This window comes from Agarivorans sp. MS3-6, assembly GCF_054112545.1.
Genome location: NZ_CM134202.1, coordinates 2,260,344 through 2,318,014 on the forward strand (window position 1 = coordinate 2,260,344; position 57,671 = coordinate 2,318,014).

55 protein-coding genes (2 of these 55 cut by a window edge) are annotated in these 57,671 nt (G+C 44.4%); 23 read left to right on the forward strand and 32 right to left on the reverse strand.

What is annotated here, in order from left to right; all coding sequences use genetic code 11:
- On the forward strand, positions 1 to 458 hold the 3' portion of the coding sequence (locus ACVFI8_RS10370; protein ID WP_457873762.1) for an EAL domain-containing protein. Its footprint begins 1,108 nt before the window's first position; 458 of the gene's 1,566 nt are visible here — the last part of the coding sequence; its start codon lies beyond the left edge, outside the window; the stop codon is at positions 456 to 458.
- Between the two features lie 693 nt (positions 459 to 1,151).
- Here ACVFI8_RS10370 and ACVFI8_RS10375 read toward each other — a convergent pair.
- Together ACVFI8_RS10375 and abiEi are read right to left on the reverse strand one after the other, a co-directional pair.
- The gene (locus tag ACVFI8_RS10375; RefSeq protein ID WP_457873763.1) at positions 1,152 to 2,039 is read right to left on the reverse strand and encodes a nucleotidyl transferase AbiEii/AbiGii toxin family protein; all 888 of its coding nucleotides are present in this window, start codon (positions 2,037 to 2,039) and stop codon (positions 1,152 to 1,154) included.
- 28 nt (positions 2,040 to 2,067) lie between these two features.
- Positions 2,068 to 2,592, reverse strand: a complete 525-nt coding sequence (gene abiEi / locus ACVFI8_RS10380) for a type IV toxin-antitoxin system AbiEi family antitoxin (protein WP_457873764.1) — start codon at positions 2,590 to 2,592, stop codon at positions 2,068 to 2,070.
- Between the two features lie 398 nt (positions 2,593 to 2,990).
- Here abiEi and ACVFI8_RS10385 point away from each other — a divergent pair, with 398 nt between their 5' ends.
- Complete coding sequence (locus tag ACVFI8_RS10385) at positions 2,991 to 3,755, forward strand: endonuclease I family protein (RefSeq protein ID WP_457873765.1); 765 nt, start codon at positions 2,991 to 2,993, stop codon at positions 3,753 to 3,755.
- Positions 3,756 to 3,843: 88 nt separating this feature from the next.
- On the opposite strand, the gene ACVFI8_RS10390 is transcribed toward ACVFI8_RS10385, so the two are convergent.
- The 4 genes from ACVFI8_RS10390 to ACVFI8_RS10405 form a co-directional block, all read right to left on the reverse strand.
- Complete coding sequence (locus ACVFI8_RS10390; protein WP_457873766.1) at positions 3,844 to 4,836, reverse strand: ABC transporter substrate-binding protein; 993 nt, start codon at positions 4,834 to 4,836, stop codon at positions 3,844 to 3,846.
- Positions 4,837 to 4,912: 76 nt separating this feature from the next.
- Positions 4,913 to 5,893: a glutathione S-transferase family protein gene (locus tag ACVFI8_RS10395; protein WP_248713524.1), complete on the reverse strand. Its 981-nt coding sequence runs from the start codon at positions 5,891 to 5,893 to the stop codon at positions 4,913 to 4,915.
- A gap of 28 nt (positions 5,894 to 5,921) precedes the next feature.
- Positions 5,922 to 6,764, reverse strand: coding sequence for a pirin family protein (locus tag ACVFI8_RS10400; RefSeq protein WP_248713525.1), 843 nt, complete (start codon positions 6,762 to 6,764; stop codon positions 5,922 to 5,924).
- Positions 6,765 to 6,773: 9 nt separating this feature from the next.
- The gene (locus tag ACVFI8_RS10405; RefSeq protein WP_248713526.1) at positions 6,774 to 7,157 is read right to left on the reverse strand and encodes a DoxX family protein; all 384 of its coding nucleotides are present in this window, start codon (positions 7,155 to 7,157) and stop codon (positions 6,774 to 6,776) included.
- 114 nt (positions 7,158 to 7,271) lie between these two features.
- Here ACVFI8_RS10405 and ACVFI8_RS10410 point away from each other — a divergent pair, with 114 nt between their 5' ends.
- The 4 genes from ACVFI8_RS10410 (at position 7,272) to ACVFI8_RS10425 (ending at position 10,447) form a co-directional block, all read left to right on the forward strand.
- Positions 7,272 to 8,249: a LysR family transcriptional regulator gene (locus ACVFI8_RS10410; RefSeq protein WP_457873767.1), complete on the forward strand. Its 978-nt coding sequence runs from the start codon at positions 7,272 to 7,274 to the stop codon at positions 8,247 to 8,249.
- Between the two features lie 187 nt (positions 8,250 to 8,436).
- A complete protein-coding gene (locus ACVFI8_RS10415) occupies positions 8,437 to 9,372 on the forward strand; it encodes an SPFH domain-containing protein (RefSeq protein ID WP_248713528.1) in 936 nt (311 codons plus the stop codon).
- Positions 9,373 to 9,375: 3 nt separating this feature from the next.
- The gene (locus ACVFI8_RS10420; RefSeq protein ID WP_248713529.1) at positions 9,376 to 9,834 is read left to right on the forward strand and encodes an NfeD family protein; all 459 of its coding nucleotides are present in this window, start codon (positions 9,376 to 9,378) and stop codon (positions 9,832 to 9,834) included.
- A gap of 118 nt (positions 9,835 to 9,952) precedes the next feature.
- Positions 9,953 to 10,447, forward strand: coding sequence for an LEA type 2 family protein (locus ACVFI8_RS10425; RefSeq protein ID WP_457873768.1), 495 nt, complete (start codon positions 9,953 to 9,955; stop codon positions 10,445 to 10,447).
- Here ACVFI8_RS10425 and ACVFI8_RS10430 read toward each other — a convergent pair.
- The gene (locus ACVFI8_RS10430; RefSeq protein ID WP_248713531.1) at positions 10,422 to 10,709 is read right to left on the reverse strand and encodes a peptidylprolyl isomerase; all 288 of its coding nucleotides are present in this window, start codon (positions 10,707 to 10,709) and stop codon (positions 10,422 to 10,424) included. The two genes, ACVFI8_RS10425 and ACVFI8_RS10430, sit on opposite strands and share 26 nt — an antisense overlap.
- A gap of 186 nt (positions 10,710 to 10,895) precedes the next feature.
- On the opposite strand from ACVFI8_RS10430, the gene ACVFI8_RS10435 reads away from it, so the two are divergent.
- Positions 10,896 to 12,194, forward strand: a complete 1,299-nt coding sequence (locus tag ACVFI8_RS10435) for a GGDEF domain-containing protein (RefSeq protein ID WP_457873769.1) — start codon at positions 10,896 to 10,898, stop codon at positions 12,192 to 12,194.
- On the opposite strand, the gene ung is transcribed toward ACVFI8_RS10435, so the two are convergent.
- Positions 12,195 to 12,854: a uracil-DNA glycosylase gene (gene ung / locus ACVFI8_RS10440; protein WP_457873770.1), complete on the reverse strand. Its 660-nt coding sequence runs from the start codon at positions 12,852 to 12,854 to the stop codon at positions 12,195 to 12,197.
- A gap of 73 nt (positions 12,855 to 12,927) precedes the next feature.
- A complete protein-coding gene (gene ppk2 / locus ACVFI8_RS10445) occupies positions 12,928 to 13,707 on the reverse strand; it encodes a polyphosphate kinase 2 (RefSeq protein WP_248713534.1) in 780 nt (259 codons plus the stop codon).
- A 254-nt stretch (positions 13,708 to 13,961) separates the two neighbouring features.
- Here ppk2 and gmk point away from each other — a divergent pair, with 254 nt between their 5' ends.
- From gmk to ACVFI8_RS10470, 5 genes are all read left to right on the forward strand, one after another.
- Positions 13,962 to 14,588 (forward strand): guanylate kinase, encoded by a 627-nt coding sequence (gene gmk / locus ACVFI8_RS10450; RefSeq protein ID WP_457873771.1) that lies wholly within the window; start codon positions 13,962 to 13,964, stop codon positions 14,586 to 14,588.
- A 73-nt stretch (positions 14,589 to 14,661) separates the two neighbouring features.
- Entirely contained in the window at positions 14,662 to 14,937 is a 276-nt protein-coding gene (gene rpoZ, locus ACVFI8_RS10455; protein ID WP_248713536.1) for a DNA-directed RNA polymerase subunit omega, read from the forward strand.
- A 104-nt stretch (positions 14,938 to 15,041) separates the two neighbouring features.
- Entirely contained in the window at positions 15,042 to 17,153 is a 2,112-nt protein-coding gene (gene spoT / locus ACVFI8_RS10460; RefSeq protein ID WP_457873772.1) for a bifunctional GTP diphosphokinase/guanosine-3',5'-bis pyrophosphate 3'-pyrophosphohydrolase, read from the forward strand.
- A gap of 14 nt (positions 17,154 to 17,167) precedes the next feature.
- A complete protein-coding gene (gene trmH, locus ACVFI8_RS10465; protein WP_248713538.1) occupies positions 17,168 to 17,881 on the forward strand; it encodes a tRNA (guanosine(18)-2'-O)-methyltransferase TrmH in 714 nt (237 codons plus the stop codon).
- Positions 17,882 to 18,003: 122 nt separating this feature from the next.
- On the forward strand, positions 18,004 to 19,623 hold the full coding sequence (locus ACVFI8_RS10470; RefSeq protein WP_457873773.1) for a methyl-accepting chemotaxis protein: 1,620 nt from the start codon (positions 18,004 to 18,006) through the stop codon (positions 19,621 to 19,623).
- A gap of 22 nt (positions 19,624 to 19,645) precedes the next feature.
- Here ACVFI8_RS10470 and ACVFI8_RS10475 read toward each other — a convergent pair whose 3' ends face one another.
- Both ACVFI8_RS10475 and ACVFI8_RS10480 read right to left on the reverse strand, forming a co-directional pair.
- Positions 19,646 to 19,903 carry a hypothetical protein gene (locus ACVFI8_RS10475; protein ID WP_248713540.1) on the reverse strand — a complete coding sequence of 86 codons (258 nt, stop codon included), beginning with the start codon at positions 19,901 to 19,903 and terminating at the stop codon, positions 19,646 to 19,648.
- A gap of 39 nt (positions 19,904 to 19,942) precedes the next feature.
- Positions 19,943 to 20,374, reverse strand: a complete 432-nt coding sequence (locus tag ACVFI8_RS10480; RefSeq protein WP_248713541.1) for an HIT domain-containing protein — start codon at positions 20,372 to 20,374, stop codon at positions 19,943 to 19,945.
- Between the two features lie 161 nt (positions 20,375 to 20,535).
- On the opposite strand from ACVFI8_RS10480, the gene ACVFI8_RS10485 reads away from it, so the two are divergent.
- The 3 genes from ACVFI8_RS10485 (at position 20,536) to ACVFI8_RS10495 (ending at position 23,917) form a co-directional block, all read left to right on the forward strand.
- Entirely contained in the window at positions 20,536 to 21,432 is an 897-nt protein-coding gene (locus tag ACVFI8_RS10485; protein WP_457873774.1) for an acyltransferase, read from the forward strand.
- A gap of 77 nt (positions 21,433 to 21,509) precedes the next feature.
- A complete protein-coding gene (locus ACVFI8_RS10490; protein ID WP_457873775.1) occupies positions 21,510 to 23,189 on the forward strand; it encodes an ABC transporter substrate-binding protein in 1,680 nt (559 codons plus the stop codon).
- On the forward strand, positions 23,177 to 23,917 hold the full coding sequence (locus ACVFI8_RS10495) for a substrate-binding periplasmic protein (protein ID WP_248713543.1): 741 nt from the start codon (positions 23,177 to 23,179) through the stop codon (positions 23,915 to 23,917). Before ACVFI8_RS10490 ends, ACVFI8_RS10495 begins: the two co-directional genes overlap by 13 nt.
- A gap of 52 nt (positions 23,918 to 23,969) precedes the next feature.
- Here ACVFI8_RS10495 and ACVFI8_RS10500 read toward each other — a convergent pair whose 3' ends face one another.
- From ACVFI8_RS10500 to ACVFI8_RS10535, 8 genes are all read right to left on the reverse strand, one after another.
- Complete coding sequence (locus tag ACVFI8_RS10500) at positions 23,970 to 24,575, reverse strand: thiol:disulfide interchange protein DsbA/DsbL (protein WP_248713544.1); 606 nt, start codon at positions 24,573 to 24,575, stop codon at positions 23,970 to 23,972.
- A 92-nt stretch (positions 24,576 to 24,667) separates the two neighbouring features.
- Complete coding sequence (locus ACVFI8_RS10505; RefSeq protein WP_248713545.1) at positions 24,668 to 26,329, reverse strand: AMP-binding protein; 1,662 nt, start codon at positions 26,327 to 26,329, stop codon at positions 24,668 to 24,670.
- A 110-nt stretch (positions 26,330 to 26,439) separates the two neighbouring features.
- Entirely contained in the window at positions 26,440 to 26,913 is a 474-nt protein-coding gene (locus ACVFI8_RS10510; RefSeq protein ID WP_248713546.1) for a CYTH domain-containing protein, read from the reverse strand.
- Position 26,914: 1 nt separating this feature from the next.
- Positions 26,915 to 27,886 carry a serine/threonine protein kinase gene (locus ACVFI8_RS10515; protein ID WP_457873776.1) on the reverse strand — a complete coding sequence of 324 codons (972 nt, stop codon included), beginning with the start codon at positions 27,884 to 27,886 and terminating at the stop codon, positions 26,915 to 26,917.
- A 53-nt stretch (positions 27,887 to 27,939) separates the two neighbouring features.
- On the reverse strand, positions 27,940 to 28,332 hold the full coding sequence (locus ACVFI8_RS10520; protein WP_457873777.1) for an MAPEG family protein: 393 nt from the start codon (positions 28,330 to 28,332) through the stop codon (positions 27,940 to 27,942).
- 6 nt (positions 28,333 to 28,338) lie between these two features.
- Complete coding sequence (ccoG, locus tag ACVFI8_RS10525) at positions 28,339 to 29,754, reverse strand: cytochrome c oxidase accessory protein CcoG (RefSeq protein WP_248713549.1); 1,416 nt, start codon at positions 29,752 to 29,754, stop codon at positions 28,339 to 28,341.
- Positions 29,755 to 29,840: 86 nt separating this feature from the next.
- On the reverse strand, positions 29,841 to 30,113 hold the full coding sequence (locus tag ACVFI8_RS10530) for a YihD family protein (RefSeq protein WP_371923103.1): 273 nt from the start codon (positions 30,111 to 30,113) through the stop codon (positions 29,841 to 29,843).
- Complete coding sequence (locus tag ACVFI8_RS10535; RefSeq protein ID WP_457873822.1) at positions 30,113 to 31,237, reverse strand: GGDEF domain-containing protein; 1,125 nt, start codon at positions 31,235 to 31,237, stop codon at positions 30,113 to 30,115. Before ACVFI8_RS10535 ends, ACVFI8_RS10530 begins: the two co-directional genes overlap by 1 nt.
- 297 nt (positions 31,238 to 31,534) lie before the next feature.
- Between ACVFI8_RS10535 and pgi the strand changes: the two genes are divergently transcribed.
- From pgi to ACVFI8_RS10550, 3 genes are all read left to right on the forward strand, one after another.
- Complete coding sequence (gene pgi / locus ACVFI8_RS10540) at positions 31,535 to 33,187, forward strand: glucose-6-phosphate isomerase (protein WP_457873778.1); 1,653 nt, start codon at positions 31,535 to 31,537, stop codon at positions 33,185 to 33,187.
- Between the two features lie 201 nt (positions 33,188 to 33,388).
- Positions 33,389 to 33,802 (forward strand): hypothetical protein, encoded by a 414-nt coding sequence (locus ACVFI8_RS10545; RefSeq protein ID WP_457873779.1) that lies wholly within the window; start codon positions 33,389 to 33,391, stop codon positions 33,800 to 33,802.
- A complete protein-coding gene (locus ACVFI8_RS10550; RefSeq protein ID WP_457873780.1) occupies positions 33,799 to 34,311 on the forward strand; it encodes a hypothetical protein in 513 nt (170 codons plus the stop codon). The genes ACVFI8_RS10545 and ACVFI8_RS10550 overlap by 4 nt, the downstream gene beginning before the upstream one ends.
- Before the next feature lie 72 nt (positions 34,312 to 34,383).
- Here the strand turns inward: ACVFI8_RS10550 and ACVFI8_RS10555 are convergent, their stop codons facing one another.
- On the reverse strand, positions 34,384 to 34,998 hold the full coding sequence (locus ACVFI8_RS10555; RefSeq protein WP_457873781.1) for a sugar O-acetyltransferase: 615 nt from the start codon (positions 34,996 to 34,998) through the stop codon (positions 34,384 to 34,386).
- Positions 34,999 to 35,148: 150 nt separating this feature from the next.
- Between ACVFI8_RS10555 and ACVFI8_RS10560 the strand changes: the two genes are divergently transcribed.
- Complete coding sequence (locus ACVFI8_RS10560; RefSeq protein ID WP_457873782.1) at positions 35,149 to 37,542, forward strand: DNA polymerase II; 2,394 nt, start codon at positions 35,149 to 35,151, stop codon at positions 37,540 to 37,542.
- Between the two features lie 3 nt (positions 37,543 to 37,545).
- On the opposite strand, the gene ACVFI8_RS10565 is transcribed toward ACVFI8_RS10560, so the two are convergent.
- Positions 37,546 to 37,719, reverse strand: coding sequence for a hypothetical protein (locus tag ACVFI8_RS10565; protein WP_457873783.1), 174 nt, complete (start codon positions 37,717 to 37,719; stop codon positions 37,546 to 37,548).
- 317 nt (positions 37,720 to 38,036) lie between these two features.
- On the opposite strand from ACVFI8_RS10565, the gene ACVFI8_RS10570 reads away from it, so the two are divergent.
- Positions 38,037 to 38,168 carry a hypothetical protein gene (locus tag ACVFI8_RS10570; RefSeq protein ID WP_256469302.1) on the forward strand — a complete coding sequence of 44 codons (132 nt, stop codon included), beginning with the start codon at positions 38,037 to 38,039 and terminating at the stop codon, positions 38,166 to 38,168.
- On the opposite strand, the gene glgX is transcribed toward ACVFI8_RS10570, so the two are convergent.
- From glgX to ACVFI8_RS10585, 3 genes are all read right to left on the reverse strand, one after another.
- Complete coding sequence (gene glgX / locus ACVFI8_RS10575) at positions 38,169 to 40,259, reverse strand: glycogen debranching protein GlgX (RefSeq protein ID WP_457873784.1); 2,091 nt, start codon at positions 40,257 to 40,259, stop codon at positions 38,169 to 38,171.
- A 118-nt stretch (positions 40,260 to 40,377) separates the two neighbouring features.
- Positions 40,378 to 40,560 (reverse strand): hypothetical protein, encoded by a 183-nt coding sequence (locus ACVFI8_RS10580; RefSeq protein ID WP_248713555.1) that lies wholly within the window; start codon positions 40,558 to 40,560, stop codon positions 40,378 to 40,380.
- A 78-nt stretch (positions 40,561 to 40,638) separates the two neighbouring features.
- Entirely contained in the window at positions 40,639 to 41,760 is a 1,122-nt protein-coding gene (locus ACVFI8_RS10585; protein ID WP_248713556.1) for a 1-acyl-sn-glycerol-3-phosphate acyltransferase, read from the reverse strand.
- Between the two features lie 170 nt (positions 41,761 to 41,930).
- Between ACVFI8_RS10585 and ACVFI8_RS10590 the strand changes: the two genes are divergently transcribed.
- Entirely contained in the window at positions 41,931 to 43,289 is a 1,359-nt protein-coding gene (locus ACVFI8_RS10590) for an MATE family efflux transporter (RefSeq protein ID WP_457873785.1), read from the forward strand.
- A 2,615-nt stretch (positions 43,290 to 45,904) separates the two neighbouring features.
- Here the strand turns inward: ACVFI8_RS10590 and ACVFI8_RS10595 are convergent.
- The gene (locus tag ACVFI8_RS10595; protein WP_248713558.1) at positions 45,905 to 46,525 is read right to left on the reverse strand and encodes a trimeric intracellular cation channel family protein; all 621 of its coding nucleotides are present in this window, start codon (positions 46,523 to 46,525) and stop codon (positions 45,905 to 45,907) included.
- A gap of 116 nt (positions 46,526 to 46,641) precedes the next feature.
- A complete protein-coding gene (nadE, locus tag ACVFI8_RS10600) occupies positions 46,642 to 47,472 on the reverse strand; it encodes an ammonia-dependent NAD(+) synthetase (RefSeq protein WP_248713559.1) in 831 nt (276 codons plus the stop codon).
- A gap of 145 nt (positions 47,473 to 47,617) precedes the next feature.
- Here nadE and pyk point away from each other — a divergent pair, with 145 nt between their 5' ends.
- Positions 47,618 to 49,054, forward strand: a complete 1,437-nt coding sequence (gene pyk / locus ACVFI8_RS10605) for a pyruvate kinase (RefSeq protein ID WP_248713560.1) — start codon at positions 47,618 to 47,620, stop codon at positions 49,052 to 49,054.
- Positions 49,055 to 49,160: 106 nt separating this feature from the next.
- Here pyk and ACVFI8_RS10610 read toward each other — a convergent pair whose 3' ends face one another.
- Together ACVFI8_RS10610 and ACVFI8_RS10615 are read right to left on the reverse strand one after the other, a co-directional pair.
- Complete coding sequence (locus ACVFI8_RS10610; RefSeq protein WP_248713561.1) at positions 49,161 to 49,844, reverse strand: DUF2786 domain-containing protein; 684 nt, start codon at positions 49,842 to 49,844, stop codon at positions 49,161 to 49,163.
- A gap of 165 nt (positions 49,845 to 50,009) precedes the next feature.
- Positions 50,010 to 51,704, reverse strand: coding sequence for a mechanosensitive ion channel domain-containing protein (locus tag ACVFI8_RS10615; RefSeq protein WP_457873786.1), 1,695 nt, complete (start codon positions 51,702 to 51,704; stop codon positions 50,010 to 50,012).
- Positions 51,705 to 51,941: 237 nt separating this feature from the next.
- Between ACVFI8_RS10615 and ACVFI8_RS10620 the strand changes: the two genes are divergently transcribed.
- Positions 51,942 to 52,769, forward strand: a complete 828-nt coding sequence (locus ACVFI8_RS10620) for a hypothetical protein (protein ID WP_457873787.1) — start codon at positions 51,942 to 51,944, stop codon at positions 52,767 to 52,769.
- 37 nt (positions 52,770 to 52,806) lie between these two features.
- Here the strand turns inward: ACVFI8_RS10620 and trpB are convergent, their stop codons facing one another.
- The 4 genes from trpB to ACVFI8_RS10640 form a co-directional block, all read right to left on the reverse strand.
- Positions 52,807 to 54,030, reverse strand: a complete 1,224-nt coding sequence (gene trpB, locus ACVFI8_RS10625; RefSeq protein ID WP_248713564.1) for a tryptophan synthase subunit beta — start codon at positions 54,028 to 54,030, stop codon at positions 52,807 to 52,809.
- A gap of 155 nt (positions 54,031 to 54,185) precedes the next feature.
- Positions 54,186 to 55,547: a bifunctional UDP-N-acetylglucosamine diphosphorylase/glucosamine-1-phosphate N-acetyltransferase GlmU gene (gene glmU, locus ACVFI8_RS10630; RefSeq protein ID WP_457873788.1), complete on the reverse strand. Its 1,362-nt coding sequence runs from the start codon at positions 55,545 to 55,547 to the stop codon at positions 54,186 to 54,188.
- A 91-nt stretch (positions 55,548 to 55,638) separates the two neighbouring features.
- On the reverse strand, positions 55,639 to 57,078 hold the full coding sequence (gene viaA / locus ACVFI8_RS10635; RefSeq protein ID WP_248713566.1) for an ATPase RavA stimulator ViaA: 1,440 nt from the start codon (positions 57,076 to 57,078) through the stop codon (positions 55,639 to 55,641).
- A gap of 3 nt (positions 57,079 to 57,081) precedes the next feature.
- Positions 57,082 to 57,671: the 3' end of an ATPase RavA domain-containing protein gene (locus ACVFI8_RS10640; protein ID WP_248713567.1), read on the reverse strand. 1,060 nt of this gene lie beyond the right edge of the window; 590 of the gene's 1,650 nt are visible here — the last part of the coding sequence; its start codon lies off the right edge, out of view; the stop codon is at positions 57,082 to 57,084.

The following is a 57,671-nucleotide window of genomic DNA, read 5'->3' on the forward strand; positions in this document are numbered from 1 at the left end:
ATTGCCTTGAGGAGGCAGCTTCTCAAGGGAAAGTTGATCCTAAGAGGATAGTTTTTGAAGTCACTGAAACCGCTATGATGACTGACATTAAACAAGTCGTTAGTGTCATGAAGCAACTATCAAGACTTGGTTATACCTTTAGTCTTGATGACTTTGGTACAGGTTATTCATCTTTTCCATTACTGAAAGAGCTGCCGTTGACGCAAATAAAAATTGACCGTTCATTTGTCATGGACATGTGTGTAGATGGATCCAATCGTTCAATAGTTGACTCTATGGTATTTTTGGCAAAATCACTGGGTTGCAGTGTGGTAGCAGAAGGAGTTGAGAACGACGACACTGCAAGTTTACTCAGACAAATGGATTGCGACTACTTACAGGGATACTATTTTAGCAAGCCGTTACCACTTGAGATGTATCTGCATTTGCACACAAGCAGCGCGGCCAGCGACATTTGAATGATTTTTCACATTGCATTGCGAATAATAGCTGCCATACGCTCAGTTTTGGGAGTTTCCTTTCACGGCGGGTGTCTACCATGAGCAAAAGTACTGTGATTCCAGTGGCGCGATCAGCCACAGAGTAAATGCGTTAACAAGAAGTGGCTCAGAATATCAACTCAAACACACTTTAGCAGGATAAATCTCTTGAAGTCTTAATGCTTAGTTTCATTCTTTCTGTTAATCGTGTGGGTTGTAGATAATAACAGCAGTAAACCGGAGGATTGAACAAGATAGAGACCCCTACCCAGAGTTAAGTTTGAAGATACTCATAAGGGATACTCCGTTTTCATCGAAAGTAATGGCTACCCATAGCGCGATGTAGTGGCATAGTGAATTTGGCCACCTAATTAAAGGTAGTAATGAGATTGAACGCGGTTTGGAGTTCACGTTTGAAGAGGGCTTAGCTGGCGCCAAAGCATTTATTGATTCTCTTTAGCGGCTCTGTTTTTCAGGGAGTCTATGATTCAAGATAAATCTTGCTCCATAGCTTAGAATCATGACAGTGCACCTCCCTTTGCTACTTTCGGCAGTTTTCTAGGATGATTATAAAAAGACTTATCCGCTTACTCACCCCAAAATAAAATTGGCCCGCATTGTCGAATGCCGCTATGTATGATGTAAAAAAAAAACTATTCGTCGCGAGCAAAACTAACCCATATCAAATGGATTTTTTGCGATTCCGTCATTAAGTAACTCAGACGCAATGCTATTTACCTCTGCCTGCACATAAGCCCAGTATTCCGGGTTATATAGGGTTCTCTCTTTAATTTGCTTAGGGATAAAGCGGCTCATTTCCATATTGAAGTCATTGTGTACTTCCTCTTCCGTCATTAGCTTGGCTAACGCAGTAGACAACGCCTGTCGAAAGTCATCTGTTTGCTTGTGTCTGGCGGTGAGTTTCTTTTCAACCAATACCGTGGATAAATCAATCCCGCGCTGTTTAATCCAAACAATATCCCAGATATCACGAGGCTTGATACGTCTTGCCCTATACGCTAACGCAATAAGCTTATCGGCCAGTATTTCTTGTAATGACTGCACCGGAACCAAGATGCCTTCAGTCGGAACAACGATGTCGTAATGATTAATTAACGGACGCTTTTCGATATCGAATGAGGGTATTGCACAGACGTCAATATGCATTTTTTGTCTTGGTAAATCAGGACGATTAGGCTCTTTTACAATACTAATTTTCCACGAAACTGTATCCCCTTGCTGCTCGCCAGAGGGCTTGTTTACCCAAACTTTGGTTTCATACTTATTTTGAATATAGGTCTGTATCTCAGACTCCAGCCCTTCAAACTCGGATGGTTTGAAGTCATGACCGCCGTTGAAGTCAAGATCCTCCGACAACCTACTGCTGTTGTAACACATGCGTAATGAGGTGCCGCCAATAAAAGTTAATCGCTGCATAACGCCTTGCTTGATCAACACGTCCATAATGTCATGATGCAAGATCTCTTTTTCTATCACGGGCGTTACTGCTGCATAGTCAGGGTTTGACTGTACGATTTGGCGAATCTGTTGTTTCAGCATACTTTATCTCCTACACGCTCCCCGATACTTAACTCTCCAACATATGTAGATTGCGTCGACAGTGCTTGAGATCTGCAATCGCTTGTTCTTTGTATGCGCGATACATTTTTATGTCGGGGTCATAGTACAAATTAGGTGCGATTTGTTCGACTGGCTTTTTAGTGTGGGTAAATTCGATCACGCCATAAGGCGTATCAAAGCAACCACTTCGACCTTTGGTCACCACCGTGACTCTACCCATCACAATTTGCGAAATATCACCAGCATAACTGAGCTGACTTTCTAAGCTGATGTAGTTCAATACGCCACTACGCAACTTTTTGATTATTTTATAAACGGCGGTCTCAGGCTCAGGAGGTGTGATAACACTTTCATAAAATCCTTTCACCAGTCGTCTTAGCAAGCCCTTCTTTACGCTATCTGCGAGGAACTTTCTAAAAGCTGGGTCACAAGACACGCCCAACATAAAAGCAAGCTCAGTTGCACTGTGAATGCCACCACCAGCATTCACCGCTTTCGCTAATGCGTTTAATAGCTCATCAGATCTAGCCATAGGTCTACACTAAGTTACCAAATAAGTAACTTAGTGTAGACCTACTATTAGGCTTACGCAAGATATAGGTCTACACAACATTACCTCATTGGTAATAATCTGTAGACCTGAAGGTAGGCATACAACCTGTCAGCCAATCCATGGTTAACGAATTTTTGCTAACAGCATTTGCGCTGTCTGTAACCTTATCGTTATAGCAAATCACTCAGCCGGTTTAACAGCGCTTTACGGCTGTTATTGGCTGCAACAAAGCGCTTAAATGCTCAATCGACTTTTTCATTTACAACTACAAACCCACACCCCACTACTGATGATTAGCGCAGTTGATTGGCAGGTGATAAGTTCGCTGCACCTGATTGAATATCGCTGTAACTAGGGCGCTTTCCCGCTTATTTATCATGTATTTAAAACACAAGCTAAACAGCCTACTAGGCTGTGTATTATTGCTTTGTCTTGGCGTTGCTCCTGTCGCCTTGGCCAGTGGCAACCAAACCATCGAGTCGTTTTCTACCGCCAAGCGCTTATTACTACAACAGGTATATGTTGAGCCCAATGAGCGTAAAACGCTGTACTGCGAAGCAAGCTTTGATGAAAAGAAAAACCTGCATTTAAACAGCGGCTTTGCCACCAGCAAATATAAAAATCGCTTGGCCCGCTATGAAACCGAGCACGTCGTACCCGCCGAAAACTTTGGCCGCAGCTTTAGTGAGTGGCGAGACGGCCACCCCAGCTGTGTTAACAGCAAAGGTAAGGCCTATAAAGGGCGGCGTTGCGCCGAAAAGGTAAATAGCGAATATCGCTTAATGCAGGCCGACATGTATAACTTGTACCCAGCCATTGGGGCAGTAAATGCAGCGCGTTCTAACTATAACTTCACCATGCTAAGCACCCATAAATCTAGCTTTGGCAGTTGTGATATGCGTATAGAAAGCCGCAAAGTACAGCCGCCAGAAGTGGCGCGCGGCCCTATTGCCCGTAGCTATTTGTATATGGATGCCACCTACCCACGCTTTACTATGAGCAAAAGCCAACGCCAACTAATGTTAGCCTGGGACAAGCAATACCCGGTCACTCGGCAAGAGTGCCTAAGAGCCGAGCGAATTGAGCGCAGCCAAAAAAACCGCCAACAGATAGTGAGTGAGCGCTGCTCACATTTAAAGTAAGGGCGCAGCCCCCGCCACAATATGGTCGAGACTATCGCCGAAAGACAGAGAGCCAAACGGCATCGCTAACTATTAGCCGGTGTTGGCATTAGTCTACATAGGTGGCTTTGTCGGCGATATTTTGAGGGAGCGTTATATTATAACGCTCAAGTTGTGAGCGGCTAAATAGGTAGCGGCCTTTATCTGCGGTTTTAGGCCCCAGTGAACGAGGCACCACATCGGTGGTAAGAATGGTATGCGCCATCTCGGCGGCTAAGCGGCCTTGCTCAAAGCCAAATAACACCATGCCACCAATGGTTTTGTTTTTGCCAACGGCAAACTCCCAAAAACCAAAGGGAGGAATAGCGGTGTTTTCCGACGACCAAGCAATCACTTGTTCGGCATCTACATGCTTATTACTATCATCGCGAAGGGTGTGATAAAGGCCAAAGGCGACCGCATCAAAGCCCTCATCTTGCAGTGTTAGCACGGTGTTTTTCCACTCAGACCAACTTTTTATCAGCTTTAACTGAACATCAATACCAGAGATACGTATTTCTGTTTCGCCAGAAAAGGTTTCTTGCAGAACATTTTTAGCGGTCACGCTATCATCTAGCATGACTAAAATGCGTTTAGGTGCTGGGCTGACTAGCTCAGCAATATTAGACACCGAGCGTTTAATCAGCGGCCGCTCTAGCACGCCAGTAATGTTTTTTCGTTTGTGTACATGATAGGCGCGCGGGTTGTTGTTTATGCCTAAATACACCACGGGGAGTCTGCTTTTAGCAAAACGTTTGCCTAGGTAGCGCAGTGCATTGTCGTCTCCCAAAATCACCAAGTCGGGCTTAATATCTAAGTGGTGTTGCCACGCCATTTCTGCTCTGCTGCGATGCCGATTGATGGGTAAGCGCTTGGTATCCATTTGAAAGTATTCTAGTTGATACCCCTCTTTCAACACCGATTCAATACCCTTACGATAGCTAATGTCCCACGCATATTCAGCGTGATAGCTTTCAATTACCAACACTGTTTGGGTGGCAAAAACGGGCCAAGCGCATAACAATGCGCTAATACCAAGTAACTGACTAAAAAATTTATGCACTGTTGCACTTAGTTCATCTAGGGGTAACTAAAGTATAGCGAATGCCGAGCGACTAACTCGGCCTTTTATCACGTAATTAGGATAAGTATTCTCGCCCGTGTGCCGCAGACAATGGCAATAGCGGTCCCACGGGTACTACACCGGTTGGGTTAATCATGGTGTGGCTTTGGTAATAGTGCTGCTTGATATGCGCAAAGTTGACCGTTTCAGCAATACCCTCTACTTGGTAAAGCTCTAGCATGTAGCCATGTAAATGGGGGTAATCCACTATTCGGCGCAGGTTACATTTAAAGTGACCAACATATACGGCATCAAAACGGATCAGCGTGGTGAAGAGTCGCCAATCGGCTTCGGTGAGTTGCGAACCGGTAAGGTAGCGCTGCTTACTTAATCGCAGTTCTAAGTCATCAAGCGTAGCAAATAATGGCACCAGTGCTTCTTCATAAGCGTCTTGGTTAGTGGCAAAGCCGGCACGATACACCCCATTATTTACCGTGTCATAAATGCGCTGGTTAAGGGGGTCTATCTCTTCACGAAGCCACTCTGGGTAGTAATCCCCCGCTTTAGCACCCATCTCATCAAAGGCTGAATTAAACATTCGGATTATGTCGGCTGATTCATTCGACACAATGGTTTGCTGGTGTTTATCCCACAATATTGGCACCGTAACTCTGCCGCTATAGTTAGCATTAGCGGCGGTATACACCTGATGTAAATACTCAGCTTGGTTGATGGGATCGCTCACTACACCTTCGCCGGGGGCAAACGTCCAGCCGTGTTCACCCATAAACCAATGCACCACCGAGTAATCAATCATCTCTTCTAAGCCTTTAAGCTTGCGAAAAATCATGGTGCGATTAGCCCAAGGGCAAGCATGCGAGATATACAGATGATAACGGCCAGTTTCGGCTTTAAAGCCAGGTTTGCCGGTTGGCCCGGCACTGCCATCGGCGGTGACCCAGTTACGAAACTGCGCTTCGCTGCGCACAAAACGCCCCTTGTTTTGTTTGGTTTCGTACCATTTATCTTGCCACTTGCCTTCTACTAACAAACCCATTGCTTGCTCCTCATTGCCTAAATAGACACTAAAACTTGTTATTCTGAAAATCATCAAATGCTTGCAACACTTCTTCGCGAGTATTCATCACGAAAGGGCCACCCCAAGCAATTGGCTCGTTGATCGGCTCACCGCTTACTACGAGTACTCGGCTAGCATGGCCACTTTGCAAGTGCAGGGTATCACCCTCGCTTAGCACGCCTAGGTGATAAGCACTTAGGGTTTGCGCGTTGCCTGCCACCGCGACCTCGCCCTCAATCACATAGACAAAGCCATGATGATGGGTGGGTAAATCAAGGCTTAAATCAGCCCCAGCCACTAAGCTAATATCGAGATAGGTAGCGGCGGTTTTCTCGGTTTGCACTGCGCCTTTTAAGCCATTAGCGAGTTCACCGGCCACCACTCTTATTACGTTGCCTTGGCTGTCTTCGCTCACCGGTATTTGCTCGGCGCTGCATTCTTGATAACCCGGCGCCGACATTTTGTGTTCAGCGGCTAAGTTCACCCATAACTGAAAGCCTTTCATTAAGCCATCTTGTTGCTCGGGCATTTCTGAATGAATAACGCCTTTACCTGCGTTCATCCATTGCACGCCACCCGCTTCAATCACACTTTCGTGGCCGGCATTATCTTTATGGCGCATTCTGCCATTAAGAATATAGGTCACCGTTTGAAAGCCGCGGTGAGGATGCTCAGGAAAACCCGCCATATAATCTTGCGGTTTATCTGATTCAAAGCAATCTAGCATTAAGAAGGGATCTAAACTGGGGAGTTGAGTATTCCCTAACATGCGGGTTAACTTAACCCCGGCGCCGTCGCTAGTGGCCTGACCGGCCACCACCTTGAGCAATTGTCGTGTTTGCTTAACCATTACAGCCTCCTATGCGCGGCGGTTATCTAGTGAGAACGCACCCGCACCATGCGCGACTAATAATAAGAAACCACCAGCAATCGAGACGTTTTTCATAAACATAATCATCTGCATTTGATCGCTTGGGTTGAAGTGAAATAACACTGCCGACACCAGACTAAAGCCTGCCAGTAAAAAGGCCACTAAACGGGTTTGCCAACCTACAACAATGGCAATACCGCCCACCAGCTCAAGGGCTATCACTAACGGCAATAACATGCCCGGTACGCCCATCGCTTCCATATAACCTTGCGTGCCAGCGTAGCCGCCAATTTTGCTGTAACCAGACATAATAAACATAAATGCTAGCAGTAAGCGGGCTAAGGGTTGAGCAAGTAATTGTAGTTGTTTCATGATTTTTTCCTTGGTTTATATTTTATAAATTGGGTCAAACGTTGACTATGTGACTAGCTTAATCGCAGCCAAACCAACAATAAACCGTGCATATGGCAAATGATTGTTCCTATAATGGCAACAATAGAGAGTGAATGTAGCGGGTATTACGGGGCGGCGATGGGCCAGTTAGAAGAGATGCAGATTTTTGTGCGGGTAGTAGAAGCGGGCAGTATTAGCCGCGCCGCCGAGCAATTGGGTATGGCCAAGTCGGTAGTTAGCCGACGTTTAGCCGGCTTAGAAGCCCGCTTAGGCTGCAGCCTAATACAGCGCACCACCCGCCGTTTAAGCCTGAACGACAACGGCCAACGCTTTTATCAACGCTGCTTAGGCATTCTTGATGAAGTAAACATGCTTAACCAAGAAGCCAGTACTCAAAGCGATGCCTTAACGGGTACTTTGCATGTGGCCATGCCGCTTTCGTTTGGTTTAAACCACCTAAACTCAGCCTTTGATGCCTTTATGCAATTACACCCGCAACTGCGCTTAAAGCTCAGCCTGTCCGACAGCCAACATGATTTAGTGGCCGAAGGCATTGATGTAGCCCTGCGGATTGCCGATCTTAAAGACTCTAGCTTAAAAGCCCGCAAAATCACCCCGATTAACTTTGTATTGGTAGCGTCACCACAGTATTTACAGCAACATGGCCAACCTAAGCAGCCACACGATCTCACTCAGCACCAGATCCTGCATTATGCTAATTTAGCCACCCCTTCATGGCGGCTTAAAGACGCAGCAGGGCAGATTCATCAAGTGCAGTATCAACCCCACATTAGCGCCAATAATGGGGAGTTTTTAAGGGATATGTCGATCGCCGGACACGGTATTAGCTTATGCCCCACCTTCATCGCATGGCGAGCAATGGCGACTGGCTCGCTTGAGTTAGTATTACCGCAGTACCAGATCCCTAATTTGCATGCTTGGGCGGTATACCCCAATACGCGTTATTTGCCACAGCGCACTCGGCGGCTAATTGATTTTTTATGTGAGCGATTTGGCGATAACCCCTATTGGGATCAGGCTTTAAACCAGCATTTAGCACACACAAATTAGCGGCGGCCGTTGCTTTATGTCGCGCTTTACAACGGCAATCACCAAACTATCAAAAAGCCCTGTATTCTCAGTACTTTTTGTGTTTATCTTGCAGCTATTAATAAGTTATAAACTATCTAATTAAACCTAGGTAACGAACCACTCGCGAGCCACCCATTTAATTTTTGTCACTGGTAAGGAAAGTAACATGCCTATCGTTTTTGATTATCTACTCACCGTGCAAGTCGCGCTGTTAATTTTTGCGTTATTTGTACTGAAATCATCTATAAAGTTTGTCCCACAAAATGAAGCTTGGGTTATCGAGCGTTTTGGTAAATACCAATCAACCAAAGAAGCTGGGCTTAACTTTCTGATCCCTATGATTGACCAAGTGTCAGCGAGACGTTCGTTAAAAGAACAAGCTTTTGATATTCCAAGCCAAGCTGCCATTACTAAAGACAACATCTCACTCACGGTAGACGGCGTATTGTATTTTCGAGTATTAGAACCCTACAAAGCCACCTATGGCGTTGAAGACTACGTATTCGCGGTTACCCAATTAGCGCAAACCACCATGCGTTCAGAAATTGGTAAAATTGAGTTAGACAAAACCTTTGAAGAACGCGATACCTTAAACGCAGAGATTGTGAATTCAATTAATGAAGCGTCAGCCTCTTGGGGTGTGGCCGTCATGCGTTACGAGATTAAAGATATTACTCCGCCAGCGTCTATTATGGATGCCATGGAGTCGCAAATGCGCGCCGAGCGCGAACGTCGCGCTAAAATTCTTGAATCTGAAGGTGAAAAAGCCGCTGCCATTAATATTGCCGAAGGTCAGAAGCAATCACGGGTACTCGCCGCTGAAGCTGAAAAACAAGAGCAAGTATTAGCCGCAGAAGGTGAGGCCGAAGCCTTGGTGGCCGTGGCGAATGCCCAAGCCGAAGCGATTAGTACCATTGGTGCATCAGCCGCTACGCCTGAAGGTCAAAAAGCGATTCAACTTGATTTAGCCACCAAAGCGATTGAAGCTAAACATGCCATTGCTAAAGAGTCGAGCGTAGTATTGCTACCCGACAGCGGTACTGAAGCGGGCGCTTTAGTGGCACAAGCAACCTCTATCTTAAATGCATTTAATAAAGGCTAAGTGATGGGCGAACTATTCACCAATTATATTCCGCAAACCCTGGTCACCTTAGGGATAATCCTGCTTACGATAGAAGTGGTGCTAATTGGTTTTGCCACATTTATCTTATTTTTTGTTGGTTTATCGTTGGTATTAACCGGTTCACTGGTGTGGTTAGAGATACTGCCTGATAGTTGGAACGCTATCTTATTAGCCAACGCCATTGCCACCTCGGTGATTGCCGCCGTATTGTGGAAACCGATGCGTAAATTACAAAATCACTCTGACACTAAAAAAGTGACCAGCGATTTTGATGGGCACCGTTTTTTCTGCAAACAAGACATCGATAAACGCGGCCAAACTAGCTATAAACATTCAGGGATCAGTTGGGTGTTAAAAAGCGACATGCCGATTGCCGCCGATACAGAAGTAGAAGTAGTAAAAGTAGAAGTAGGCACGTTTTGGGTTAAAGCGGTCGACTAACTCTTTGGCTTGGTGTGAGTTTTTCAGCTTGCACCAAGCTAGCCCTTCAAATAATGCAAAGCCCCTATGATTGTGCTTAACTAAAGCCAGTTAATCCATACAGCGGTAGAGCAACCCCATGAGAAACCCAATGCGTAATGGCCTGTTGGTACTGGCACTATTAATACTAAGCGCCTGTAGTAGTCTTGTGCCAAGTGACCCGCCTAAGGTCAACCTGGTATCGGTGATGCCCATTGCAGGTGACGGCCTAGCCCCTAGTTTTGCGATAAACCTGCGTGTAGTAAACCCAAACAAACAAGCCCTGAGCCTAGCCGGTGCGGTGTATTCACTGTCATTAAACGGCCATGAAGTGGTAAATGGCGCCACCACCGACCTACCAGAAGTACCCGGTTATGGCGAAGCCAGCTTTACCTTGCCAGCCCAAGCCAATTTAATTGCTACCTTTCGCTTGTTGGGCTCTTTGGTACAACTAAAAAGCCCCGAGCTAGATTACCAAGTAGACGTAAAACTAGATGTTGGTAGCTTATGGCCAGCCATTAAGCTTAGCGAGAAAGGTAACTTTAAACTTGAGGATTTAGGCGAGCAACTTAGTTCCAGCGTTCAAGCACTTTAATTAAGTGGTAACCAAACTGCGTTTTTACTGGCCCTATAACTTCATTTAAGGGGCCAGTGAACACCGCTTTATCAAAGCTTTTTACCATTTCACCCTTACTAAACTCTCCCAAATCGCCGCCTTGTTTTGCCGAAGGGCAACGAGAAAAGCGCGCGGCCATGGCTTCAAAAGAAGAGCCTTTATGCAGTTTTTCTAATATTTCATCTGCTTTCTTTTCTGAACTAACAATAATGTGCTGCGCACGTGCCTTAGCTTTGGCCATGTTATCCTCTCGTTGATTAAAAGCACCGCTATACTAACACTAAGTGTTACAAGCTATTGTTTGGTCACAGTAACGCTCAAAAGCATAAACAAAAAGCACTCTAGCCCCATTAGCTCACATTTTTTTAATGCACATAACGGTATTATTTTTCCACCTGAATTATATTTTTACGCAGAGAGAGGTTAAATGAAACAACAAGCAAACTATTTATCCTGGCTGCGTAACCTCTTAATCTTTGGCACTTTACTGGTACTGTGTATCACTCCATGGCTTCCTACTAAAAAACTGGTACTGTATCCGCGTAGCGATATGTTGATTGACCTGTTTGCTGACCGCAACAGCGGCGGAAACTCGTTCGCTTATTGGCTAACCGGCAAAAAAGCATTTGCCTGTGACTTAGCCGAAAGTTCCGCGCCAGCAAGGTATTGCGGCGTCAGCATCAAATACCACTCTTTGGCTAACGACCAACCGGGCGACCCCTATACCCACCTGCGCAATATCGACCTGAGTGACTATTATCAAATTAATGTAGATATTGAATACCAAGGCCCTAATGATGAATTACGTTTTTTTATGCGCGGGTCTGACTCCACCAGCGGCAAAAACTTATCCAATGCCAAATTCATGTTTACTTACTTTAAAGATCAAGAGTTAGGCCAAGCCGCCAGCGCCCAGCTAAATCAATTTTCCATTCCTGCTTGGTGGTTAGATAAGTTCTATCAGTCGCGAGAAGACTTCAGGTTAGATTTTTCAAACATTAAAGAGATCTCCTTTGATATCCCCTCTAACGCCAGTGATGCGCTGTATAAAATAACCTTAAATAAGATTGAAGCCGAGGGGCAGTGGGTCAGTAAACAAACACTGTATGGCAGCATCATTGCGGTATGGTCGTGCTATTTTATGGCAGTGTTAGCTCGCTATATCTACCAACAAAAAAGACGCTTAACTCAATCTATTCGCACCTTAGAACACGATGTAGATGAACTTAAAGTCACCGCCACAATTGACCAACTAACCGGTGTATTTAATCGTCGCGGCTTACTCGATAAGCTAGAAGAAAAACCTCTCACCGAAGACAATCACTACTTATTTGTCTTCGATATTGACCATTTTAAATTGATTAACGATAGCTATGGCCACAACAACGGCGACGAAGTATTACGCTTTTTTGCCCGACAACTTAGCTCGGCCATTCGCGGCCAAGACCTGTTTGCTCGCTGGGGAGGCGAAGAATTTGTATTGCTATCACAACACCAACATGAAGTGGATGCTTTTAGCTTTGCCGAGCGTTTACGCGAGTTAATTTACCAACAAGATTTTTTACTGTCGAGTAAGGGCAAACAACAACACATTAAATTAAGCATGAGCGTTGGCCTAACCAAAGTAGACAAAGACGAAGCCTTTAATACTGCCTTTAATCGAGCCGACCACGCCCTCTACCAAGCGAAAGACAGTGGCCGAAACCGTTCTAAGTTAGCCGGTTAGTTACACCTGCCAGTTGATTGCTTTCTTACCTTGCTGAGTGAGCAATTGATTGGTTTGTGAAAAGTGACCACAGCCAAAAAAGCCGCGATGGGCCGATAACGGCGAGGGATGCGCAGCACCTAATATATGATGTTTGTTGGCATCTATCACTAAGCCTTTCTTTTGGGCATGCGCCCCCCACAGTAAAAAAACAATACCTTGGCAGTGCTGGTTAATCTGTTTTATGACCGCGTCAGTGTATTGCTCCCAGCCATATTTAGCGTGAGAATGCGCCTTAGCATGCTCAACCGTTAATACGGTATTAAGCAGCAATACCCCTTGCTCTGCCCAGGCGCTCAAATTGCCATGCTGAGGGACAGTAAAACCGGCCACATCGCTGGCTAACTCTTTGTATATATTACGGAGCGAGGGCGGAATTTTTACCCCTTCAGGCACACTAAAACTCAAGCCGTGAGCTTGCCCCTCTCCGTGGTAAGGATCCTGACCCAATATCACCACCTTTAATTGGTCAACGGGGGTGGCGTCAAAGGCGGCAAATACTTGCTGAGTGGGCGGGTAAATCGATTTACCGGCTTGTCGCTGCTGCGCAACCGTTGCGTTTAATTGCTTAAAATAATCTTGTTGCTGCTCATCTGCTAACAAGCTTTGCCAAGTATCCACCTTTGTCCACCGCTTAGTATTGTCTGTATATAAGAGCGGCCATTATATACTTGGCCGCACTAATCAGTGTGATTTAATACAGCTCTGGCACAAAGCTTTGTTCGTGCATCGGTACCCTTACATAATCTTTTTTATGGATCGGCGGTAAGGTGATCTCAGGATGGGCTAAATCTTGATAGTCTATTTGCGTTAAAAAATGGCTAATGCAGTTTAAGCGCGCACACTTTTTGTCATCAGAGTTCACCACCCACCAAGGCGAGTGCTTGGTATCGGTATAAGCGAACATTTCATCTTTAGCTTGCGAATACTCCACCCAACGCGAACGCGACTCTAGGTCCATAGGGCTGAACTTCCAGCGTTTAATCGGGTTATTTATCCGCTCTAAAAAGCGCTTCTCTTGTTCTTCATCGGACACTGAAAACCAGTATTTAATCAAAATAATGCCAGAGCGGATCAGCATGCGTTCAAACTCGGGACAAGCGCGAAGAAAATCTTGGTGCTGTTCTTCGCTACAAAAGCCCATTACTTTTTCGACTCCTGCTCGGTTATACCAAGAGCGGTCAAATAGCACTATCTCACCTGCGGCTGGAAGGTGGGTAACATAGCGCTGAAAATACCATTGGGTTTTCTCACGTTCGTTAGGGGCGGGTAAGGCCGCGATGCGGCAAACCCTAGGGTTAAGCTTTTCTGCAATGCGTTTAATTACACCGCCTTTGCCGGCTGCGTCGCGGCCTTCAAAAATAACCACAACTTTCAATTCTTTGGCCACCACCCAACGTTGCAATTTCACCAGCTCAGTTTGTAATTCTGCTAAGCGCTTCTCATAAGATTTCTTATCAATTTTCCCAGCCATAAACGAACTCACCTTTAATGTTGATAAGCGCCCTGCACGGCGACGCCAAAAATAATCAAAAACCTATTAATACAATAACTTAACCATAGCAACCCTAAGCAGTTTCGCCAGTAATTATTGTGACCCCAAGCTTAAGCATAGTAAAAACTGGCGCCCCAGATTGGCGCTGTGCCAATTTTCCTAACTGTGACGCTTTAAAAAAAACCATAAAATGGTAACCTTGGGCGCCTTTATACATCTGCTAAGAATTCAACATGGCAATTACAGGCACTTTATATATCGTCTCGGCGCCCAGCGGCGCGGGCAAATCAAGCATGATCAATGCTTATCTATCACGCCATCGCGCCTACCCAGCCCAAGTGTCTGTTTCACATACCACTCGCCCAGCTCGTCCAGGTGAGATTGACGGTAACCATTATCATTTTGTTAGCCATGATGAGTTTAAAAGCCTGATCGCTGAGCAAGCCTTTTTTGAATATGCCGAAGTATTTGGCAACTTTTATGGCACCTCGCGCTACACCATCGAGAAAACCTTAGCCGACGGTATTGATGTATTTTTAGATATTGATTGGCAAGGCGCACGTCAGGTGAAGGCCATGATGCCAGAGGCTGTATCGGTATTTATTTTGCCGCCGAGTCGCGAAGAATTAGAGAATCGCTTACACATGCGTGGTCAAGATAGCCCTGATGTTATCGAAAAACGTATGAATGAAGCAGAAAGCGAGATGTCTCACTATAATGAGTACGATTACCTGATAATAAATGGTAACTTTGATGAAGCGCTAAGCGAACTCACCGCGATAATCACAGGGCAACGATTACAAACCCGTCAGCAAGCGGCTAAACACAAAGCCTTGCTTGGCGATCTTTTATCGAAATAATCGCGTTAAGTTCTAGCTAATTGTCATTAGATCGGCTAGGATCTTGCGTCATTTTTAGTCAACGGAGCTGTGCATGGCACGAGTAACAGTAGAAGATGCAGTAGAACAGGTCGGCAACCGCTTTGACCTTGTCCTTATCGCCGCACGTCGCGCGCGTCAGATCGCAGTAGAAGGCAAAGAGCCTCTAGTTGAAGTAGATAACGACAAACCAACCGTTATCGCTTTGCGTGAAATTGAAGAAGGTTTGATCACCACCGAAACCATGGATGCTCAAGACCGTCAAGAACGTCAGGAACGTGAAGCCGCCGAATTGGCTGCAGTTGCCGCTATCGCTGATAAACGCATTTAATTCGCTCCCGTCTATAAAATTACCGTGCTGGGTTTACTCTGCACGGTAAAACTTCCATAATCCAATCTACTCTATTTCTGTTTCCTCCGCTGATGAGGTAATGCTTGTACCTATTCGAAAGCCTACGAGAGCTAGCCTCTAGTTACTTAAGTGAAGAACACGTAAACCTATTACGTGATGCCTATATATTGGGTAAAGATGCCCATGAAGGTCAGTTCCGCTCTAGCGGTGAGCCCTATATTACCCATCCCTTAGCGGTAGCCAGTATTTTAGCGGCAACAAAACTCGACCATCAAACGCTAGCGGCGGCAATACTGCACGATACCATCGAAGATACTCCGGTCACCTACGAACAATTAGCTGAGCAATTTGGTACTGAGATTGCTGATTTAGTTGAGGGTGTCAGTAAGCTCGATAAAATTAAATTTCGTGATAAAAAAGAAGCGCAAGTAGAAAACTTTCGCAAAATGATGATGGCGATGGTGCAAGACATTCGCGTTATCTTGATTAAGTTAGCCGACCGTACGCATAACATGCGCACCCTTGGCTCATTACGCCCCGATAAACGCCGCCGTATTGCCCGCGAAACTTTAGAAATTTATGCCCCCATCGCAAACCGTTTGGGCATTCATAGCATCAAAAATGAGCTAGAAGAGCTGGGGTTTGAAGCGCTGTATCCCATGCGCCACCGGGTACTAAAAGAATCGGTGAAAAATGCCCGCGGTAATCGTAAAGAGCTGATCAACGGTATTCATCAAGAGCTGCAAGGGCGTATCGAAGAAGCGGGCATTGTGGCTGACGTAAGCGGCCGCGAGAAAAACCTCTACAGCATCTACAAAAAAATGGTCAACAAAGAGCTGCAATTCCATGAAGTGATGGATATTTACGCTTTTCGTATCATCGTAGACAAGCTCGATACTTGTTATCGCGCCTTAGGCTTAAGTCATAGCTTGTATAAACCCCGCCCGGGCCGCTTTAAAGACTATGTAGCCATTCCTAAGGCTAACGGCTACCAAAGCTTGCATACCTCATTGGTAGGCCCTCATGGGGTGCCTGTGGAAGTGCAGATCCGCACTGAGCACATGGATCAAATGGCTGACAAAGGTGTCGCGGCACACTGGTCTTACAAACAAACAGACGACAGCCACGGCACTACCGCTCAAATTCGCGCCCAACGTTGGATGCAAAGCTTATTAGAACTACAGCAAAGTGCTGGCTCATCATTTGAATTCATCGAAAACGTTAAAACCGATTTATTCCCCGATGAAATTTATGTATTTACCCCAGAAGGTAAAATTATTGAATTAGCCGCAGGCGCAACCCCCGTTGATTTCGCCTATGCGGTGCACACCGACGTTGGCCACGCTTGCGTAGGTGCTCGAGTTAATCGCCACCCGTTTCCGCTGAGTAAAGCGCTAAGTAACGGTCAAACCATTGAAGTGATTACTGCGCCCGGCGCCAGACCCAATGCCGCTTGGTTAAACTTTGTGGTCACCGGCAAAGCCCGCGGAAAAATTCGTCAATTGCTTAAAAACCAACGTCGCGAAGAGTCAGTAAACTTAGGCCGTCGTTTGCTTAACCATGCCTTAGGTAGCGTGAAGCTAAAAGATATTGCCCAAGAAAACCTCGAGCAGGTAATCAACGATCTTAAAGCCGAATCATTAGATGACCTGCTGGCCGATGTAGGCTTAGGTAATGCCATGAGCATTGTGGTTGCACGCCGCTTATTGGGTAATGCCGATGAGCTTAACCAACCCGAAGGCTCCGCTAACATTGCCATTCAAGGGGCTGATGGTTTATTGCTAACCTACGCCAATTGTTGTCGCCCCATCCCTGGCGACCCAGTGGTTGCGCATATTAGTCAAGGCAAAGGCTTAGTGGTGCACCTAGAAGCCTGTAAAAACATCTCCGGTTATCAAAAAGAACCCGATCGCTACATCAATGTTGATTGGTCTAAAGAAGCCGATAAAGAAGCTGAATACAAAACAGAAATGCGGATCGACATGGTAAACCACCAAGGTATTTTGGCGAGTTTAACCAATGTTGTTGCCTCCACCGGCGCGAACATAGTGAATATTGTTACCGAAGAAAAAGAAGGTCGGGTATATACCGTAGACTTATTGGTCACCACACACAGCCGTATTCATCTTGCCAATATCATGCGAAAAATCCGCGTAATGCCAGAGGTATTACGGGTAGTTCGCCTAAGAAATTAATTTACGAGAACCACATGACACCAGAACGCCATCAACGTATTCGAGCAATGCTAGACGCCCGCCAAACAGATTTAACCGTTTGTATGGAGAATGTACATAAACCTCACAATCTGTCGGCGATCGTTCGAACCTGTGATGCTGTTGGCGTAGACCACGTACATGCAGTGTGGGAAAACTACAAAGATGAGTTGCGCCGTGGCACTGCCACTGGTAGCCAAAACTGGGTGAAAGTGCATAATCACGAAAAAATCGAAGATGCTGTAGCCAGCTTACGCAATAGCGGCATGCAAATCTTGGCCACTAATCTATCCGATAGCGCCATCGATTTTCGCGAGGTGGATTACACCAAACCCACCGCTATTTTAATGGGGCAAGAGAAACATGGTATTTCAGATACCGCCTTAGCCTTAGCCGATCAAGACATTATTATCCCCATGGTAGGCATGGTGCAATCGCTTAACGTTTCCGTAGCCAGTGCGCTGATTTTATATGAAGCACAACGCCAACGACAAAATGCTGGCATGTACCAACCGCCATGTAAAGTGAGCCCTGAAGAACAAAACCGCATTTTATTTGAAGGCGGCCACCCTATATTTGCCGAAGCCTGTAAGCGCAAAGGTTTGCCTATTCCACAGATCGATGAGCACGGCCAAATTATTGCCGATGACAGCTGGTGGGAGAAAATGCAAATGAGCAAAGAGGCTTGGGATCATATTGATGATGAGTAAATGATTTAAATTACAGCTTTTACTTTAATTTTAGTTTAAAGCGGCAGCTATCTTGATCTGAATTAAGCCCAAAATATCAATTTTATCTGAACATAGTTTCACTAAATTAAAGAAGTGAAATCATGTTCAGTAAAATTAGAATCCCCCAACTATTCTTGTTAAGTGCGGCCCTCGTGTTATTTGTTGTTTGCTTGCAAGCTTGGAACAATACCCAACAGATCAAACAAACTCTCTATCAAGGCTACCAAACACAACTGGATACCAACCTAGATATCGCCACCAGCTTAGTGGCCCACTACCAACAGCAACAAGACCAACTAGGACAAGAAAAAGCCCAGCAGCTAGCGCTAGAAGCACTTGCCCAATTGCGTTATCAAGGCAATGAGTATTTCTGGGTCAACGACTTAGATCTCAAGCTACTGATGCATCCAATTCGCCCTAACAGCATTGGCCGCGACATGAGCCAAGTACGTGATGCCAATGGCTTGGCTCACTGGCAAGCAATGCGCGACACCGTAAGAAAAAGCGGTGAGGGTGCGGTGCAATATCACTTTTTGCACCCGCAAACTCAGGTAATGCACGCTAAGCTTTCTTATGTGAAAAAAGTCGATGATTGGAACTGGATTATTGGTACCGGTGTATACATCGATCGCATAGACCAAGAGCTCAACAGCCTCTATGTATCCACCTTACTACGTTTGCTACTCGCTTGTGGTTTGTTTGGGGTATTAAGCTGGTTGGTAAGCCGTAATTTAGCCAAACAAATGGATCAACTAAGCATCGCCATAGATCGTCTAGGCAAAGGCAATTATAGCCAAGCTATCAAGGTGGATGGAGGTAACGAGTTTTCTGAAATTGGATTGAAATTAGAGAGTTTACGCCAACAAAATCAAGGCTTACTGCAAGATGTGAAAGCCTCAAGTGACAGTTTGCTAGACGCCAACACCGAGCTGGCCAGTGCCACGCAAATTACCCATAGCAATACCCAAAGTCAGTTTAGTGAGATAGACCAAATTGCCTCATCGATGACAGAAATGAATAGCTCTGTAGAAGAGGTGGCGAATAACAGTGCCGAAACAGCAAAAGTATCGATACACGCTTTAGAGATTGCCCAAAAAAACTTACAACTACAACGCGATACCATGCACCAATTAGATGAACTGTCGTTTCACATGAGTTCAACTAGGCCGGCTATAGAAGAGCTGCGCGAATGCAGTCAAAATATAGGGTCGGTGGTGGATGTCATCAGTGGCATTTCACAGCAAACCAATCTACTGGCCTTAAACGCAGCGATTGAAGCAGCAAGAGCGGGTGAACAAGGGCGAGGTTTTGCCGTGGTGGCCGATGAAGTGAGAAACTTGGCATCACGCACCCAACAATCTACCGAAGAAATCATGCAAACCATTGCCCAGCTGCAACAGGTATCTGAAACCGTAGAAAGCGACCTAGAGAGCACTGCCAAGGGGATAACCCAGCAAGCAGAGCAGGCTAAAGCCAACATCTTACAGATAGAGCAAATTGAGGAGCTGGTGGGTGGTTTAGAGCAACGTAACCAGCAAAGTGCCGTGGCGACAGCCCAACAACGCCAAGCCACCGACGAGATTAATCAAAACATACTGACTCTGCGAGATGGCAGCGAAGCCAATGCAGGCGCCGCACTGCAAAGCCAACAAGTACATAGCCACCTAAGTGGCGTGGCACAGGCCTTGAGTATACACCTCAAAAACCTGCGTTTTGATTAAACCTAAATTGGCTTAATTAAGCTTACTCGGCAGGGGGAGTATTTCCCTCTGTCTCTTTATATAACTGAAATACGTAGTCATCGGCCCAAGGTGGATTAAATCCCCACAACAACTGCTCGCCAACTTGCTTATCTACCCACAATATTGGGGTTTGTAGAAAACGCGGTACTTCTACCCTGATGCCATTTTCTTCTGCATCGTATAAAGAACTATTGGTATCACATCGTACTAACAGCATCACTACGATGATGAAAAATAAACCACGCCAAAAACCGTCCATTGTTTTTCCTATTGTTATTGTAATGCCGCTTAGCTGCGACTAATTTGCCATTGATTGCCAATACGGCATAAGGGCTTGCTGGATAGCAGCGATTTGTTCTGCCCGTTGCTCGTCAGTGTAAGCTTGGGCGCTAAGCTTACCCCAGATTGGCTGTGGCCATAATGGGTCACTATGAAACCTAACCACATGATGAACATGCAGCTGTGGCACCATATTGCCCAATGCCGCCAAATTCAATTTATCACCCTGATAAATATCCATAATGGCTTTACTCAGCCGTTTTGATTCTCGCCAAAACTGCGCTTGTTGGCAACTATCTAATTGATAAATATCACCAATATCATTAATCATTGGCACTAGTACCAACCAAGGAAATTGGCTGTCATTAATCAACAACACGCGACTAAGCTCAAAATCACCCAGCCAAATACCGTCTTTTTCTAATTGTGGATGTAATACAAAGTCACTCATTGAGCCTCCAAGCTAGGCGAATAGATTTACAACACCAGCATATAGTGGTCGGCGTTTCGCCCGCGAAAAAAAATGCTAGAATGGGCGCCACCATAATTTATGCTGATTTTAATCTCAATAAATACCCGTTAATTGCTACCAATAGAGCCATGTAGATCACTATGTTACGTTTTTGCCCTACTCCAATGCTAGTTATTCTGTCTGCAAGCCTAGCGATTCTAAACACCGCCTTTATTGGTTCCATCATTATCATTTGTGGCTTGATTAAGTTAATCCTGCCTAAGATGGCCTATCCGCTGATTGGTAAGTTATGTAATCAATTGATGTGGTGCTGGAGTGAAATTAATCGCGCTATTTTTCTGCTGGTTAACAATACCGAATTTGTCATTGAAGATAACAGCCAGTTAGACAAAAACAGTTGGTACTTGATGATTTGCAACCATCAAAGTTGGGCCGATATTGTCTTGCTATGTATGCTGTTTGGCTCGCGCATCCCAATGCCTAAGTTTTTCTTAAAACAACAATTACTGTATGTACCTTTTGTTGGTTTAGCTTGTTGGGCTTTAGACATGCCATTTATGCGCCGCTACTCTCGCCAGTATTTACTCAAGAACCCCGAGAAAAGAGGCAAAGACCTAGAAGCTACTCAGCGCTCTTGCGAGAAATTTAAAAGCAGCCCCACCACGGTGATCAATTTTGTTGAAGGCACCCGTTTCACCCCTGAAAAGCAACAAACTAGCCATTCTAACTATCAACACCTACTGCCACCCAAACCCTTGGGTATTGCCTACACCTTGTCAGCATTAGGTGAGCAATTTGATCAAATAATCGATGTGACATTGGCCTACCCAGGCACCACTCAACAAGAGCCACCGTTTAAAGCGCTGCTATCAGGAAGGCTAAACAAAGTGGTGATAAAAATAGATACTATCTCTATAGGCCCTCAGCTGCGCGGTGACTATTTACAAGATAAACAGTTTAAGCGGCACTTTAAGCTGTGGTTAGATAGTACTTGGCAAAACAAAGACAACTATCTAAAAAACATAATAAAAAACTAGATCTCTTAGCAATCCAATTCCCCGATGATTATTTAGCTGCTATTTTTAAGAGTAATACTTAACCATCAGGGGTGAACTTGCGCATTGCATTGATTGGCTTGTGGCTGTTGCATGCGACAAGCTATGCCGACGATCTCAGCCCATGGTTAAGTGAGTTCAGCCCCTCTAGCCTAAATCAAACTCAACAAATTGAGGAGCTGCGTTGGTTTAAACAAGCCGCTCAACCCTATCAAGGTATGACTATTCGCGCTATTTCTGAGCGCATTAATACTCATTGGTACGAAGCCACGGTAATCGCCCCGCTATTTTACCAACTCACCGGCATTAAAGTGATCCACGAGTTAAGCAGTGAAGACGATGTGGTAAAAAAACTGCAAAGCCAAATGGATTTAGGCACAAACTTTTACGATATTTATGTCAGTGACAGTGATTTAATTGGTGGCCACTTTCGCTCGGACAAAATCCTTAGCTTAAGCCAATTTATGCGCCAGCAAGGGCAAGCTGTCACCTTACCCAGTTTAGATCTGAATGACTTCATCGGCATCGCCTTTACGACCGACCCTTACGGTGAACTGTTGCAGCTACCAGACCAGCAGTTTGCTAATTTATATTGGTATCGCCAAGATTGGTTTAACCGGCCTGACTTACAAGCACAGTTTCAAGCGCTATATGGTTACGCTTTAGCAGTACCGATTAACTGGTCGGCCTATGAAGATATCGCCGAATTTTTTACCGAACATGTCAAACAAATCGATGGTAAAACAGTCTACGGGCATATGGATTATGGCAAACAAGACCCTTCTTTAGGTTGGCGAATTTCTGATGCGTGGTTATCCATGGCTGGCATGGGCGATGTAGGTCTACCCAATGGCTTTCCAGTCGATGAATGGGGCATTCGCAGTAATGGCTGTAGCCCAGCGGGAGCCAGTATGAAGCGTGGTGGCGCCTTGGACTCGCCGGCGGCCATTTATGCGGTTCAAAAATATGTCGATTGGTTAAAACGTTTTGCCCCACCCGAAGCGCAAAAAATGAATTTCAGTGAGGCAGGGGCTGAGATAGCCAAAGGCCATATAGCTCAGCAAATTTTCTGGTATACCGCCTTTACTGCTGATTTAAGCCACCCCGACTTGCCCATTACCGACGCACAAGGCCTGCCTCTTTGGCGGGTAGCACCTTCTCCGCGTGGTGCTTATTGGCAACCGGGTATGAAATCTGGTTATCAAGATGTTGGCGCTTGGACCTTATTGAAATCAACCCCAGTTAAACGCCAACAAGCGGCATGGCTATACGCTCAATTTAATGTTTCTAAAACCGTGTCCTTGCGCAAAACCATGGTGGGACTTACCCCAATTCGCCAAAGTGATATTATGTCTACACCGTTTACTCAACGTGCGAAAGAGTTAGGCGGCTTAGTGGAATTTTATCAAAGTAAGGCTCGCAATGAATGGACCCCCACCGGGTTAAACGTGCCCAATTACCCAGAGCTATCGAAGCTATGGTGGCAATTTATTGGCCGAGCCAGCGACCAAGAAGAAGCCGTTCCACTGGTGATGCATGAGTTAGCGCAAAGCATGGATTTAGCATTGCGAAAGATAGGCCATGAGACTCAGCATGCCTGTAGCCCTAAATTGATTACCGCCCAAGATGAAAGCTTATGGTTAGCCCATCCTGGCGCCCCCAAGCCTAAGCTAGACAATGAAAAACCAAAAGGGAAAACCTTAAGCTACTCGGAATTGATAAAACAATGGCAACCCTAACTCAATGCTGTTGTGGCGTATTACTCGTCCTTAGCCAGAGCTTGGGGGCCACCCCGCTGGTTTTTAATACCTATGTTGACCCACCCTATGTTATTGATGGTGATAAGGGCTTAAGTGGCATCGCCATCGATATACTGATGCAGCTTAAACAACACAGTAAACTCGACATCAAAGTTAACTTATTGCCGCTTAAACGCGCCTACTTAAGGGCGCAAGAATCGCCAAACCAATGTGTATTTCCCATTGAGCGAACCCAAACCCGAGAAAGCTCGTTTTCATGGATTAGCCCGCTATTTGTTAGCCGCTACGCCATATACCAGCGTAGCCAACAGGCAGTGCCACTAAAGAGTATTGGCAACTTAAGCAGCTTAACCATCGGCAGTTATTTAGGAAGCGGTATAGGTGAGTATCTAGAGAGTTTTAGCATTAATGTTGATTTAGCTAAAACCAATTTAAACAGTGCTAAAAAGCTTAACCGCTTGCGCACTGATGCTTGGGCCAGCGATGTATTATCAGCCGCTTATATTCAACAGCATTTTGATTTAGGCATTCAGGTTCAAGGCTTTCAGTTTTACAGCTCATTACGCGCTATTGCCTGCAATAAAAGCACCGAAGCCATCACTTTAATCAATTTGCAATCGAGTTTAAATCAACTGCAAAAAAGTGGAGAGATAAACCGAATATTGAGAACCTATGAGCGCCAATATCAAGTAGATTTAGGCTTATAGAAGAAACAAAAAAGCAGCCAACAAGGGCTGCTTTTTGTCAATCACCACTTGCTTAACCTTTAAGGTTAACCAAGTAATTAACGAGTTCGTTTAGTTCTTCAATAGACTTCACAGAGCCAGTGTTCACTTGGTATTTACCATTAACGATCAAGGCTGGAACGCCACGGATCTTATAATTGATGGTATTTTTGTCCATTTGCGACACCATGCCATTCACCACGAAGCTATTTGCGGCACTATCAAACTTCTTACCATCCACACCGTTTGCCACAAAAATCTTGCGCAGATCATCACGGCTAGTGAAGTTTTGGCGTTTGTTATGGATAGAATCAAAAATAGCACCCGATATAGCCGGCTCTACTTCTAGCATTTCTGCTACTGCATAAGCGCGAACCATTTCTTCGCCCATTTTTCCGCCAATAAAGCTAACATGGTTCTTTTTAAACGCTACGCCTGCAGGTAGTGATTTTTTAATACCTTCTGCCACTGGTTCAAATTTAAAACAGTGTGGGCAGTAATAAGAAAAGAATTCTATTACTTCTGGTTTAGCGGTCGCCGTTTGCTTAATCACTTCGTAATGGTTGCCTTCTTTAAAATCAGCAGCCATTACCATTGGCATTGCTAACATCGCCATCAAACCAATTAGTATCTTTTTCATCACTCTACATTTCCTTAAGTGAACACATAAAAAACCGAGCATAAAGATAAGCTTGTACTCGGTCAATCTTTGTCAGTGGCCTTGACAGTAATTTACGTTTGCCAAGAGCCCATTTCAAACATTATTTTTGCATCTGATTCGCGGTGAATAAGCTCTGTGTAGTATTGCTCCACTTGGTTTCGCCGTATTTTTAAGGTGGGCGTTAGCATCGCATTGTCTACGTTCCAGTCTTCTTCAACCACCATCAGGTGGGATAATTTCGCATGGCTCTCAAGGTGCTCATTAACCTTGGTCAAAGTACGGTTTAAGCTGGCCTCAATTTGTGCCTGCGGGTGTTGCTTCATCTCGGCGGCCAATACAACAAGGGCACAAGGTTGTGTCAGCGCACTGCCCACCACACAGACTTGCTCGATCATCGAATTGTCGGCAAGGCTCTGCTCAATAGGAACGGGGGCAACATATTTTCCTTTCGCGGTTTTAAAACTTTCTTTTACTCGACCAATAATTTTGACATAACCGTCGTCATCAATCGTGCCTTTATCGCCGGTATACAGCCAACCATCAACGATAGACTCAGCACTCAGCTCAGCATGTTTGTAATAGCCCTGCATCATGCCAGCGCCTTTCACTAAAATTTCACCCTGTTCGCTGACCTTTACTTCTACACCCGGGCCAGGTTGGCCAATGGTGCCTATTTTGTCACTCCGAAAAGGCACATTTAGGGTGCCATAAGCGAGGTTTTCGGTCATTCCCCAGGCTTCTGAAATATTCAAGCCAATGGTTTGATACCAGCGCAATAAAGATGGCGCCACTGGCGCACTACCACAGCCGAGTATGCGCGCCTTGTTCAAGCCCAAGGCTTTTTGAATTTTGCGCTTAATCAGGCCCGACACAAAGGGGATCGCCAGCAATAATTTGAGCTTTTTAGGCGGTAACTTTTCAAACACCCCTTGTTGGAAGCGTGTCCAAAGCCGCGGAACCGAAATAAACAGGGTAGGTTGCACACTGCGCAAGTTATCGGCAAAGGTATCTAATGACTCAACAAACGACACGCTAAACTGACCATTAAAAATACTGGTACCTTGAATGTAAACTCGCTCGGTAATATGCGCTAAAGGCAGATAAGACATCACACGGTCATCGCCACTAGCGCCTAATACGTCGATCAATTGCTCACTGGCATAGCGATAAGCGGCAAAACTAATTTCTGCACCTTTAGGGTCGCCGGTACTGCCCGAGGTGTAGATGATGGTCATGATGTCGTTCTCAGACCACAAGTGATGTTTATCTATCACCGATAGGTCGTTTAACCAGTCTTGCCATTGAATATGGCAAGGCATCGTTGGGTAAGGCATAGCAACGGTTTTTAAACCAATAGGAATAGCAGCAGCTTGCTTGCCCCATTCGTCTAATTTACCAACAAACAGCAACTTGGCTTCACTGTGTTTTAGTACAAAAGCAATGGTATCAACACTGGCGGTAGCGTAAATAGGGATGCTGATACAGCCCGCCATGATGATCGCGAGATCGGCAATAAACCATTCGGCACTATTTTTAGCCAAAATAGCGACTTTGTCGCCAGGCTCTAAACCCTCTTGACGCAGCCCTTGAGCAATTTGTCCTGCTTCGCGGGCCACCATCGCCCAGGTTTTCTCATGATAAACATCATCGATAGGCTGACGTAAGTAGACTTGCTGGGGATGTTGCTTTTGCCAATGCATTAAAGCATCAACCGGAGTAAGCATATTTGGCATTTACAACCTCATTACAAATTATTCACCTTTTAGATCAATCCTATATCGCCAGCCAGAAGATGCCAGCATAATTAAACTCTTAGCTGAGTTAATGTGAACAAAGCCGTGCTTTAAGGCCAATTAATAAATGGGTTTTTGCTTAACATACTATTGTAGTATTGACGATTACCGGTGACTTCAGCGCCTAACCAACTGGGTTTTTCAAATAACTCTTGTTCATCAAGTAACTCCACTTCGGCCAGAACTAGGCCTTGGTTATCACCGGCGAACACATCCACCTCATAGGTATGCTTCCCCACCGGCACCAGATAACGTACCTTATCGATACGTCCAGGCTCACATAATGTCAGTAGTTGTTCAGCATCAGTTTGGGCTATCGCTTGCTCCCACTCAAAACGGCTTAAGCCACTGTCGTTACTCTTGCCCTTGATGGTTAAAAAAGCCATATCACCGCTAATTCTCACTCTCACTGTGCGGCTTTTATCACTGTTTAAATAGGCTTGTACAATCCGATTATGGCTAGCAGCTTGCGCTATAAAGCTCATATCATTGACTAAAAATTTACGTTCTATTTCTAGGTTCATCTTAGTACCCCGGCATAAGCGATAGAGTGGGTTGCTGCAAAGCTGAAAGCTGCTCTTTTAGGGCTAAAATTTGGTCTTCCCAGTAACGCTGCGAGTTAAACCAAGGAAATGCCCGCTGAAAAGCCGCATCTTGCCAACGGCGAGCTAACCAACCCATATAGTGAATCATGCGCATGGCTCGCAGAGGCTCAATCAAGCTTAGTTCACGGCTATCAAATTCACAGAATGACTCGTAACCTTCTAACAATACCTCTAGCTGAATGCGTCGTTCATTATCGTCACCCGCTAACATCATCCACAGGTCTTGCACCGCGGGGCCATTACGCGCGTCATCTAAATCGACTAACATTGGGCCGTCGCGCCATAAAATATTACTGGGGTGACAATCACCATGTAAGCGGATAATTTTGCTTGGCTTATAAGCGGCTCTTGCGGCGTCTGCAACTTGCTCGGCAATGGTAAAAAAGGGCAGCTGTAAACCTTCTGGAAGCCAATCTTTAAGAAAGATTAAGGGCTGGTCGAGCATTTCTTCGGTATTAATCGATAAGCGGTGCTCAAATAACTGAGTGCCTACTTTTTGGTGCATCCGGCCTAGATATTGGCCAACCCGCTCAAGCTGATCGAGATTGTCGACTTCAAATCCTCGGCCACCTACGCTTGGGAATATAGCGAACCACCAACCTTTGTAATCAAAAAGGGTTTGCCCATCCCGCTCCAGCGGCGCCACAATGGGCACATCCACTTCGGCCATCGATAAGCTGAACTGATGTTCTTCAATGATTTGCGCTTTGCTCCAGCGCTCTGGCCGATAAAATTTCACCACATAACGCAACTCGTCTTCAGCTTTAAACTGATAAACCCGATTTTCGTAAGAGTTTAGGGCTAACAAGCCACTACTGGGATAGATCCCTTGGGATTCAATGGCATCGAGGATTAAATCGGGGTGCAATTCGGTAAATAAGAAAGCGCTCATAATCATACAGCTACAAGAGGTAATGAACGCAGTGTAGCAGTAATGCTAAAGGCCTAGCTAATAAATGCTAAGCAGACAATGTAAATACAACTTAACCACCCAAGAGCGGTTACCAGCGAGCGAAGCGTAGCCAAACCAAACACATATAACAACGGGTGAGCAATCCGAGTAGCCAAGAAAACAAGCGCGGGGATGTGCACCATTTCAGGCTTAAGCCCCGAAAAGTAACTAATCGCAGTGACCGCAGTAAATAAACTTAAGGCTTCCCATGCATTTTGCTGGGCGGCATATAAACGCCGCCCAGTTTGGTTTAATTGCAATGCTTGCTCTCTAGGGTCGTGATTATTAACCACGCCCAGCTGACGCCGCTTCATTAGCGAGCCGGCCGCCGCCAATAGATAAGGCAACACCAGCAGTAGCGCTAAACAAAGCAAGATCATACTCATCGCAGACTAACCACCACTAATAAAGCGACTATGTTGAATAAACTGGTCATCACCGCTTTCTAAGATAAATTCAATATCGGTGATCGAACCAGACATCAAGTAAGGGTCTGCCGCTAAAGACATCGGCAAGCTATACACCTCACCCCCATTCACCGTTACGGTTTGTTGTCCGATCCATTCTACTTCTTCTAAACCGCGCACACTTAAGTGAAACTCACGCGCTTCTGAAGACTTGTTAATCACCTTCAAGGTATAGGTATTTTCTACCAAACCTTCCGAGGTTTCGTTATACAAAGATGAACGGTCGCGTAATACATCTAACTGCATCGGTTTTACATTCAATAAGGTGAACACAAACGCCACCAGCATGATAGTAAGTACAATGCCGTAGCCAATCAGTTTCGGGCGCAAAATATCGGTTTTTTGCCCAGCTAGATTGTGCTCGGTGGTATAGCGAATTAAGCCTTTAGGGTAATTCATTCGCTCCATGGTTTGGTCACAAGCATCAATGCAAGCGCCACAGTTAATACACTCGTACTGTAAGCCTTCACGAATATCGATACCGGCAGGGCATACCTGAACACACAAATCACAATCTACACAGTCACCTAAACCTTGGGCCTTATGATCAGCGTTACGTTTACGTGGGCCACGCGCCTCACCCCGAGAGGTATCATAGGCCACGATAAAGGTGTCTTTATCAAACATGGCAGACTGAAAGCGCGCGTAGGGACACATATGGGTACACACAATGGTGCGCATCCAACCAGCATTGGCGTAGGTGGCAACGGTGAAAAATATAATCGAGAAGTTGACTGCGCCACTGCTATTTAGGGTGAAGAAGTCCCACCATAGTTCTTTTACCGGCACAAAGTAGGCTGCAAACGACAGGGCGGTAAACACCGACACCGCTATCCAAGCGGTATGTTTGGCGGTTTTACGCCATATTTTGTTAAAATCCCAAGCCGACTGATCGAGCTTTTTGCGCTTATTGGCACTGCCTTCTATCTTCTCTTCAAACCAAATAAAGATGAAGGTCCACACGGTTTGTGGGCATAAATAACCACACCAAACCCGCCCCAGAAAGGTGGTAATAAAAAACAGCGCAAATGCGGCAATGATGAAGAACCAAGCCAGCAGCAATAAATCTTGCGGCCACAGGGTTAAACCAAAAAAGTGATATTGGCGAGCAGCCATGTCTAGCAAAATGGCCTGGCGATCACCGTAAGGAATAAACGGTACAATCACAAAGGCGGCAATGAACACCCACCCCATATATTTACGTAAACGTTGAAACAAGCCTTTTTGCTCACGGACATAAATTTGTTCTTTAGGGTTATATCGGTCAACCGGAGCACGCTTTTTAGGGCTTCTTTTTTTAGGTGCTGGACTCACGTCTTTAACGGGAATACGTTCACTCATCACTCAATCCTTTTGAGGGGAGGCAGTTAGTGGCTAATGCCTCAAGCAACACCAGCAATCACCAAAGGTGATTGCTGGTTAACTAACTAAACTTTTACGCCGCGAGCTTTAAGCAAAGCCGTTTTGAAATCATCCTCGCAGTCTTTAGCGATACCCGGAATCATGTCATCTTTGCCAATACTCAACATTTTTAATTGATAAATTAAAACGTCGTCGGTCAATTCACTCAGCGGCTGCTTAAAACCCGCTTGGTCGGCGATTTGAGTGATTATTTCTACTAAATTAAGCTCCGGTTGCTTGTTCCATACCGGGGTGAGTAAATCGATTAATTCTTCTATACGATGTAACTGCATACTCATTATACTTCTCCACGGGCGGCCACTACAGCTTGGTTTCGGCCTAGCTGCTTGGCTCTATATAGGGCTTTATCAGCCTTGTCTACGATCTCTTTTGCGTCTTGTTGAGCCACGGGGATCAAACAAGATACGCCAATACTCACAGTAATGTAGCTGGCGGCTGTTGAATACTCATGGCGTAGTTTAGCATCTGCTAATAGTGTTCTTATTCGAGCGGCAACTTGCAATGCGCCTTTGGTATCAGTATTAGGTAAAACCATGACAAATTCTTCACCGCCATAGCGCGCCACAATATCATCTTCCCGTTGTAAGGCTTGCTCAAATAAACTGGCCACTTTGCTCAGACATTGGTCTCCAGCAACATGCCCATAATGATCGTTATATGGCTTAAAGAAATCAACATCGATTAACAATAAACTTAAGGAGGTATTAGCGCGACTACTTAAACGCCAATGCAGCGCCAAGGTTTGTTCAAATATTGCCCGGTTATACAACCCGGTTAGCGCATCACGCTCGCTTTGTTCACGCATTAACGCTTGGCTATTGGTTAGCTCGGCGACCTTTATACGGTTGATTGCCGCGTTTGTGGCGCTCTCAATTAGCCAACCCTTAGCGCGTTTTAGCACCAAGTTTAGCTGAAGCCAAGACAATATCAGCAAGCCATAAGCTATCCACTCGATTTGCTCTCCTCCTACGAGGCCAGCAATTAGCGCCATAAAAATAGGCAGACAAAAGCCATTAAAGCTTCTAATGCTAAGCAAAGAAGGTAGCAACACCGACGAAAACAAGCCCGCCACCCCTAGCAACATTAGCAAACGCTGTTGGCTAGTTAGCTCAGGGATAAACAACAATATGCCCACCGCCCACAACACTCCTTTACTGGTGAATAGGCTAAAGTGACGGGTAAAAAGTAGTGACGGCGACACATCGGCTTGAACACGCAATACCAAGGGCAAACTGGCCGATACCAGTAACATGCAGGCGAGCCAAGCGAAGCCAAGCCAAGAACCGGTATCAGGGCTAAACAATAACCACCACAGCACGCTATTTACAGCAGTCACCAAGGCCATTAAACGCCCATTACTGAGTAAATAACCAACGTTTTCAGCGTTTACTTGTTGCTGCACATTGCGCAAAAACCGATACCTTGATGATGAAGAATGGACATTTTGTGTGCATTGTAGCAACAACACCAAGTGCTAGAACAGAAAAAACCATGGCTAAATTATGGAGAAATTACCCCTTTAGGAAGATTTAGACTACAAATTGGTCAAATTTAACTAAAATAGGGCACAAGCTTTAATAGATTATTGATCTGATTGCTTGCGTCCTTTTTCCTAGAAAGGGTAAAGTGCTACCCGCAAGTAATGGTCAATAATTTTGCAAATCGGTCAACTAGGTAAAGTATCTAAGGAACAAGGTCAATGCTGGACAATATAAACCCAACACATACACAAGCTTGGAAAGCCCTACAGGCGCACTTCGAAGCTCAGAAAAACGTTCAACTTAGCGAGCTATTCGCCGCTGATTCAGACCGTTTCAATCGTTTCTCTGTGTCGTTTAACGAGCAAATCTTGCTCGATTACTCAAAAAACTTCATCACTGAAGACACGATGCAAAAATTGTTAGATCTAGCCAAAGAAACCAAGCTAGACAGTGCAATTAAAGCCATGTATTCAGGTGAGAAAATCAACCAAACTGAAGGCCGCGCCGTATTGCACACTGCATTACGTAACCGCAGCAATACCCCAGTGATGGTAGATGGCGAAGACGTTATGCCAGGTGTAAACGCAGTCCTTGAGAAAATGAAAGGTTTCTGCCAAAAAATTCACTCAGGCGAGTGGAAAGGCTACACCGGTAAAGCGATTAGCAGCATTGTAAACATTGGTATTGGTGGTTCAGACCTTGGCCCAGTAATGATTACTGAAGCCCTAGGTGCATACAAACTAGAGCACATTACGACTCACTTTGTGTCTAACGTAGATGGCACTCACATTGCTGAAACCCTCAAGCAAGTAGACCCAGAAACCACATTGTTCTTGGTAGCCTCTAAAACCTTTACGACGCAAGAAACTATGACCAATGCACACAGCGCACGTGATTGGTTCTTGGCAGCCGCTAGCGACGAAGCCCATGTAGCGAAGCACTTCGCAGCACTCTCTACTAACGGTAAAGCAGTAGCAGAATTTGGTATTGATACCGACAACATGTTTGAGTTTTGGGATTGGGTAGGCGGCCGTTACTCTTCTTGGTCGGCGATTGGTCTTTCAGTTGCATTAACTGTTGGTTACGACAACTTTATTGAGTTGTTAGATGGCGCTCACGCCATGGACAAACACTTCGCAGAGACCGAACTTGAGCAAAACTTGCCAGTAATCTTGGCCTTGCTAGGTATTTGGTACAACAACTTCTATGGCGCTGAAAGCGTATCTATTTTACCTTACGACCAATACATGCACCGCTTTGCTGCTTACTTCCAGCAGGGTGACATGGAGTCAAACGGTAAATGTGTAGACCGCAACGGCAACCCTGTTGATTACCAAACGGGCCCAATTATTTGGGGTGAACCGGGTACTAACGGCCAACACGCGTTCTACCAATTGATTCACCAAGGTACTAAATTGATTCCTTGTGACTTTATTGCACCAGCGCAAACCTACAACCCACTGTCTGATCACCACTCGAAGCTAATGTCTAACTTCTTCGCCCAAACCGAAGCCTTGGCTTTTGGTAAGTCACGCGAAACCGTAGAAGCAGAATTAGTAGCAGCAGGTAAATCAGCTGAAGAAATTGCTGAACTTGCTCCGTTTAAAGTATTCACTGGTAACAAACCCACCAACTCTATTTTGGTTAAGAAAATTACCCCGTACTCTTTAGGTGCCATGGTAGCGATGTACGAGCACAAAATCTTCGTACAAGGCGTAATCTGGAACATCTTCAGCTTCGACCAATGGGGCGTAGAACTAGGTAAGCAACTGGCTAACCAAATTTTACCCGAGCTAAAAGACGGCGCGTCAGTAGATAGCCACGACAGCTCAACCAATGGTTTGATTAACGCCTTTAAAGCCTGGAAATAAAGCTCCGCTTTAAGTAACGCGTAAAATGCAAAGAGCTGGCCTAGGCCAGCTCTTTTTGTTTCCAATACGAGCTAGCACAGCGTCGCTATGAAACAAAACCTTACGTTCAAAAAACACCCAAATGATTAAAAGTTTCGCATTGACAAAGGGTTAAAATGCCCACACAATTGACTAATTAGTCATTATAAAGAAGAAGCTTTCATGAGCCAAAAGATTTGCCCAACGCTAGTAGACCTTAGATTTGACGAACAGAGTCAACGCGCTATTAACGATATCAATGATATAACCAAAACGAAGAAAGCTGGCTGGTTGGTTATTGCTATTGGGCAACTAGCGCTTATATTCGGAGGAAATGCAGTAAAAGGCCAATCTACCGCAGCTGGCTTAGTTGATGAGAGCCTTTTATTTAAATCAGCGTCCAATGGCGTTAGTCAAAATGGTTATAGTATTTACTCAACAAACTGGGAATACTTTTTTCAATCTTTTTCTCACTTAGAACGTTTCGCTGAAGGCCAAATCAGTACCATCGCAGGCATGCAAATGATGAGGAGTAGGATCTCTGCTAAAGAACGTCAATTCTGGAAGGCTATTCACTATGGATGCAAGCCACAATGATTAAAAAACTATATACCCTTACTTTTCTTATTTTTTCAATTCACACTTCATCTAGTTTCGCAGATGATATTCTTAATTTTGGAACTCAAGTTCTAGATGAAAAATTCCAGAATTTTACAAACATTCACTCACAATGTAGAGAAGCAGCAGCTTCTACCACACTTAGTCTGAAGACAATAGAAACCTTAAAAGGATACCCCGATAGCACGGGTGAAGCTCTCGGGTTTCTTAGCCAAGAAGCTATCCGAAATTGCAGCCAACCTTTATTTACAGAGTTTTTAAGATCACTTCTCACTTTAGAATCAATAAATCGTTCTCAACCTAACCAAGCGATTTCTGAAAAAATACAAAAATACAAAACGCTTATGTTTCCATCAAGCGAAATATATTCTGAACTTGCGTTTAGTAAACTAACTAAAGAACAACAGCACGCGCTTTTGAGCATAAAAGAGCTTCGTAAACCATTTAATGCAATAGATGCTTTTGAACGCACTTGGCTCGAAGAATAAATAATAATGATGGCTAAACACCTCCCCTTTTAATTGAAAGGGGAAAGTCATTTACTGCACACCTCCACAACATTAGCCTTTTGCTTGGCGCACCGTCTCACCCGCTTGTATCTCACGAATCACCTTAGCCGGATTGCCTCCCACCAATACGCCTGCGGGTACATCTTTAGTCACTACCGCACCAGCAGCAACCACTGAGCCATTGCCCACCGTGACGCCAGCTAATATCACTGCATGACCGCCGATCCATACGTCATCTCCAATGGTGATGGGCGCCGGGTAGTCGATCACCTCTCGCTCGCCTTGCTGATTAATGTAAGTTTTACGTAGCTCTGGGGCTAAGGCGTGGTTAATCGAGAACAAACTGACATTGGGCGCAATCATCACCCGATCACCAATAGTAATTTTTCCCGAGTTCACCAAGGTGAAGTTAGTATTGATAAATACATCGTCGCCAATAAACACCGTATCGCCATAATCTACCGTGAGTGGTGGGCATACCTCGATGTTTTTACCGACTTCAACAAACAGCTCGTGCACCAGCTCTACTCGCAGTGAATCTTGCTCGGGCGTAGTGAGATTAAAACGATGGGTGAGGTGCCGCGTAGCGAGGCGCCGATCGGCTAGGTCTTGGTCCCAGCGGTTAAAGCTTAAGTCTGCGATCATCCGTTCAAATTGTGTTGTCATTGGTGGCTCCAGCCAGCTCGATGTATCTAACTACTGTGCAAGCAAAATGAGGGCTTGTCTATTAGGCTGACAACATAAACCACTATTCACAATTAACCGACTAAAGAAAGTAAGCCAGCAGCGCTTACACTGGCTAAGTTGCTGGCGTTTATGCTAAGTTGCCAAGCAGAAATCGCAGCCAAAGAGTGCCTAGTAGTGACGCGCCAACAACGGCAAGGACAAGGTTTTTTACTTACCGCTAATAGCTATGATCGCCAAGGTCAGGCTTGTATTCAGTTGTGGCTGGCCAGCGACCAAGGTCCGATCCGTTTAGAGGTGAATGACCAACAACCGGTGTTTTTTATACTAAGCAGCGAACTGAGCGAAGCGCTTGAGGTTATTGGCAAAAAACTATCAAAACATCAGCCGCTTGAGTTAAAAACCTTTCAGCACCAGCCCGTCTCGGCCTTGTACTTTTCTAGCATAGACGATCATTTTAACGCCGCTCAGCAGCTAAAACAGGCGGGCTTAAGCTGTTTTGAAAGCGACATAAAATTACATGAGCGTTTTCTTACTGAACGCTTTTGTTATGGCAGCATGCTGTTTACTGGCCAGCAGAGTAATGACCCTCGTTACCCCGCTTTGCAACAGGCAAAAATTAAATCGGCGCAATATACACCCCAACTGTCGGTATTATCGCTAGATATTGAGTGCAGTGAAAAAGGTCAGCTATATTCAATTGGTTTATATAGCGACAACTACCAACGGGTATTGATGATCGGCCCAGAGCAAGCCGCCGACACGCCAATCACTTGGCTAGCCAATGAGTACGCACTATTAAAACAATTAGAAGTAGAGTTTCAAAACCTCGACCCGGACATCATAATTGGTTGGAATGTCATCAATTTTGATTTTAGGTTGTTGGTTAAACGTGCCGCCTTACATGGGCTAAAACTGGCCATTGGCCGCGAGCAAGCAACAGCGCGCTGGCGAGAGCGCCACGATAATCCCCATATTGGCTTTATAAGCATCCCCGGGCGGGTGGTGGTGGATGGTATAGATTCACTAAAATCAGCGACCTACCACTTTGATAGCTTTAGCTTAGAAAATGTGGCTCAACAGCTTTTAAATCGCGGTAAGCTGGTAGATGAAGTACACGATCGCATGGCCGAAATTAATCACAATTTCGCCCATAATAAACCGCAGCTGGCAGCCTACAACTTAGAAGACTGCAAGCTAGTATTAGATATTTTTAAGCATACCCAAATACTAGAATACTTGTGCTTACGCTCGCAGCTTACTGGCTTAATGCTAGATAGAAGCGGCGGTTCGGTGGCCGCATTTACCAATGTATATTTGCCTAAGCTACACCGAGCCGGTTATGTCGCCCCTAACCTTACCCATGACTTTGTAGCCGACAGCCCTGGCGGCTTTGTAATGAGTTCTAAACCTGGGCTGTATAAAAATGTACTGGTACTCGATTTTAAGAGCCTATATCCCTCTATCATTCGCACTTTTAAAATTGACCCCTTAGGCTTAATTGAAGGCTTGGCAAAGCCAGACAATGCCATTGAGGGCTTTAGAGGCGGTATATTTAGTCGCGATAAACATTTTTTACCCGATATTATTAATCAGCTGTGGTTACAGCGCGATCAAGCTAAGGCGAATAAGGACAAAGCCCGCTCACAGGCGATTAAGATTTTGATGAATAGCTTTTATGGGGTACTTGGCTCTACCGGCTGTCGTTTTCACGACCCGCGCTTGGCGAGTTCTATTACCATGCGCGGCCACCAGTTGATGCAGCAAACCGCCGACTGGATCACCGAACAAGGCCATGAAGTTATTTATGGCGATACCGATTCTACCTTTGTCTGGCTAAAACAGAGCCTTAGTAATGATGAGGTAAATGCAATAGGCCAGCAGCTCGCAGAGGGGATCAATCTTTTCTGGCAACAAAAACTAGCCAATGAGATGCAGCTAGAAAGCCATTTAGAAATTGAGTTTGAAACCCATTTTTCACGTTTTTTAATGCCCACTATTCGCGGCTCAGAAACCGGCAGCAAAAAACGCTATGCAGGTTTAACCGCACAAAACCAATTGGTCATTAAAGGCCTAGAAACCGTGCGCTCAGATTGGAGCGAGTTGGCCAAGATTTTTCAAACAGGCTTGTTAGACCGCCTGTTCTCTGACCAAGACCCGCGCCAATTTGTTTTAGATACCGTGGCTAAGTTGTTGGCGGGTGAATACGACCAACAACTGATCTACCGCAAGCGTTTGCGCCGTAAGCTCGATGAGTACGTAAAAAACGTGCCGCCACAAGTTAGGGCTGCACGCCTCGCCGACCAACATAATCAAGCTTTGGGTAAACCGCTGCAATACCAAAACAAAGGCAGTATTGCTTACCTAATGACCATTAATGGGCCAGAGCCTATCACCAATACCACCAGCCAGCTTGATTACCAGCATTACCTAGACAAGCAATTACAACCGATTGCCGATGCCATTTTGCCCTTTATTAACTTAGATTTTGAGCAAATCACCGGGGCCCAGTTAGGTTTATTTTAGGCGCTACAGTGTAAAGCTAGCGCTAGACCCTACAAGCGGTTGCTTAGCCGTTACCACCATCTCTCGGGCCTCTATGGTGAAGCTTAAAAATAGTAAACAAACAACGGTAGCCGCCATTGTGCGCACCACAGCCGTTCGTTTACGTATTGTTTTTACGCGTTGTTGTAAGCTCAACATAAGTCATCCTAATCGTTTGCGACATTAAGTGTTTATTAGTCATTAAAGGCTAGATAAGTTATCTAGGTAGACAACCAGAGATGATTAACCTGCGCTTAATACAAGGCTATTATCCACAGAAAAAAGGGGTAAATTGACTTTTAACGAACGATAAGGTTTCACATAGACAGTCTAAAAACCCAACAAAGGTCACTTTTATCAAATAAAAATCCGTAAATAGTTAAAAAATTGAAACTTTTACTGGATGTGGCCTTCAAATAAACTGAAACTTAGATTTTAAATACTATGACAAGGACGGAGGCAAAGAGGAAATACAAATGGCTGTTATATCATTGGGTTCACGCATTTTATTATTGGTAGTGATGTTAGGTAGCGTGTTTATCTATCCCCACGCTACCCCTTCATCTTGGGCTATGCAGTGCACAGCCACTTCACATAATGTCTCTTAATTAGGTGATAGAACGTTCAAACCTATTTTCAATTTGTGGATTAGCCACAAAAATCATCACTGAACGTGCCGCCACTTTTACCGAGGTGGTCTCTAACATCGGCGCCGTTTTAAAATCATAGACATCGGCTGGCGGTTTAGCGGCAGTATTTACCAAGGTAAACCAATGCCCTTCAATCATCGGTGCTTCAAACTCTAGTTCTTCCCAATAAGAGTTAAACACCATGTACATGCGATCTTTTGAGTAAGGGTCTAAAAAGGTGACCGCAATAGAGTGGCTCTCTTCAGACCAATCAGGTTGACCTTGTTTAACCCCGTGCCATTCAATATTGGCATCGTGAATAACATCAGACAGCGATAAATGAATTTTCTCTTCTAACACATCATCGTATAAACGTAACTTAATGAGCTCTCGTACAAAGCGCAGCAAATCTTGGTTTTTGTCTACTAAGGTCCAATCAAACCAAGAGGTTTCATTGTCTTGACAATAAGCATTGTTATTACCATTTTGAGTACGTTTAACTTCATCGCCCATGGTAATCATTGGGGTGCCTAAAGACAGCAACAAGGTGGTGAAGAAGTTCTTCATTTGCTGTTCGCGTAGGTCATTCACCTTAGGGTTAAGGGTTGGCCCTTCTACACCATGGTTATAGCTAATGTTGTGGTTGTCACCATCGCGATTATTTTCACCATTATCTAAATTGTGTTTGTCGTTGTAACTGACCAAGTCATTTAAAGTGAAACCATCATGCGCAGTGACCAAGTTTACCGAGCGTTGTGGCGAATGGTTTTCTTTGTAGTAAATGTCTGGGCTACCCAATAAACGAGAACCAAACTTACCTGTAACGCCGGTATCTCCGCGGAAAAATGATCTGACATCATCGCGGAATTTACCATTCCACTCATTCCAACGGTCACCCACAAACTCACCGACTTGATAGAGGCCTGCGGCGTCCCATGCTTCGGCAATAATTTTTGTGCCCGCTAAAGAAGGGTCTGAGTCTATCGACCATAACAATGGCGGCTCTTTCATTACATGACCTTGCGAATCACGCGCCAACACTGATGCTAAATCAAAACGGAAGCCATCTACATGCATTTCGTTCACCCAGAAACGCAGCGAATCACGAATCATTCTGCGCATAACCGAGTGGTTAGCATTACAAGTATTGCCACAACCCGAATAGTTACTGTACCAACGCTTTTCGTTTTCTAGAATGTAATAGGTGTCGTTTTGTAGGCCTTTTAAGCTGAGGGTTGGACCATCATGGCCTCCCTCTGCGGTATGGTTAAATACCACATCAAGAATCACCTCAATGCCGGCTTTGTGAAGCTCGCGCACCATGGTTCTAAATTCATTAAATACCCCACAAACACTTTTATCAGAGCTATACGCATTATGAGGTGAGAAGAAACTAATCGGGCTGTAACCCCAGTAGTTATTTTTGCCTAAGGGAGCGTCTTGCAGATCAAATTGTTGTATCGGCATCAACTCAACAGCGGTGATCCCTAATTCTTTGAGGTAAGGGATTTTTTCGATAACACCGGCGTAAGTTCCGCGTTTATGCTCAGCCACTCCTGATGAGGGATGCTTGGTAAAGCCAGCCACATGCAACTCATAAATTACGGTATCTTGCAGCGAACGCTTAATAGGCCGAGTACCTTGCCAATCAAAGCCACGCAAATCAACTACCGCAGCTTTTATACACTGTTCGGTATTAACATGACCATGGCGAGCAGCCACTTGACGTAAATAGTTATCTGGAAAATGGGTTACTTTGGCATAAGGGTCGAGCAATACTTTACTCGGATCAAAACGTAAACCTCGCTCAGGCTGCCAAGGGCCTTCTACTTGAAAGCCGTATAAGGTGCCGACCTCTAAATCTTCTACAAAGATATGCCAGTAGTGATCGGTACGATTAAAGGTAGAGTTGAGAGGGATCTCTGCGAACGGTTTTCGCGAATTTACTTCCTTAAATAACAGCAACTTAACTGCTGTAGCATTCTTAGAAAATATACTGAAATTTACGCCTGTACCTTGATAGGTAGCGCCGAGAGGAAAGGAACTGCCCGCTTGGGTTTGAATTACCATATTTTATTTGCTGTCTTATTAATGTGGAAACTGAAATGTTAGAGCCTATTAGTTGGCTCTTTCATTATAGTTTATCAGTATAAGACCATTAGACAGCAAATTTATTAACCAAAGATGATTATAATTTAGCCGAAATTGAATGCGAACGGCCGCTAGCATAGCGCTTTCTTCGGCCTTTAGATGATCCCATCTGTTCTAGCTGCGCTAACTCGTCGGGCAACATCAGTGAAAGTAACTGCTCAAGCTTATCTTGATCAGCTAATACATTAGAAATAGTTTGGCTGGTTTTAGTACGAAACATAACATACCCCTTAATTATATACCTATTAAGGAGTATGCAGCTACAGTGCCAAATTTAAATAAAACTACAAAACAACCATTAATCAGATAGTTGCTGGCGTGCCTTAACTGGGTTTGCATACATTGCGTACAGTTGAGATCGGACCTCTGCACTAATATCGCGAGTCTTTGCTTCAAAGTAGCGCTTAGCATCGGCCAGGTCAGTGGCTGAGATACTTTCCGGAATAGCATCCCCTAATGCTAACCAGTTCGTGGGCATTAATTGGTAATTGCCAATGATCGCTTTGTCTAAGGCTTCAGCGACGCCCTTCGCGTTTTCAAACTCGCCGCTTAGCGCCTCAGCAAAATGAACATGCACACGGCCTTTTTGGCCAACAATACCCCGAGAAATACTGTAGATATCTTCGTGCTCTTGTTTTAAATACTCGCCGTGTTGGTTTTGCGATACCAGTTCATTCGCCTTAGCGACATCACAAGGGTCAAACTCATAAGAAATAGACACTGGCACAATGCTTAATTGATTAAGATAGTCTGCAAAGCTTTGATCTTTTGGTTTATTTAAGGCCAACATAGAGATAAGAGCTGAATTAGTGAGGTCTAATCCATCTTTAGCACGACCTTCACGCTGAGCGATCCAAATATGGTCACCCGTGACGTTTAGCGTATGCTGAATATAGGCCGATAGCTCTTTGAGGTTAGCCAGTTTTTCACGTTTAGCCGTTGCAGAACGCTTTACGATAAAACTCCGATTTAGGCGCATTAAATCAGCCACCCACGGTTTGGTTAACAAATTATCGCCAATGGCAATTTGCACTGTATCTTGGCCATTGTTATGCAAAATATAGTTAACAAAAGCGGGGTCTAAGGCGATATCACGGTGGTTAGAAATAAACAAATGGGGTTTAGTTAAATCGAGTTTATCTAAACCGCTAGAACTTAATTGTGAGGTGGTGGTTTTCACCATGTGGGTCATGTAACGTTCTACCATGACTTGGAAGTCGTAGACTTTGGCTACGTTTCTCACTTTAAACTTAAGTACTTGGCGCAATACAAATGACATTAACGCTAAGAAAGCACCACTGGCGCGCGGGTAGCGAAACTTGATTAGAGTAGTAATAAATTCAGGGTCATTAATTAGACGTTTTATTGTGCTTTTTACTTCAGAATCTTGATATGGGCGAATACTGTCAAACTCAGACATAACTACTCTCGCAATTTAGGAAGGCGCAATTTACCGTTTTCCGCTCTTAAAGACAACAACAATGGTTAAAAATTAAACAACAAGTGCTAGTTTTTCGTTCTAAAGGAGGATTCTTTCGCTTAACAGCCTAGCCACGTATACTGTTAGCAGGTTTTCTCAGCGTATTATTGATGGAACAACAACGCCAACAATTGCTTGATGCCCCCATCACGCCACTCATTATCAATAAAGCATTACCCAGTTTAGTTGGGATATTTTCGATCATCTTCTTTAACTTGGTTGATACGTTTTTTGTTGCCATGCTGGGCACTGATGCATTAGCAGGCGTATCTTTTACTTTTCCTATTACCTTTGCCATTACTAGCGTGGCTATGGGCTTGGGGATTGGCTTGTCATCCCATGTGGGCCGTTTACTGGGAGCTCAGCAAAAACAACAAGCCGCTCAGCTTACCAGCCATGGTTTATTACTTAGTTTACTGTTAGTTATGGCTATAGCAGGGCTAGGGTATGTCAGCATATATCCTCTTTTTACCCACTTAGGTGCTGAATTACCGGTAATGCCTTATATCGAACAGTATATGCAAATTTGGTATCTGTCGGTGCCGCTGCTGGTGGTGCCAATGGTTGGCAATAGCGCAATACGAGCCAGTGGTGATAGTAAAACACCAAGCGTGGTGATGTTAGTTGCCGGCTTGGTAAACGGAATTCTAGACCCTATTTTGATTTTTGGTTGGGGCCCGATCCCCGCTATGGGGGTTCAAGGGGCGGCACTCGCAACCGCCATTGCCTGGGCTTTAACCTTTGTAGTGGCTCTTTATTTACTGATATTTAGACTTAAACTGTTAGTGTTCAAGCTTTGTTCACTTCGTCTGTTAATTAGCTCATGGCAGAAGCTGTTGTCTATTGCGCTACCCGCCGTGTTTTCTCAGCTTCTAACTCCGATAGCCACAGCGATTACTCTGCTTATTCTCGCAAGCTTTGGTACTGCTACCGTGGCCGCCTACGGTTTTGCCACTCGGGTGGAGGCCCTTCTATTAATTGGAGTGATGGCAATAAACTCGGTGATCCCGATGTTAGTTGGCCAAAACGTCGGGGCAGGGCAAGCTGATCGTGCCCAACAAATCGTGCACCATGGGATCCGTTTAGCGGTAATTTGGCAGTTAATACTGGCATTGCTGATGTATCTATTGGCCCCAGTGATCAGCCATAGTTTAAATCATGATGCCGAAGTCGCCGAACTGAGTCAGTTTTATCTGCAATTAGTGCCATTTTGTTATGGCATGATGGCCGTACCATTGTTGTTAGCGCAAACCTTAAATGCCTTAGCTAAGCCAATCTTAGCAATGGCGATTAACTTAGTCAGGTTATTTGGATTTATGTTGCCTGCTATTTACTTGGGTGCACTGTGGGGAAACAGTAAAGTTATCTTTTTAGCCAACATCGCAGCTCATACCCTTGCTGGTTTAGCGAGCTTAGCCATACTCTCTTACCTTATGGCTCAAAAACGTTGGTGGCGCAGCCAACATTAAAAAAGGGCGATACCGAAGTATCGCCCTTTTTAGTAGTCATATCGCTCTGGTCCATGAACGTTAATTGCTCCCTGCAATCCTTTTTGACTGTTTCACACCTATCCGTAGTGTTTCCTCTTCCCAAATCCTTTGGGCTATCCTTTAGCCTTCTTTGGCATAAGCGTTCATCCTAAACACTTGCTCTCTCCATCCTGGAGGTGTCCTTTACTTCATCCTGAAGCTGTTGGGTATGCTGCTCTCAAGCAATCCTATGCTGATTTCCTAGCTCATCTACCTTGATAAGCCTGCTCTTCCTGAGCGGTGCATCCTAAATACCGTGGCATCTTGCCCTGACTCTTCCTAAGCCTTGGCTCGTCCTGATGGGTAGTACTTTACGCTTTTGCTTTTGCTATCCCAGTAGCAAATAGTAAATAAATTCAGTTTTTCATACCTACATAAACACCAAAAGCTTCAACAAACTGAAAAATAACAATTAAATTTAAACCTATCTAAAAAATAAGTGATATTACTCAATGGAAGTCGGGCTGATCTCTCACATCGCTTCGGGCATATAAAGTAAAACAATTAGACTCAACAACAGTACAAAGCTTCACAGAAAATAAAGTTAACCAACAAAAACACCAAGATATAGCTAAAATCTGTAATTCATCGATCAAGCGAGGGCTTGAAATAGAGGCTATTGCTCAATCAGCGATATCGCTGTTTTTTAGGCGAGAAAAAGAAAAGGGCGACACCGAAGTGTCGCCCTTAAAGTAGTCTTATCGCTCTGGTCCATGAACGTTAGTTGCTCCTTGCAATCCTTTTTAGACTGTTTCACACCTATCCGTAGTGTTTCCTCTTCCCAAATCCTTTGGGCTATCCTTTAGCCTTCTTTGGCATAAGCGTTCATCCTAAACACTTGCTCTCTCCATCCTGGAGGTGTCCTTTACTTCATCCTGAAGCTGTTGGGTATGCTGCTCTCAAGCAATCCTATGCTGATTTCCTAGCTCATCTACCTTGATAAGCCTGCTCTTCCTGAGCGGTGCATCCTAAATACCGTGGCATCTTGCCCTGACTCTTCCTAAGCCTTGGCTCGTCCTGATGGGTAGTACTTTACGCTTTTGCTTTTACTATCCCAGTAGCAAATAGTAAATAATTTCACTTTTTATTCTTCGCTGATCAGCGCTTAAATATAAGCAATTGAAATTAAAGAATTAAATTAAAATTCAATTTAATTTTCGCTGACATAGCCCCACGTAATCAGGGCGGATCTCTCACAAGACGCTGGGCGAATAAAGCAGTAGTAAACCAGTCACCAGCAAGATAAAAAGCTAAATAAACCTAGTTATTCAAGCCAAATAACTGCCGACATCGAAAAGTATGCATAAAACACCGTAATACAGATACGTTTGCGCCAGGAAGGCCAATCGCCAAAAAGAAAAGGGCGACACCGAAGTGTCGCCCTTAGAGTAGTCTTATCGCTCTGGTCCATGAACGTTAGTTGCTCCTTGCAATCCTTTTTAGACTGTTTCACACCTATCCGTAGTGTTTCCTCTTCCCAAATCCTTTGGGCTATCCTTTAGCCATCTATGGCATAAGCGTTCATCCTAAACACTTGCTCTCTCCATCCTGGAGGTATCCTTTACTTCATCCTGAAGCTGTTGGTACTTTGCTTTCTAGCAATCCGATGCTGACATCCTAAACTCATCGACCTTGATAAGCCTGCTCTTCCTGAGCGGTGCATCCTAATACCTTGGCGTCCTGCCTAATTCTTCCTGAATTCTTGTCTCGTCCTGATGGGTAGTACTTTACGCTTATCCAAATAAAAGCCCAGTAAGACAAAAATAAAAATATCCGCCCAACGCTATTACTTAAGAGGTAATCACAGTTAACACACTGAATAGTAATAATAAAAAACGCTCAAGCCTGACAAACAAAGAGACTTATCGGCATATTTAGATGGCCGATCTCTCACACTACTTCAGGTTGATCGCCAAATAACCTTCTAGGCTTACCCCACTACAATCAATAATTAGTCTACTGATTGTCACTTATAAAGGATAAAAATCTAAATAGGACGTATTCAGTTTCAGCATCACTTAAAATAATCGGTGACATTTAAACAATAAAAAACCCAGCACATGGCTGGGTCTAGAAAAAGGTCGGGGCGACACTTACGTGTCGCCCCTAGTAGTCATATCGCTCAAGTCCGTGAACGGGTAGTTGCTCCCTGCAATCCTTTTTGACTGTGTTACTACTTCCTGTAGTTATCCTTTTCTCAAATCCTTTGAGCTGTCCTTTAGCCTTCTATGGCATAACCGGTTATCCATACCAGTTGCACGTCTCCTTCCTAGGAGGTGTCCTTTTGCTACATCCTGTAGCTGTCCTTTTTAGCTCCTGCTACGTATATCTTCCTGATAAACGTCAGTGCCTCCGTGCAGAACTAACTATACGTATTTTAAATTTTAGAGAAAGCAGCATTTCAAAAAAAGTTTCATTTATTTTGAAAAAAATATTAATGAATTCGTAAACTATTGAATAACATGATTATTATTAAAAAACTTGTGTTCATGCTACGTCTATCGCGCACACCCATGTAAGAGATCTCGCACACGACTTGCAGAGTTAGTGGTTTATTAACGATTTTTAGACAATTTGGGCAAAGATAAGTGATAGCGAATAGCCACCAAACGAATAGTTAGCGCGGTGATGATGCAACTAGCGGTAACTACCGTAGTAGAAAAACCAAGATGAATGGCTGCAACCCACACCAAGCCACCGACAATGCACGCCGTCGCATAAACTTCTCGTTGTAATACTAAAGGAACCTGATTGGCCAGCACGTCGCGGATCATCCCACCTCCGCAGGCGGTAATTACCCCCATCGTAACGGCGACAATCATTGGCGCCCCCGCTTGCAACGCTTTATCAGCACCTATCGCCATAAACACTGCCATACCAACAGCATCAGCGACGGGCAATAACCAACGAGGCGGCGTAGGAAAATTATTCAACAACAATACTGCGCTTAAGCTTGCTATCAATATTACCCACAGATACCAACCATTCTCGACCCAAAAGACCGGGCTAACTCCTAGCGCCATATCTCGGATAGTGCCCCCCCCAATTGCAGTAACACAGGCCAGGACTAAAGCGCCAAACAAATCCATTTTTCTGCGGCTAGCTATCAATACACCTGAGATAGCAAAAACCGCAGTACCAAATAGATCGAGACTAAAAATGATGGTGTTGCCCAATGTCGATTCCTCAAAAAATTCGGCTGCAATTAGACAACATGTATCAATAACAATATAGGATGCAGATCAAACAAAGCCGAACCCTAATCAGTTCGGCATAGATAAACCGATTAGCCTCAATCGTAGATAGTGGGAATAGCCTGACGCTTGTGTTGAGTACGCTGATAGATCGCTATCAGTTTTTGCTCAACGGCGCTATCAACCGTTTTACCTTCGAGAAAGTCATCTATTTGGTCGTAAGTTACACCTAAAGCGACCTCATCGGGTAGTTGTGGGCGATCTTCCTCTAAGTCTGCCGTTGGCGCTTTGCCAATTAGGGGTTCAGGCGCCCCTAAATAGCCAGCCACTTGACGAACCTGACGTTTGTTCAAGCCAAAAATGGGGGCTAAATCACAAGCGCCGTCGCCATGCTTAGTGTAAAAGCCGGTTAAGTTCTCTGCCGAGTGATCTGTACCAATCACTAAAGCGCCAGTGAGGCCTGCAATTTCGTATTGAGCAATCATTCTCATTCTTGCTTTAACATTACCCTTAGCAAAATCTACCGCAGCTTGCTCTGGTATGGCTAAGCCTGCAGCTTGCAAGCTTGAGCTAGCACTTTGATGCAATCCTTCTGTACCATCCTTAATATTGGTGGTAACAATATAAGATGGTTTAATAAATCCAAGTGCGAGCTGCGCATCTGCTTCATCTTTTTGCTCGCCATAAGGTAGACGCATGGCAATAAAGCGATAGTCTTGGCTGTTAGTTTGTTCATTTAGCTGTTCTACCGCTAACTGAGCTAAACGCCCAGTAGTGGTAGAGTCAACGCCACCACTAATTCCCAATACTAACGTTTTTAAACCGGCTTGTTGTAGACGCGCTTTGATGAAATCAATGCGGCGGGCCACTTCATATTCCGGATCAATCTCTGGCAGTACTTTCATCTCTGCCAATATTGCTTGTTTCATCTTCTACCTCACAGCAAATGTAATCCCTAAGGGGCAATGTACTTGAGAGATAAAAAAAAACCAAGAGACAAGCTGATTTACATATAATTAAAACAGCAAGTAAAGAATTTGACAGATTACTAACTTCATTTTAAGGACAATTAATATGCTAAGACGCACCAAAATAGTTACCACCTTAGGCCCCGCCACCGATCGTGATGATGTTCTGGAACAATTAATACTCAGCGGCGCAAATATGGTGCGTCTCAACTTTTCTCATGGCTCTGCAGAAGATCATCTGGCTCGTGCGGCTAAAGTGCGTGAACTCGCTGCCAAGCATAAACTGCATATTGCTATTCTCGGTGACCTTCAAGGTCCTAAAATTCGCGTTTCTACCTTTAAAGACGGCAAAGTGAAGCTCAATGTGGGCGATAGCTTTTTGCTAGACAGTGACCTTGGTAAAGGTTTAGGGGATGAAAAACAGGTTGGTTTAGATTACAAACACCTGCCGAACGACGTAGAGCCTGGCGATACTTTGTTGCTTGATGATGGTCGTATTCAACTAAAAGTGGTGGCCGTAAACGGTAACCAAGTGACCACCGAGGTAACCATTGGTGGAATACTGTCAAACAACAAAGGCATCAATAAATTAGGTGGCGGGCTTTCAGCTGCCGCTTTAACCGCTAAAGACAAAGCCGACATACTGACTGCAGCTCAAATAAAAGTGGATTACCTGGCAGTGTCTTTTCCTAACAGCGGTGAAGACATGCACTATGCGCGTCGACTTACCCAACAAGCTGGCCTTGCCACGAAACTGGTAGCAAAAGTAGAGCGCGCCGAAACGGTGGCCACCGAAGAAGCGATGATCGACATTATTAAAGCTTCAGATGCGGTGATGGTAGCGCGTGGTGACTTAGGGGTAGAAATTGGTGACGCCGAGCTGGTTGGCGTACAGAAAACCTTGATTCGCTTAACCCGCAAATATAATCGCGCAGTGATTACTGCCACTCAGATGATGGAATCGATGATTAGCGCGCCAATGCCTACCCGCGCTGAAGTCATGGATGTTGCCAATGCGGTATTAGATGGCACCGATGCGGTTATGCTTTCAGGTGAAACGGCAGCGGGCCAATATCCCATAGAAACAGTACAAGCGATGGCATCGGTATGTGTTGGCGCAGAAAAACAACGCAGTATTAACGTATCAAAATACCGAATTAACGATATCTTTGAGAGCATTTCAGAAACGGTAGCCATGAGTACCATGTTTGCGGCTAACCACATGAAAGGCATGAAAGCGATTATCGCCTTAACCGAGTCGGGCAGTACCCCGCTGCTTATGTCACGCCTAAGTAGTGGCTTGCCTATTTTCTCTATGTCTCGCCATCACACGACATTAAGCCGTTGTGCACTATATAGAGGGGTGTACCCCATCTATTTTGAAGAGGCCAACGAGGATATTATTTCGGTATCCAATAGCGCGATCAATTTATTGAAAGAACAGGGCTACCTAAATAAAGGGGATTTGGTGATTTTGACTCACGGTGATGTGTTTGACCAAACCGGCCATACCAATACCAGTAAGATACTTAAGGTAAGTTAAACACAGCAATTAGAGTCACTTATTAATTCAAATTGGTGCCGTAAGTGACTCTATCAAAGGCTACATAAATACCGTTATCGAATCATTAATTAGTTGTAGTAGCTTTTTAACGGCGTAATAAGCCGGCCGTACGGGTACCTTCAACCGGGCGGTTAACAGATAACTTGCGACCTTTTTTTATGCCAGTTTGAAAATCTGGTGTTAACTGACCCATAGAAGCCTTAATTTTAGCTTTAAACGTTTCTCTATCTAGCTTTTCAAACATCTCATCTAGATAATCATCCATATGCTCATTACGGCCATCTTTAGTTAAATCTGGCAGTTTTTCTAGAGCCCCTTCTAACCAACCCGCGGTGTAAGAAGAAACACGTCGAGCGAGGGTGACACTGTCGGTCCCCGAACCCGCAAAACTATTGCGGAACGACCCAACCTGTTGATTCATTTCTCGGTAAACAATATCAAATGCAAAAGCGGCAAATACTGCCCGCTCCGCTAAACCGACGAATTCAGCGCGCTTTAAGCCTTTGTGGTTAACCAGCACAGCTTCTACGCCAAACTTAGAGTTAATGCCTCTAATAATGCGTAATATGTTTTCGCTTACACTGGCTGGTAACAGAGTTTGAGTTGATGTTTTCCCCATCTGAATAAGCTCTATATCAGCTTGGTCTAAACCATGCTTCAGCATTAAACGATGAGCCATGCGAATAGCCTGAGCAGCCTCATGAACGTTTGAGGAATTACCCAGTTCTAAACACTTTGCAATTTTTTCTAAGGCACGTTCTCGACTCACGTAACTACAACAAGCTCTGTTCAAAAATGAAGCGCTATTTTACTGACTTTGGCCAAATTTTCCAGTTATAAACCGCGTTGTTGTAATGCTAGTTAAGCAAAAGGCTTATCGAAAACGATAAGCCTTTTGAATATTCGACAATTAACGGCCAATAACTACAAAAATTTATTTTTCTATTTGCGCTGCTTCTGCCGTTGCCGGATAAAAGTGAACATCGCGCTGCGGGAAAGGAATCGATATACCATCGCGATCAAAGCGCATTTTCACTTCTCGCGTGATATCCCAGTAAACATCCCAGTAATCATCTGTTTTTACCCATGGGCGCACAATAAAATCAACCGATGATTCATTTAGTACATGCAGTTTAACCACTGGCTCAGGACTGTTTAATACAAGAGGGTGATTCACTAACAGCTCCATTAGTACCGCCTCGGTTTTCTCAATATCATCGGAATAGCCGATACCAAATATTAGGTCGACACGACGCAATTTTTGAGCAGTAACATTTTTAATCACATCCCCCCAAATTTTGCTATTGGGAATCACCAAGGTTTGATTATCGATGGTTAAAATAGTGGTTGAAACAAGGTTCATGCTCTTCACCTTACCAAATACACCGCCACCCACTTCAACCATGTCTCCCACATCATAAGGACGATAGATAAGAATCATCATACCTGCGGCAAAATTACCTAACGTATCTTGCAAAGCAAAACCGATAATGAAACCAGCCACACCTAAACCAGCCAAAATAGGCGCCAGAGAAATGCCCACCTGAGCCAAGGCAAACAAAATACCTATGATAATAACCACTCGCGCCACTGAAGAAATAATCATATCTTTCATTAAAGAAGATAAATTAAGTTTCGATGAATCTAAACTCTTGGTCATCAACTTACGAACTAAACGCGATAAAGAGCGGAACAGATAATAAATACCCACCAGCAAAATCAGCTTAAATATCCACTCTCCACCATGATCAACAAAATATTCAGTTAAACGCTCAACCCAACGTTTGGCAATGCCTCCCAGTAGGTTGACATCCAAGACGTCGGTGGTAATTTGGCCACCCAATTTCAGTAGGGTTTGCTGATAGAACGACGAGTCAAAACCCAGTTGAGTCAAAAAATCTACCGTCAATTTAAAACTAAGCCCCGCGACGGCGAGTCGCTCAGTCACAACTGCGAGTTGATCTTTAAGGGCTTGGTCATCAGGGGTGATTTTGATTAGCTTTGCTAACTCTTCACGCTTTTTCCCCACTAAACCTACCATGCCAGAGAATGATTCAGCTCGGCTATAAAGGTGGTTGATTAGGTAATCTTTCTCCGTATCAACATCAAACCCCAAAGCTTGTTGATTGTTAACTTGCTGCACCATCGCAGAGTAAATAACATCAGAACTAGCAAGATGCTCAGCATACAGCTGAAAGGCTCCTACGCTATCAGCTTCTTCACTGGCATAGGCTTGGTTAAACAGCAATTGTTTCTTATCAATCGCCTTAACTAACTCTTTATTATTTTTTTCTATAATCACTTCAAGCTGAGCTAACACCGTTTGATCAGCAGCTAAGCCCAATGATTTTTGTTCGATAAGGTATTTAGATAGTTGATCTATGGTATCAAACGCAGAAAGGTGCCTTTCTAATAAACGATAAGATAAGGCTGCCTGCTCGATGCTTGATACTTGATTTTGACTCGCTTGAATTCTCTCTATACGTTGTTGCTGACGCTGATATTTGTCCAGCAACATTTGCGCTTGGTCACCACCAGAATCGACCGCATAAGCCGAAAAAATACATGAACAGAACAACAACACAATCAGTTTAATCGTGCCTAAGTGTCCAAAACCATCCTTTAGCATTACCGCCTCCAATAAGCCTTACTGTTATTTGTTGATTTACACGCTTAACTAATAGCAGCTAACCACGCACAACTCTAGCTTTGGCTAGATAAAATCATCTGCCCACTAAAAATTAGCTAGCCTTTATATTTTACTATCAAGTTTAAGTGCTTATACTAACAATTAGCTCACAATGATGGTGACAAATGAGAAATAACTATAGCCAAGCGTTATTTCAAACAGCAACAAGGACAGTATATGAAATTCAAGCAAGGGCTTTGCCTCGCCATATTAACCAGCCTATTTAGTGCCTCTTCAATAGCTGGAGAATGGGTGGTAAAAGCAGGCGGTTTTTGGGCGCAAACTGATTCATCTATCTCAACCAAGGCTTTCGATAACCAAGATATCGACTTAGACTTTGAAGACACCTTAAACCTTGAAGAAAACCAGTTCTTACCGTTCTTTGAGGTCGGCTATAAATTCAATGAACGCCACGCTGTTTATGCTGACTGGCGACGCTTACATCGCGCGGCGGAAACCAAATCCACGTTTGGCTACACACTGCCTAATAATCCCGATAAAGGCATTGTAGTAGGCGCTAAAATAAATACCCGTATGGATATTGATATTCTACGAGCAGGCTACGGTTATTCTTTTTACAAAACAGATGCGCTTGAAGTAGGTGGCTCGCTAGGCTTACACATTATGTTTATTGAGATGGGCTTTAGCGGAGAAATAGCCGGCTGTTTAGACAATAACGGAACCATTACGTGTGATAGCGCCAATACCGATGGAGAAGTGGTGGATGAATCAACCACGGCGCCGCTGCCAGACGTAGGTTTATGGTTAAACTACCATATCTCTGAAGATTGGATCTTTGGCGGTCATACTCAATTTTTCTATATAAAAATTGATGGAACCAGTGGCTATTTAGCCGATTTGAATGCCTCTGTTTCTTATAGTATCAATCCAAACTGGAGTGTTGAGCTAGGTTATAACTATTACCTAGTAGAAGCAGACTGGAGCGACACAACCCTTAAATACAATTATAAAGGCCCGATGCTTAACGTGGCTTATAAGTTTTAAGTGGCTGGGCCACAAGCCTGAGCTTGTGGCCTCCCTCCTATAGCAAATCGGCAATACCGTATTGCTCACCATAGTTTTCTACCACAAAGTCGATATCTTTATCACCTCGACCCGATAGGTTGATTAGCATAGAACCTTTAATGCCTTGCTTGGCTAAGTTAATGGCGTGTGCCACAGCATGAGCAGATTCAATTGCTGGAATTATCCCTTCTAAGCGTGATAACTCAAAAAACGCATCGATCGCTTCTTTATCACTGACCACGCCATATTGCACCCGCCCTAAATCTTTTAAATAGGCGTGTTGCGGCCCCACCGAAGGATAATCTAAGCCACTGGCTACTGAGTAAACTTGCTGAGGCTCCCCTTGGTCATCTTTTAACATATAAGAGTGGAAGCCATGCATGGTACCCGGTTCACCTTTAGTTAAAGTAGCGGCATGCTCACCAACTTCATCTAAACTGCGGCCAGCTGGCTCACAACCATGCATTGCAACAGTTTCATCTTCTAAAAAGGCACTAAACAAGCCCATGGCATTTGAGCCGCCGCCAACACACGCCACTAGGTTATCGGGCAATTTACCGGTCATCTGCTGAAACTGCTCGCGCGCTTCAATACCGATGATGGACTGAAAATCTCTAACCATCATCGGGAACGGGTGTGGCCCAACGACAGAACCAATGGCATAAAGTTGAGTATGAGGATCGGCCATATACGCTTGAAAGGCGCTATCTACAGCTTCTTTAAGAGTTTTTCGACCATGACTTGCAGGGATAACCTTGGCGCCTAGTATGCGCATTCTAACCACGTTAGGATGCTCTTTAGCGATATCGACTTCACCCATGTGAATATCACACTCTAAACCCAGTAAGGCAGCAGCAGTGGCCAGTGCCACCCCATGTTGGCCAGCCCCTGTTTCAGCGATAACTTTAGTTTTCCCCATTTTTTTAGCTAACAGTACTTCGCCTAAACAATGGTTGATTTTGTGAGCACCAGTATGGTTTAAATCTTCACGTTTTAAGTAAATGTCACAACCATAGGTTTTAGAAAGATTTTCGGCATGAAAAATCGGGCTAGGGCGGCCTACGTATTGTTGATATAAACGCGTTAGCTCCGCGATAAACTCAGGATCTTTGCGGATTTCTTGATAAGACTGAGTAATTTCGTTCATTACTGTTTGCAACTCAGGGGGAATAAAGCTGCCGCCATACTCACCAAAATATCCATCATTATTCGGCAAAGCATGTTCAAACTGGTTTTTCATAATCTATCCCTACAGGCAAAAGCTTATTTATACCTAATAAAAATAAGGAATTATGTGCGCTAGTTTATAGCTTCAACTTTTGTTTGGTTTGATAAAATAAGCGCTTAACTAAAAAAAGCGACCTAAGGTCGCTTTTTGCTTAACTTTCAACCACATTAAGATTTTTTAACGGGTCTCTGCCAACCACTTAGGCTACGTTGTTTAGTGCGTGAAATAGCCAATGTATCCGCTTCTACATTACTGGTAATGGTAGAACCTGCACCAACGGTAGCATTTTTACCGACTGTAACAGGTGCAACCAACTGTGTATCGCTGCCAATAAATGCGCCATCTTCAATAATGGTTTGAAACTTATTCACACCATCATAGTTACACGTAATGGTACCAGCACCAATATTAACGTATTCACCTACCGTCGTATCGCCTAGGTAACTTAAATGCCCCGCTTTAGACCCTTTGCCTAATGTAGACTTTTTCATCTCTACAAAGTTGCCCACATGGGCATCTTGCTCAAGCTTTGCGCCAGGGCGTAGCCGGGCAAATGGACCCGCAGAAGCATCAGCGGCTAAACTGGCTTGCTCAATAATGCTATTGGCTTTAATGGTTACATTGTCACCAATTTCACAATCAATCAAAATACAATTGGCTTCAATGGTTACATTGTTACCAATGGTAACTTTACCCTTGATGATAGCGTTTATGTCGATGAAGCAATCGCTACCAATGCTTAGTTCACCACGTAAATCGAAGCGATTAGCATCAGCAAGGCTAAGCCCTTCGCGCAGAAGGCTTTCAGCTTGGGCTTTTTGGTAAGCACGTTCTAAACCATTCAGTTGTACACGGTCGTTAACCCCTTGTACTTCAACAATTGAGTCAGGTTGAACCGCTTGTACTATATTTCCCTCGTTAGTCGCCATTTCGATAATGTCGGTAACGTAGTATTCACCCTGAGCATTATCGTTACTCAAGTTAGCTAACCAGCGGTTAAAATCATTGCTATTGGCAACCAACACGCCGGTGTTTACTTCAGTAATAGCCAGTTGCTCAGCGTTGGCATCTTTATGTTCTACAATGGCGGCAACACTGCCATTTTGTCGAATAATTCGGCCATAACCTGTTGGGTCAGCTTGATCGACTGTTAATAAACCAATCCCCCCTTCTGGCAACGCTTCAATTAAGCGTTGAATAGTCTGCTCACTAATTAATGGCGTATCACCATATAACATCACTACCGCTTGGTCAGGCGCAAAATGAGGTACCGCTTGTTGCATAGCGTGCCCCGTGCCTAGCTGTTCTGCTTGTTCTATCCAATTTAGGCTGGGATCTTGGATTTGCTGTTGAATCAACTCGCCACCATGACCATAAATTAAATGAACCGCTTCTGGTTTTAGCTTTTTAGCGGTATCGATAACATGTTGCACCATCGGCTTATCGGCTAATTTGTGCAGCACCTTAGGCAAAGTTGAACGCATCCTTGTTCCTTTACCGGCAGCTAAAATCACGACACTAAAATTCATTTCTTTTCCTTTTTTAAGGCTAAATATTCCCAGTTAGCCACACCCATTCGATATATCAAACAAGTGTAAGCCAAACGGTACTGCTTTGGAATTAACGTTTAAACAGACGTTGGATGGGTGAACGGGTGTAATCCCAGAGATGGTCAAAAATCTCCATTAACTGTGGATTTCCATAGTTGGACAAATTTAAGGCATGAAAGCGATTTTTTTGTGCTTTAAGTTGTTCAATCTTGGTCAATAAGGCCGCTGGTGGCGCTGGTGCAATAAAATCTGACAACACCACTAAGTCTGCATTTTTATATTTATCATCTAACATTTGCTCAATCGCTTTCTCCAGCGCTGATGGCATGTCGGTGCCACCATGAAAACTGTAAGCAAGAAAATTGAGTACTTCACGTAAACCATCTTTTTTGGTGAGTTCATAGGTAATCAGCTCGGTAGAGAACATAATGACATAACAGTCTCTCTCTTCAGCTAAAGCAATTTGCATCAAACCATAAGCCATCGCTTTGGCACACTTTTCCGGAAACCCCTCCATCGAACCCGAGCTATCGATGGCAAGAATAAACGGCCCTTTATCTAACATGGTTTGTTCAGCGGCTTTTTTGTAGGTTTTTACTTTACGTAACTTACGTTGCTTCCCCTTCATCTGGTAATTCAATAATTGATGATCGACCAGGTGTTTATAGAAAATCACTTCTAGCTCTGGGTAGGCTAAAAACATGGTTTCGTTGGGTAATAATTTGGCGAGATCATCACCTTCATGAATACCAACAATATCGTCGGTAACTTGCTCAAGTTGCTCTTCGACCAGTTGGGTTTCTTCTACCGGGGTATTACTACTATTGGGGTCAATGACTTGGTCAGCCATTCGGCCTAACTGTTCCGCTATTTTTTGTAGGCCTTTTTGTCCTTTTAAAAAAACGGCAAACTGTTGTAAGAGATTAACTTCGTTTTTGCTCAGCTTTGCCGCCGCCATATCCCATAAACGGCCTAACTTACTCGAATCACCAGATTCGGTCATTTCAGGCATCGCCTTTAAGGTATCTACCCGCTGATAAAGATCGGCCAACAAGGCTTGTTTATGCTGTTTCAATTCATTGAGTTGAGCTTGATTTAGCTCTTGGGCGATACTTTCAAACCACTGGTTACAAAAGTAACTCTGAAACATTGGGCTATAGCGATGATGCGGGTGAGCGGCTAATTCATTGGCTTTATGGTAGAAGGCTGAACACACACTTAACTGAATCAGTAAATCATCAACTTGTTGAACAAATGCTGCGCTATCAAGCTCAATAGATTGCTGATATAAGGCTATTTCCTCGGCAAATTTTTCTTCGATAGTCACCTGACCAAGCTGTGAACGAATTTGGCTTTTCCATTTGCTCACTTGGTTTTTCATGGAAGTTTGAATGCCGGGGCTAGATTCGGCAATCATCATTAACTGAGGGCGCATCATCACTTCACGCACCGCTTCCTCTAGCATGCCAGATTCAGCCAACATAACCCCAAATTGCAGGCTATCTAACATGATTTAGCCAAAAAACTCGTTGATATTTCGCATTCTGTAAGCCTGTTTATCCAGTAACCCACTGACTCCTGTGACCATTAACTCAACCTCCATTAAACTGGTTTCTATCGCTTCAGGGAGTTGATTAGCGATAAAGTTATGCGGTAGCGCACTATGGAACTGACCGCGGCAACGTTTAAGTTCAAACTCTGCCTGTTTAATAGTAGCAAGCACACCATCTATTTGCCTCTGCCATCCACTCACTAAATTTTCATCTAGGTGTTGTTGTTTGGCTAAGCCCAATAATAATGGACGATTGGCAATATCTTTAATGACCAACTGGTGGTTAATATCTATTTCAAACTGTAAACGACAGAGCTCTGAGCCTTGGTTGATTAAGCCCATCATATCGCAGCTGCCGCTCTTAATTTTCTTAATGAATTCATCGGCATTAACATAAACCCAGCGCGTTTCGCCTTTGTCTTTTTCACTCACCGACAAATTACTTTGCAAGACCACCAGTTTAAGTAACTCAGCGCCAAATTTGTTTGGCATTCGCTTGGCATCTTTAAAGTCATATTTATACTGATCTTTGCGCAAGCCCGAATCATGAC

What these genes read in the sequence shown, in the direction of transcription:
- ACVFI8_RS10435 (WP_457873769.1), top strand. Translation starts at nt 10,896, where the DNA reads ATGAAACAACAAGCAAACTATTTATCCTGGCTGCGTAACCTCTTAATC.
- ACVFI8_RS10510 (WP_248713546.1), bottom strand. Translation starts at nt 26,913, where the DNA reads ATGAACCTAGAAATAGAACGTAAATTTTTAGTCAATGATATGAGCTTT.
- ACVFI8_RS10480 (WP_248713541.1), bottom strand. Translation starts at nt 20,374, where the DNA reads ATGAGTGACTTTGTATTACATCCACAATTAGAAAAAGACGGTATTTGG.
- ACVFI8_RS10485 (WP_457873774.1), top strand. Translation starts at nt 20,536, where the DNA reads ATGTTACGTTTTTGCCCTACTCCAATGCTAGTTATTCTGTCTGCAAGC.
- ACVFI8_RS10400 (WP_248713525.1), bottom strand. Translation starts at nt 6,764, where the DNA reads ATGGTTAAGCAAACACGACAATTGCTCAAGGTGGTGGCCGGTCAGGCC.
- glmU (WP_457873788.1), bottom strand. Translation starts at nt 55,547, where the DNA reads ATGAATTTTAGTGTCGTGATTTTAGCTGCCGGTAAAGGAACAAGGATG.
- ACVFI8_RS10420 (WP_248713529.1), top strand. Translation starts at nt 9,376, where the DNA reads ATGGGCGAACTATTCACCAATTATATTCCGCAAACCCTGGTCACCTTA.
- ACVFI8_RS10505 (WP_248713545.1), bottom strand. Translation starts at nt 26,329, where the DNA reads ATGCCAAATATGCTTACTCCGGTTGATGCTTTAATGCATTGGCAAAAG.
- ACVFI8_RS10385 (WP_457873765.1), top strand. Translation starts at nt 2,991, where the DNA reads ATGTATTTAAAACACAAGCTAAACAGCCTACTAGGCTGTGTATTATTG.
- ACVFI8_RS10395 (WP_248713524.1), bottom strand. Translation starts at nt 5,893, where the DNA reads ATGGGTTTGTTAGTAGAAGGCAAGTGGCAAGATAAATGGTACGAAACC.
- ACVFI8_RS10545 (WP_457873779.1), top strand. Translation starts at nt 33,389, where the DNA reads ATGAGCCAAAAGATTTGCCCAACGCTAGTAGACCTTAGATTTGACGAA.
- gmk (WP_457873771.1), top strand. Translation starts at nt 13,962, where the DNA reads ATGGCAATTACAGGCACTTTATATATCGTCTCGGCGCCCAGCGGCGCG.
- ACVFI8_RS10425 (WP_457873768.1), top strand. Translation starts at nt 9,953, where the DNA reads ATGAGAAACCCAATGCGTAATGGCCTGTTGGTACTGGCACTATTAATA.
- pyk (WP_248713560.1), top strand. Translation starts at nt 47,618, where the DNA reads ATGCTAAGACGCACCAAAATAGTTACCACCTTAGGCCCCGCCACCGAT.
- ACVFI8_RS10470 (WP_457873773.1), top strand. Translation starts at nt 18,004, where the DNA reads ATGTTCAGTAAAATTAGAATCCCCCAACTATTCTTGTTAAGTGCGGCC.
- ACVFI8_RS10615 (WP_457873786.1), bottom strand. Translation starts at nt 51,704, where the DNA reads ATGCTAAAGGATGGTTTTGGACACTTAGGCACGATTAAACTGATTGTG.
- trmH (WP_248713538.1), top strand. Translation starts at nt 17,168, where the DNA reads ATGACACCAGAACGCCATCAACGTATTCGAGCAATGCTAGACGCCCGC.
- glgX (WP_457873784.1), bottom strand. Translation starts at nt 40,259, where the DNA reads ATGGTAATTCAAACCCAAGCGGGCAGTTCCTTTCCTCTCGGCGCTACC.
- viaA (WP_248713566.1), bottom strand. Translation starts at nt 57,078, where the DNA reads ATGTTAGATAGCCTGCAATTTGGGGTTATGTTGGCTGAATCTGGCATG.
- ACVFI8_RS10570 (WP_256469302.1), top strand. Translation starts at nt 38,037, where the DNA reads ATGGCTGTTATATCATTGGGTTCACGCATTTTATTATTGGTAGTGATG.
- ACVFI8_RS10415 (WP_248713528.1), top strand. Translation starts at nt 8,437, where the DNA reads ATGCCTATCGTTTTTGATTATCTACTCACCGTGCAAGTCGCGCTGTTA.
- ACVFI8_RS10590 (WP_457873785.1), top strand. Translation starts at nt 41,931, where the DNA reads ATGGAACAACAACGCCAACAATTGCTTGATGCCCCCATCACGCCACTC.
- abiEi (WP_457873764.1), bottom strand. Translation starts at nt 2,592, where the DNA reads ATGGCTAGATCTGATGAGCTATTAAACGCATTAGCGAAAGCGGTGAAT.
- trpB (WP_248713564.1), bottom strand. Translation starts at nt 54,030, where the DNA reads ATGAAAAACCAGTTTGAACATGCTTTGCCGAATAATGATGGATATTTT.
- pgi (WP_457873778.1), top strand. Translation starts at nt 31,535, where the DNA reads ATGCTGGACAATATAAACCCAACACATACACAAGCTTGGAAAGCCCTA.
- ACVFI8_RS10430 (WP_248713531.1), bottom strand. Translation starts at nt 10,709, where the DNA reads ATGGCCAAAGCTAAGGCACGTGCGCAGCACATTATTGTTAGTTCAGAA.
- ACVFI8_RS10565 (WP_457873783.1), bottom strand. Translation starts at nt 37,719, where the DNA reads ATGTTGAGCTTACAACAACGCGTAAAAACAATACGTAAACGAACGGCT.
- ACVFI8_RS10405 (WP_248713526.1), bottom strand. Translation starts at nt 7,157, where the DNA reads ATGAAACAACTACAATTACTTGCTCAACCCTTAGCCCGCTTACTGCTA.
- ACVFI8_RS10495 (WP_248713543.1), top strand. Translation starts at nt 23,177, where the DNA reads ATGGCAACCCTAACTCAATGCTGTTGTGGCGTATTACTCGTCCTTAGC.
- ACVFI8_RS10560 (WP_457873782.1), top strand. Translation starts at nt 35,149, where the DNA reads ATGCTAAGTTGCCAAGCAGAAATCGCAGCCAAAGAGTGCCTAGTAGTG.
- ACVFI8_RS10550 (WP_457873780.1), top strand. Translation starts at nt 33,799, where the DNA reads ATGATTAAAAAACTATATACCCTTACTTTTCTTATTTTTTCAATTCAC.
- nadE (WP_248713559.1), bottom strand. Translation starts at nt 47,472, where the DNA reads ATGAAACAAGCAATATTGGCAGAGATGAAAGTACTGCCAGAGATTGAT.
- ACVFI8_RS10375 (WP_457873763.1), bottom strand. Translation starts at nt 2,039, where the DNA reads ATGCTGAAACAACAGATTCGCCAAATCGTACAGTCAAACCCTGACTAT.
- ppk2 (WP_248713534.1), bottom strand. Translation starts at nt 13,707, where the DNA reads ATGGCTGGGAAAATTGATAAGAAATCTTATGAGAAGCGCTTAGCAGAA.
- ACVFI8_RS10555 (WP_457873781.1), bottom strand. Translation starts at nt 34,998, where the DNA reads ATGACAACACAATTTGAACGGATGATCGCAGACTTAAGCTTTAACCGC.
- ACVFI8_RS10580 (WP_248713555.1), bottom strand. Translation starts at nt 40,560, where the DNA reads ATGTTTCGTACTAAAACCAGCCAAACTATTTCTAATGTATTAGCTGAT.
- ACVFI8_RS10500 (WP_248713544.1), bottom strand. Translation starts at nt 24,575, where the DNA reads ATGAAAAAGATACTAATTGGTTTGATGGCGATGTTAGCAATGCCAATG.
- ACVFI8_RS10520 (WP_457873777.1), bottom strand. Translation starts at nt 28,332, where the DNA reads ATGAGTATGATCTTGCTTTGTTTAGCGCTACTGCTGGTGTTGCCTTAT.
- ACVFI8_RS10620 (WP_457873787.1), top strand. Translation starts at nt 51,942, where the DNA reads ATGAAATTCAAGCAAGGGCTTTGCCTCGCCATATTAACCAGCCTATTT.
- ACVFI8_RS10410 (WP_457873767.1), top strand. Translation starts at nt 7,272, where the DNA reads ATGGCAACAATAGAGAGTGAATGTAGCGGGTATTACGGGGCGGCGATG.
- ACVFI8_RS10515 (WP_457873776.1), bottom strand. Translation starts at nt 27,886, where the DNA reads ATGAGCGCTTTCTTATTTACCGAATTGCACCCCGATTTAATCCTCGAT.
- ccoG (WP_248713549.1), bottom strand. Translation starts at nt 29,754, where the DNA reads ATGAGTGAACGTATTCCCGTTAAAGACGTGAGTCCAGCACCTAAAAAA.
- rpoZ (WP_248713536.1), top strand. Translation starts at nt 14,662, where the DNA reads ATGGCACGAGTAACAGTAGAAGATGCAGTAGAACAGGTCGGCAACCGC.
- ACVFI8_RS10585 (WP_248713556.1), bottom strand. Translation starts at nt 41,760, where the DNA reads ATGTCTGAGTTTGACAGTATTCGCCCATATCAAGATTCTGAAGTAAAA.
- ACVFI8_RS10530 (WP_371923103.1), bottom strand. Translation starts at nt 30,113, where the DNA reads ATGAGTATGCAGTTACATCGTATAGAAGAATTAATCGATTTACTCACC.
- ACVFI8_RS10475 (WP_248713540.1), bottom strand. Translation starts at nt 19,903, where the DNA reads ATGGACGGTTTTTGGCGTGGTTTATTTTTCATCATCGTAGTGATGCTG.